The sequence below is a fragment of the Vibrio sp. 1557 genome (genome assembly GCF_033340175.1).
Taxonomy (GTDB): Bacteria; Pseudomonadota; Gammaproteobacteria; order Enterobacterales; family Vibrionaceae; genus Vibrio; species Vibrio alginolyticus.
The window spans coordinates 1-57,671 of sequence record NZ_JAWOVZ010000004.1; the positions used below are offsets into that span (position 1 = coordinate 1).

At 44.2% G+C, this 57,671-nt stretch carries 46 protein-coding genes, 1 tRNA gene and 1 other RNA gene (1 of these 48 running past the window's edge); 28 read left to right on the forward strand and 20 right to left on the reverse strand.

The features are described 5' to 3' along the window. Window positions 1-67, reverse strand: a tRNA-Tyr gene (locus R7070_RS07205). A gap of 292 nt (window positions 68-359) precedes the next feature. On the opposite strand from R7070_RS07205, the gene R7070_RS07210 reads away from it, so the two are divergent. Together R7070_RS07210 and vmeF are read left to right on the forward strand one after the other, a co-directional pair. Then, window positions 360-1,454 carry an efflux RND transporter periplasmic adaptor subunit gene (locus R7070_RS07210; RefSeq protein ID WP_005378593.1) on the forward strand — a complete coding sequence of 365 codons (1,095 nt, stop codon included), beginning with the start codon at window positions 360-362 and terminating at the stop codon, window positions 1,452-1,454. Then, complete coding sequence (gene vmeF, locus R7070_RS07215; protein ID WP_054576347.1) at window positions 1,454-4,567, forward strand: multidrug efflux RND transporter permease subunit VmeF; 3,114 nt, start codon at window positions 1,454-1,456, stop codon at window positions 4,565-4,567. The genes R7070_RS07210 and vmeF overlap by 1 nt, the downstream gene beginning before the upstream one ends. An 80-nt stretch (window positions 4,568-4,647) precedes the next feature. Here the strand turns inward: vmeF and R7070_RS07220 are convergent, their stop codons facing one another. Continuing rightward, window positions 4,648-5,223, reverse strand: a complete 576-nt coding sequence (locus tag R7070_RS07220; RefSeq protein ID WP_053307492.1) for a porin family protein — start codon at window positions 5,221-5,223, stop codon at window positions 4,648-4,650. A gap of 214 nt (window positions 5,224-5,437) precedes the next feature. On the opposite strand from R7070_RS07220, the gene R7070_RS07225 reads away from it, so the two are divergent. Beyond that, window positions 5,438-5,755, forward strand: coding sequence for a DUF1244 domain-containing protein (locus R7070_RS07225; protein WP_005378586.1), 318 nt, complete (start codon window positions 5,438-5,440; stop codon window positions 5,753-5,755). Between the two features lie 61 nt (window positions 5,756-5,816). Here R7070_RS07225 and R7070_RS07230 read toward each other — a convergent pair whose 3' ends face one another. Beyond that, window positions 5,817-6,911, reverse strand: coding sequence for a PLP-dependent cysteine synthase family protein (locus R7070_RS07230; RefSeq protein ID WP_256900308.1), 1,095 nt, complete (start codon window positions 6,909-6,911; stop codon window positions 5,817-5,819). 138 nt (window positions 6,912-7,049) lie between these two features. Here R7070_RS07230 and R7070_RS07235 point away from each other — a divergent pair, with 138 nt between their 5' ends. Both R7070_RS07235 and R7070_RS07240 read left to right on the forward strand, forming a co-directional pair. Continuing rightward, on the forward strand, window positions 7,050-7,514 hold the full coding sequence (locus tag R7070_RS07235) for an Lrp/AsnC family transcriptional regulator (protein ID WP_017820003.1): 465 nt from the start codon (window positions 7,050-7,052) through the stop codon (window positions 7,512-7,514). A gap of 456 nt (window positions 7,515-7,970) precedes the next feature. Continuing rightward, window positions 7,971-11,012, forward strand: coding sequence for a cadherin repeat domain-containing protein (locus R7070_RS07240; RefSeq protein WP_262629467.1), 3,042 nt, complete (start codon window positions 7,971-7,973; stop codon window positions 11,010-11,012). Between the two features lie 68 nt (window positions 11,013-11,080). On the opposite strand, the gene tesB is transcribed toward R7070_RS07240, so the two are convergent. Then, window positions 11,081-11,941 carry an acyl-CoA thioesterase II gene (gene tesB, locus R7070_RS07245; RefSeq protein ID WP_005378575.1) on the reverse strand — a complete coding sequence of 287 codons (861 nt, stop codon included), beginning with the start codon at window positions 11,939-11,941 and terminating at the stop codon, window positions 11,081-11,083. A gap of 240 nt (window positions 11,942-12,181) precedes the next feature. Between tesB and R7070_RS07250 the strand changes: the two genes are divergently transcribed. Continuing rightward, window positions 12,182-12,616 (forward strand): YbaY family lipoprotein, encoded by a 435-nt coding sequence (locus tag R7070_RS07250; RefSeq protein WP_005378572.1) that lies wholly within the window; start codon window positions 12,182-12,184, stop codon window positions 12,614-12,616. A gap of 30 nt (window positions 12,617-12,646) precedes the next feature. On the opposite strand, the gene R7070_RS07255 is transcribed toward R7070_RS07250, so the two are convergent. Then, entirely contained in the window at window positions 12,647-12,949 is a 303-nt protein-coding gene (locus R7070_RS07255) for a DNA base-flipping protein (RefSeq protein ID WP_033905036.1), read from the reverse strand. A gap of 257 nt (window positions 12,950-13,206) precedes the next feature. Here R7070_RS07255 and R7070_RS07260 point away from each other — a divergent pair, with 257 nt between their 5' ends. The 7 genes from R7070_RS07260 to udp all read left to right on the forward strand — a co-directional run bounded on the left by R7070_RS07260 (window position 13,207) and on the right by udp (window position 21,507). After that, a complete protein-coding gene (locus R7070_RS07260; protein ID WP_005389942.1) occupies window positions 13,207-13,950 on the forward strand; it encodes a hypothetical protein in 744 nt (247 codons plus the stop codon). 152 nt (window positions 13,951-14,102) lie between these two features. Next, the gene (locus tag R7070_RS07265) at window positions 14,103-16,106 is read left to right on the forward strand and encodes a GGDEF domain-containing protein (protein WP_256900310.1); all 2,004 of its coding nucleotides are present in this window, start codon (window positions 14,103-14,105) and stop codon (window positions 16,104-16,106) included. A 137-nt stretch (window positions 16,107-16,243) separates the two neighbouring features. Then, window positions 16,244-16,340, forward strand: an RNA gene (gene ffs, locus R7070_RS07270) — signal recognition particle sRNA small type. 213 nt (window positions 16,341-16,553) lie between these two features. Then, the gene (locus R7070_RS07275; RefSeq protein ID WP_167415096.1) at window positions 16,554-17,288 is read left to right on the forward strand and encodes an RNA methyltransferase; all 735 of its coding nucleotides are present in this window, start codon (window positions 16,554-16,556) and stop codon (window positions 17,286-17,288) included. Between the two features lie 247 nt (window positions 17,289-17,535). Next, window positions 17,536-17,955 (forward strand): CBS domain-containing protein, encoded by a 420-nt coding sequence (locus R7070_RS07280; RefSeq protein WP_005378483.1) that lies wholly within the window; start codon window positions 17,536-17,538, stop codon window positions 17,953-17,955. 172 nt (window positions 17,956-18,127) lie between these two features. Next, on the forward strand, window positions 18,128-20,434 hold the full coding sequence (locus R7070_RS07285) for a zinc/cadmium/mercury/lead-transporting ATPase (RefSeq protein ID WP_256900311.1): 2,307 nt from the start codon (window positions 18,128-18,130) through the stop codon (window positions 20,432-20,434). A gap of 314 nt (window positions 20,435-20,748) precedes the next feature. Continuing rightward, complete coding sequence (gene udp / locus R7070_RS07290) at window positions 20,749-21,507, forward strand: uridine phosphorylase (protein WP_005378479.1); 759 nt, start codon at window positions 20,749-20,751, stop codon at window positions 21,505-21,507. A gap of 157 nt (window positions 21,508-21,664) precedes the next feature. Here udp and R7070_RS07295 read toward each other — a convergent pair whose 3' ends face one another. Beyond that, the gene (locus R7070_RS07295) at window positions 21,665-22,825 is read right to left on the reverse strand and encodes a DUF1887 family protein (RefSeq protein WP_005378476.1); all 1,161 of its coding nucleotides are present in this window, start codon (window positions 22,823-22,825) and stop codon (window positions 21,665-21,667) included. A gap of 163 nt (window positions 22,826-22,988) precedes the next feature. Further along, a complete protein-coding gene (locus R7070_RS07300) occupies window positions 22,989-24,980 on the reverse strand; it encodes a methyl-accepting chemotaxis protein (protein ID WP_086046599.1) in 1,992 nt (663 codons plus the stop codon). 269 nt (window positions 24,981-25,249) lie between these two features. On the opposite strand from R7070_RS07300, the gene hinT reads away from it, so the two are divergent. The 7 genes from hinT (at window position 25,250) to R7070_RS07335 (ending at window position 31,463) form a co-directional block, all read left to right on the forward strand. Next, window positions 25,250-25,600, forward strand: a complete 351-nt coding sequence (hinT, locus tag R7070_RS07305; RefSeq protein WP_005378473.1) for a purine nucleoside phosphoramidase — start codon at window positions 25,250-25,252, stop codon at window positions 25,598-25,600. A 69-nt stretch (window positions 25,601-25,669) separates the two neighbouring features. After that, entirely contained in the window at window positions 25,670-27,067 is a 1,398-nt protein-coding gene (locus R7070_RS07310) for a COG3014 family protein (protein ID WP_025766940.1), read from the forward strand. Further along, complete coding sequence (locus R7070_RS07315) at window positions 27,067-27,459, forward strand: YcfL family protein (protein ID WP_005378469.1); 393 nt, start codon at window positions 27,067-27,069, stop codon at window positions 27,457-27,459. Before R7070_RS07310 ends, R7070_RS07315 begins: the two co-directional genes overlap by 1 nt. A gap of 66 nt (window positions 27,460-27,525) precedes the next feature. Then, the gene (gene lpoB / locus R7070_RS07320; RefSeq protein ID WP_005378467.1) at window positions 27,526-28,116 is read left to right on the forward strand and encodes a penicillin-binding protein activator LpoB; all 591 of its coding nucleotides are present in this window, start codon (window positions 27,526-27,528) and stop codon (window positions 28,114-28,116) included. Between the two features lie 24 nt (window positions 28,117-28,140). Continuing rightward, entirely contained in the window at window positions 28,141-29,022 is an 882-nt protein-coding gene (thiK, locus tag R7070_RS07325) for a thiamine kinase (protein ID WP_054575454.1), read from the forward strand. Window positions 29,023-29,097: 75 nt separating this feature from the next. Beyond that, window positions 29,098-29,640 carry an alpha/beta hydrolase YcfP gene (ycfP, locus tag R7070_RS07330; protein WP_005378464.1) on the forward strand — a complete coding sequence of 181 codons (543 nt, stop codon included), beginning with the start codon at window positions 29,098-29,100 and terminating at the stop codon, window positions 29,638-29,640. Between the two features lie 533 nt (window positions 29,641-30,173). Beyond that, on the forward strand, window positions 30,174-31,463 hold the full coding sequence (locus R7070_RS07335; protein WP_005378463.1) for an NAD(P)/FAD-dependent oxidoreductase: 1,290 nt from the start codon (window positions 30,174-30,176) through the stop codon (window positions 31,461-31,463). A 76-nt stretch (window positions 31,464-31,539) separates the two neighbouring features. Here R7070_RS07335 and R7070_RS07340 read toward each other — a convergent pair whose 3' ends face one another. The 4 genes from R7070_RS07340 to R7070_RS07355 form a co-directional block, all read right to left on the reverse strand. Beyond that, window positions 31,540-32,088, reverse strand: a complete 549-nt coding sequence (locus tag R7070_RS07340) for a GNAT family N-acetyltransferase (RefSeq protein WP_005387823.1) — start codon at window positions 32,086-32,088, stop codon at window positions 31,540-31,542. 160 nt (window positions 32,089-32,248) lie between these two features. Next, window positions 32,249-33,022, reverse strand: a complete 774-nt coding sequence (locus R7070_RS07345; protein ID WP_005387825.1) for a peptidoglycan binding protein CsiV — start codon at window positions 33,020-33,022, stop codon at window positions 32,249-32,251. A 7-nt stretch (window positions 33,023-33,029) separates the two neighbouring features. After that, window positions 33,030-36,491, reverse strand: a complete 3,462-nt coding sequence (gene mfd, locus R7070_RS07350) for a transcription-repair coupling factor (protein WP_033905041.1) — start codon at window positions 36,489-36,491, stop codon at window positions 33,030-33,032. A 5-nt stretch (window positions 36,492-36,496) separates the two neighbouring features. Further along, on the reverse strand, window positions 36,497-37,066 hold the full coding sequence (locus R7070_RS07355; RefSeq protein ID WP_065274290.1) for a hypothetical protein: 570 nt from the start codon (window positions 37,064-37,066) through the stop codon (window positions 36,497-36,499). A gap of 249 nt (window positions 37,067-37,315) precedes the next feature. Between R7070_RS07355 and lolC the strand changes: the two genes are divergently transcribed. Genes lolC through lolE form a run of 3 tightly spaced genes read left to right on the forward strand, consistent with a single transcriptional unit; the run spans window position 37,316 to window position 40,471 of the window. Further along, complete coding sequence (gene lolC, locus R7070_RS07360) at window positions 37,316-38,524, forward strand: lipoprotein-releasing ABC transporter permease subunit LolC (protein ID WP_053349430.1); 1,209 nt, start codon at window positions 37,316-37,318, stop codon at window positions 38,522-38,524. After that, the gene (lolD, locus tag R7070_RS07365) at window positions 38,517-39,224 is read left to right on the forward strand and encodes a lipoprotein-releasing ABC transporter ATP-binding protein LolD (RefSeq protein WP_005378457.1); all 708 of its coding nucleotides are present in this window, start codon (window positions 38,517-38,519) and stop codon (window positions 39,222-39,224) included. The genes lolC and lolD overlap by 8 nt, the downstream gene beginning before the upstream one ends. A gap of 2 nt (window positions 39,225-39,226) precedes the next feature. Further along, complete coding sequence (gene lolE, locus R7070_RS07370; protein WP_065274291.1) at window positions 39,227-40,471, forward strand: lipoprotein-releasing ABC transporter permease subunit LolE; 1,245 nt, start codon at window positions 39,227-39,229, stop codon at window positions 40,469-40,471. A 149-nt stretch (window positions 40,472-40,620) separates the two neighbouring features. Here lolE and R7070_RS07375 read toward each other — a convergent pair whose 3' ends face one another. Next, the gene (locus R7070_RS07375) at window positions 40,621-41,130 is read right to left on the reverse strand and encodes a DUF2062 domain-containing protein (protein ID WP_005387834.1); all 510 of its coding nucleotides are present in this window, start codon (window positions 41,128-41,130) and stop codon (window positions 40,621-40,623) included. Window positions 41,131-41,138: 8 nt separating this feature from the next. Here R7070_RS07375 and R7070_RS07380 point away from each other — a divergent pair, with 8 nt between their 5' ends. From R7070_RS07380 to kdsB, 5 genes are read left to right on the forward strand one after another with little or no spacing between them, the layout of a single operon-like run. Beyond that, window positions 41,139-43,394, forward strand: a complete 2,256-nt coding sequence (locus R7070_RS07380; protein WP_065274292.1) for a DNA internalization-related competence protein ComEC/Rec2 — start codon at window positions 41,139-41,141, stop codon at window positions 43,392-43,394. Window positions 43,395-43,425: 31 nt separating this feature from the next. Next, a complete protein-coding gene (msbA, locus tag R7070_RS07385) occupies window positions 43,426-45,174 on the forward strand; it encodes a lipid A ABC transporter ATP-binding protein/permease MsbA (protein ID WP_213866959.1) in 1,749 nt (582 codons plus the stop codon). 5 nt (window positions 45,175-45,179) lie between these two features. Further along, complete coding sequence (gene lpxK, locus R7070_RS07390; protein WP_065274294.1) at window positions 45,180-46,187, forward strand: tetraacyldisaccharide 4'-kinase; 1,008 nt, start codon at window positions 45,180-45,182, stop codon at window positions 46,185-46,187. Further along, window positions 46,168-46,347 (forward strand): Trm112 family protein, encoded by a 180-nt coding sequence (locus R7070_RS07395; RefSeq protein WP_005378451.1) that lies wholly within the window; start codon window positions 46,168-46,170, stop codon window positions 46,345-46,347. The genes lpxK and R7070_RS07395 overlap by 20 nt, the downstream gene beginning before the upstream one ends. Next, window positions 46,347-47,102: a 3-deoxy-manno-octulosonate cytidylyltransferase gene (gene kdsB, locus R7070_RS07400; protein WP_054575460.1), complete on the forward strand. Its 756-nt coding sequence runs from the start codon at window positions 46,347-46,349 to the stop codon at window positions 47,100-47,102. The genes R7070_RS07395 and kdsB overlap by 1 nt, the downstream gene beginning before the upstream one ends. A gap of 79 nt (window positions 47,103-47,181) precedes the next feature. On the opposite strand, the gene R7070_RS07405 is transcribed toward kdsB, so the two are convergent. The 8 genes from R7070_RS07405 to pflB all read right to left on the reverse strand — a co-directional run. Next, complete coding sequence (locus R7070_RS07405) at window positions 47,182-48,741, reverse strand: SpoVR family protein (protein WP_005378449.1); 1,560 nt, start codon at window positions 48,739-48,741, stop codon at window positions 47,182-47,184. 11 nt (window positions 48,742-48,752) lie between these two features. Beyond that, entirely contained in the window at window positions 48,753-50,024 is a 1,272-nt protein-coding gene (locus R7070_RS07410; RefSeq protein ID WP_005378448.1) for a YeaH/YhbH family protein, read from the reverse strand. Window positions 50,025-50,071: 47 nt separating this feature from the next. Continuing rightward, the gene (locus R7070_RS07415; RefSeq protein ID WP_256900313.1) at window positions 50,072-52,006 is read right to left on the reverse strand and encodes a PrkA family serine protein kinase; all 1,935 of its coding nucleotides are present in this window, start codon (window positions 52,004-52,006) and stop codon (window positions 50,072-50,074) included. Between the two features lie 493 nt (window positions 52,007-52,499). Next, on the reverse strand, window positions 52,500-53,000 hold the full coding sequence (locus R7070_RS07420) for a YfbU family protein (RefSeq protein ID WP_005378446.1): 501 nt from the start codon (window positions 52,998-53,000) through the stop codon (window positions 52,500-52,502). Window positions 53,001-53,136: 136 nt separating this feature from the next. Further along, the gene (locus R7070_RS07425; protein ID WP_053303246.1) at window positions 53,137-53,802 is read right to left on the reverse strand and encodes an energy-coupling factor ABC transporter permease; all 666 of its coding nucleotides are present in this window, start codon (window positions 53,800-53,802) and stop codon (window positions 53,137-53,139) included. Window positions 53,803-53,956: 154 nt separating this feature from the next. Continuing rightward, on the reverse strand, window positions 53,957-54,697 hold the full coding sequence (pflA, locus tag R7070_RS07430) for a pyruvate formate lyase 1-activating protein (RefSeq protein WP_005387854.1): 741 nt from the start codon (window positions 54,695-54,697) through the stop codon (window positions 53,957-53,959). 211 nt (window positions 54,698-54,908) lie between these two features. Then, the gene (locus tag R7070_RS07435) at window positions 54,909-55,886 is read right to left on the reverse strand and encodes a lipid A deacylase LpxR family protein (protein WP_005378443.1); all 978 of its coding nucleotides are present in this window, start codon (window positions 55,884-55,886) and stop codon (window positions 54,909-54,911) included. A 153-nt stretch (window positions 55,887-56,039) separates the two neighbouring features. Continuing rightward, window positions 56,040-57,671, reverse strand: the 3' portion of a protein-coding gene (gene pflB, locus R7070_RS07440) for a formate C-acetyltransferase (protein WP_017820022.1). The gene runs 645 nt beyond the window's last position; the window shows 1,632 of its 2,277 coding nt (coding positions 646-2,277); its start codon lies off the right edge, out of view; the stop codon is at window positions 56,040-56,042.

Consider the following 57,671-nt stretch of genomic DNA (forward strand, 5'->3'; position numbering starts at 1 on the left):
GGACGGATTCGAACCATCGAAGGCAGTGCCGGCAGATTTACAGTCTGCTCCCTTTGGCCACTCGGGAACCCCTCCAGAGGATTTTTATACTTAGTAAGATGTTTTCCCAACTCATCTCCCAAGTGCGGAGCGAATCATAGCAAACTCGCTCAGGCTGTAAAGCGTTTTTCTTACGTTTTTACGTTGAATGCTGTCTTTTTGGGCAAAGATGGTAGAAAGTCAGCGTTTTGTTTGTCCTTTGAACAGAAGAGAGGCGCGCTTTTTACTTGAATTTACACTACTTGACGTTAAACACCGTATCTACTGATAAACTGTAAGCAGTTTAATGACATAAGTTTATTCGTTTAGAAGTCAATATCATGAGCATGAAAGCCACGTTATCGTTATCTGTTTTAACGCTTTCTATATTACTGAGTTCTCCATCGGTTTGCGCTGCGATGCGAGGAGGCTCAGCGGTTACTGTTGTGACTGAACAAGTAGAAACGCATGAGATCAATCAATCCTTAACTCTTATCGGCAAATTAAAGGCAGCGGAGTCTGTGGTTGTCGCATCGGAAGTCGCTGGCAAAGTGAATCAAATCGCTGTTAAAGCGAATCAAAATGTCCAGCAAGACCAGCTATTAATTAAGTTAGATGACGATAAGGCTCAAGCCGCTTTGATTGAGGCAAAGGCGTATCTAAAAGATGAACAGCGTAAGTTAAAAGAGTTCCAACGTTTGGTTAAGCGGAATGCGATTACTCAAACTGAAATCGATGCACAAAAAGCCAGTGTTGAAATAGCACAAGCGAGGCTTGATGCTGCTCAAGCCAATTTAGCTGACCTCCATATTACTGCCCCATTTTCTGGCACTGTTGGTTTTATCGATTTTAGCCGCGGCAAAATGGTCAGTGCGGGTACTGAACTTTTGACGTTGGATGATCTTTCCGTCATGGAACTGGATTTACAAGTACCGGAGCGCTATTTATCGATGCTTTCTATTGGTATGGAAGTCATCGCTAAAACCAGTGCATGGGGTAGCCAGACCTTTACTGGTCAAGTCACAGGTATTGATACGCGGATCAGTGCCGAAACACTGAATCTTCGCGTGCGTATTGAGTTTGATAACCCAGAAAATCAATTGAAGCCGGGCATGTTGATGAACGCTTCACTAGCATTTCCTGCTATTAAGGCGCCAATCATTCCTGTTCAAGCACTTGAATACTCCGGAACTAAACGTTTTGTATATGTAATTGATGAAAATAACAAAGCTACTCGTCAAGAAGTGTCGCTAGGTGCTCGTGTTGGCAACGAGGTGGTGATCGAATCTGGTGTTGAGATTGGTGACAAGATTGTGGTTCAAGGCATTGTTAACATGCGTGATGGTGTCGAAGTGAAAGAAATTGTCGCGCCACTAAAAGCGAACACCACGGATGTGACACGCAATGACAGTGAATCGGATGAGGAAGAAAACTAATGTTACTGTCCGACGTTTCAGTTAAACGCCCTGTCGCGGCGTTGGTTCTGAGCATGCTGTTGTGTGTGTTTGGCTTTGTGTCATTCACCAAATTAGCCGTTCGTGAAATGCCTGATATAGAAAGCCCAGTCGTTTCTATCAGTACGCGTTATGAGGGTGCATCGGCGACTATTATTGAAAGCCAAATTACCTCCGTTTTGGAAGACCAGCTTTCTGGGATCAGTGGAGTTGATGAAATTAGCTCCACTACTCGTAACAGCATGTCGCGTATCACGATCACGTTTGAGTTAGGTTACGATCTCAACACAGGTGTGAGCGACGTGCGTGATGCAGTGGCTCGTGCTCAGCGCTCGCTACCTGATGAAGCGGATGACCCTATTGTTTATAAGAACAATGGCTCGGGAGAGGCGTCGCTCTACATCAATCTCAGTTCTGCAGAGATGGACCGTACTCAATTAACCGATTATGCCGAACGTGTATTGATGGACCGCTTTAGCCTGATCTCTGGGGTTAGCTCCATTGATCTCTCCGGTGGTTTGTACAAGGTCATGTACGTGAAGCTTAAGCCAGAACTAATGGCTGGACGTTCAGTTACAGCTTCGGACATTACATCAGCTTTGCGAAGTGAGAACCTAGAAAGCCCAGGTGGTGAAGTTCGCAACGACTCAACAGTAATGTCCGTGCGTACGGCTCGTACTTATAACACGCCTGAAGATTTTCAATATCTTGTCATTAAACGCGCAAGCGACAATACACCTATCTATTTAAAAGATGTAGCAGATGTCTTCATTGGTGCAGAAAACGAAAATTCAACCTTCAAAAGTGATGGTGTAGTAAACATCAGTCTTGGTGTGGTATCGCAGTCAGACGCAAACCCGTTAGAGGTTGCTAAGCTGGTTCGTTCTGAAGTCGATAACATCCAGAAGTTCTTACCAGAAGGTACACGCCTTGCGATAGATTACGACGCGACAGTATTTATCGAGCGTTCAATCGAAGAGGTGTACAGCACGCTATTTATCACAGGCGGCTTGGTGATTTTGGTGTTGTACATTTTCATCGGCCAAGCTCGTGCAACCTTAATTCCTGCGGTTACGGTTCCTGTTTCTCTGATTTCTTCGTTCATTGCCGCGTACTACTTTGGGTTTTCTATCAACTTGATCACCTTGATGGCGTTGATATTATCGATTGGTTTGGTGGTGGATGACGCAATTGTGGTTGTAGAGAATATCTTCCACCATATTGAACGCGGTGAATCGCCATTACTCGCCGCATATAAAGGCACAAGAGAGGTTGGTTTTGCTGTTATAGCAACAACATTAGTGCTGGTGATGGTGTTCTTACCGATCTCCTTTATGGATGGCATGGTAGGTCTACTATTTACAGAGTTTTCTGTATTGCTGGCTATGTCGGTCATATTCTCCTCTTTGATTGCCCTGACGCTGACTCCTGTATTAGGTAGTCAGATTTTGAAAGCGAATGTAAAACCAAATCGATTCAATGAAGCGGTTGATCGCTTGTTTAGCAAGCTTGAGAGTGGTTATCGCGCATTATTGAAAGGCGCATTGAAAGTACGTTGGGCTGCTCCGCTGGTGATTCTAGCTTGTTTGGGCGGTAGCTATTTCTTGATGAATCAGGTACCGGCCCAGCTGACCCCACAAGAAGATCGCGGTGTGATATTCGCGTTTGTGCGCGGTGCAGATGCTACGTCATACAATCGTATGTCAGCCAATATGGATATTGTCGAAGACCGATTGATGCCATTACTAGGGCAAGGTTATCTGAAGTCATTCAGTATCCAAACGCCAGCGTTTGGTGGCCAGGCAGGAGACCAGACAGGCTTTGTGATCATGATTCTAGAAGATTGGAACGAACGTGATATCACGGCTCAGCAAGCCCTTAACAAAGTACGGAAAGAATTGGCAGGTATCCCAGATGTTCGAGTGTTCCCATTTATGCCAGGTTTCCAAGGTGGTTCGAGTGAGCCAGTTCAGTTCGTATTAGGCGGCTCTGATTACGATGAGCTCGTTGTTTGGGCTGAAATGCTAAAGAACAAAGCAGAAGAATCACCAATGATGGAAGGAGCAGAGATAGATTACTCGGAAAAAACGCCTGAGTTATTGGTTACAGTTGACCGACAGCGTGCCGCAGAGCTAGGAGTCAGTGTTCAAGACATTTCTGACACCCTAGAAATCATGCTCGGTGGTAAAAGCGAAACGACTTATGTTGAGCGTGGCGAAGAGTACGATGTGTATCTTCGCGGTGATGAAAATAGCTTTAATAATGCTGCAGATTTAAGTCAGATTTATCTGCGCACGAATAGCGGTCAGCTAGTGACGTTAGATGCGGTCACAAAAATTGAAGAAGTGGCGGCCTCTATTCGTCTTTCTCACTACAACAAACAGAAGTCCATCACTATTACTGCCAACCTGTCGGAAGGTTATACATTAGGAGATGCGCTGGATTACCTAGACCAGGAAGCCATCGACAACTTACCGGGTGACATTTCGGTGAGTTATTCGGGGGAGTCGAAAGACTTTAAAGAGAACCAAGCGAGTGTTGCTGTTGTGTTTGCATTGGCACTGCTAGTGGCGTATCTCGTGTTGGCGGCTCAGTTTGAAAGCTTCGTAAACCCGTTAGTGGTCATGTTTACGGTGCCGATGGGTGTATTTGGTGGCTTCCTTGGTTTAGTTATTATGGGCCAAGGTATGAACATTTATAGCCAGATCGGCATGATCATGTTGATTGGTATGGTGACGAAAAACGGTATTTTGATCGTAGAATTTGCCAATCAGCTACGTGATCGTGGCGTTGGGTTTGAAAAAGCGATCATTGATGCAGCTGCGCGACGTCTACGTCCAATCTTGATGACTGCGTTTACCACACTTGCTGGCGCAATTCCGTTGATCGTATCGACAGGGGCGGGTTATGAGAGCCGTATTGCCGTGGGTACGGTAATCTTTTTCGGGATGGGGTTTGCGACATTGGTGACCTTGTTTGTTATCCCGGCAATGTACCGATTGATTTCGGCGAAAACACAAGCACCAGGTCATGTAGAAGCAGAGTTAAACAAAGCAATTAGCCATGATACGAAGGGCCGTATAGCGCACCCTTAAATCAAACGTTAAAACATAAAAGCCGAGGTAATAACCTCGGCTTCTCTTTATCGGTTTAAAGTTAGCTCGGAAGCGTTCGATTAGAAGCGTTTCCCTAGGCTGATTTGTACACCTTCGTAGCTGTCGTAAAAATCTTCAAAACCCATATCCGCGACATTATAAATGTACTCTGCGCGTAACCAGATATCTTTGCTCATATCCCAATGGACACCAGCACCGATGTTGAATAGCGCGCCTGAATCATCTGTGACTTTTTGTTCGTTTGGAACATACATTTCAGCTTGAGTGCCAAGCGCAGTTACGCGACCAAACAGTGACAGCGGCGTATCGCCTAAGTTATCACTTGTTACAACAGCAGACATACCTGCTTGGTAATAGTGAAGATCTAAGTCAGTTTTTAGAGCATCGTTCTTAAGTTCATTTTGTGAATAGCGCAGAACCCCTTCAAACGCGAGGTATTGGTTTATATGGTAACCCCAGCCAACTGTGATATGTGGTGTTGACCACTCATTGTCTCTATCCGAGCCGAAATACGGTGTATCAAAACCAACGTTACCAGTACCCAGATAAAAATAAGATTGATGAGCTTGTTCTTGAGCAGCTAAAGTTGGCACGCTAATGGTCAAGGCAGACAATAATAGAATGGCGTTTTTCATAACTAGACGATAACCTTGGTAAAAGACCGTTGTAATGATTTGTTTAAATGTTAATTTAATCAATAGGATGGATGGTAATTATCATATCAGCTTTTATCAAAGGTAGTGATTTTAGAATGGGAATTGTTGCGCTAAAGCATACTTCTTACTCATGACTACCGACTAACTAGATATGGTGACGAAAGCTAGCTAAATAAGAGAGAAGGAAAGGAAAGTGGCTGAATTCAAATACAAAAACTTGACTCAAGAAGAACAAGATAAGTTAGACGCGGCGACATTTCGCCGTTTATTGGCGCATTTAGATGCTAACAAAGACGTACAAAACATCGACCTGATGATCCTTGCGGGCTTCTGTCGCAACTGCTTTAGCAAATGGTATAAATCTGAGGCTGAAAATCTCGGTTTGGATTTAGATATTGATGACGCTCGCGAACGTGTTTACGGCATGACTTACGATGAATGGAAACAAAATCATCAACCAGCGGCAACGCCAGAACAATTGGCTGCGTTTGAAGCGCGCCAGAAAAAGTAAAACCCAGCGATAAAAACAGCCCACATGAAGTTGGGCTGTTTTTTAAAGTCCAGTTTGCACGTTAAGCGTTAGTTGAGCCGCAACAAGCTGGCTCAACGCAACCTTTTGCTTGAATGACTTCGAGTTGAGCTAAGTAAGGTTGAATATCGCCGATGTTCTCTTTTACCCATGTTAAGTCATAATACGTATCTAGGTAACGCTCTCCAGAATCACATAGAAGCGTCACGATAGAACCCTTCTCACCGCGTTGTTTCATCTCACAAGCCAATTGCAGCACACCGTAAAGATTGGTGCCTGTTGATGCGCCGACTTTACGCCCAATCAGCTGAGATACCCAATGGGCGGTTGCCACACTGGCTGCGTCTGGAATTTTGCGCATTTCATCAATGACACCAGCAATAAAACTTGGTTCGACACGTGGTCGCCCGATACCTTCAATTTTGCTGCCAGTATCGCCTTGCAATGAGTGATTTCCTGACTGGAAAGCATCGTAAAACACTGAGTTTTCAGGGTCTACCACGCAAAGCTTAGTGTCGTATTTTTGGTAACGAATAAAACGGCCAATGGTTGCTGATGTGCCGCCTGTTCCAGGACTCATCACTACCCAGCTAGGAATCGGGTGATCTTCTAACTCCATTTGGCTAAAGATAGAGTTCGCGATGTTGTTGTTACCGCGCCAGTCAGTAGCGCGTTCAGCATAAGTAAACTGGTCCATGTAGTGACCATTTAGTTCTTGAGCCAAGCGTCGAGACTCGTCATAAATCTGATCTGATCGTTCAACAAGGTGCGCTTTACCACCGTAAAATTCAATTTGTTCGATCTTTTTACGTGCAGTGGTTTTCGGCATGACGGCAATGAACGGTAAGCCAAGTAAACGCGCAAAATACGCTTCCGAAACGGCAGTGCTGCCTGAGGACGCCTCGATTACAGTGGTTTCAGGACCAATCCATCCATTACAAATAGCATAAAGAAACAATGAGCGCGCCAATCGATGCTTAAGAGAGCCTGTTGGATGCGTGCTCTCATCTTTTAGGTAGATATCGATACCATCAAGAGAAGGCAGTTCAAGTTTAAATAAATGAGTATCAGCAGAACGTTGAAAGTCTGCTTCAATTTTACGCACTGCATTGTTGATCCAGTTGTGGTCAGTACACATGGCGTCTCTCCTTGGAAATCGATAGATAAGCATTAGATGGGAATAATTTACCTATAATACGAGAGAAAAACTTTGCTATAGTTGCCGGTAATGACTATTTTGATAGAAAAGTTTTCTACACTTCGTGGGTTTTATAGGATGAGTTTGGATCGGGTCGATAAACAGCTGCTTGCGTTGTTACAAACCGACAGCACCTTGTCATTAAATGAGTTAGCAGAGCAGGTAAATCTGACAACGACGCCATGTTGGAAGCGTTTGAAAAGGTTGGAAGAAGAGGGCTACATCGAAAAACGCGTGGCGTTGTTAAGTACAGAAAAGCTCGAGCTATCTTTCATTGCATTTGTTCAGTTAAAAACGATTGATCATTCCGAAGGTTGGTATCACCATTTTGTTACAACTGTGAGTGACTTTCCTGAGGTAATGGAGTTTTATCGTATGGCTGGCGAGTATGACTACATGATGAAAGTACTAGTCAAAGATATGAAGTGTTTTGACGAATTCTATAAGCGGTTAGTTAATAGCGTAAAAGGACTATCTAATGTGACTTCAACATTTGCTATGGAGTCCATTAAATACACAACAGAGTTACCAATCCTAAAATAACTCGCCCTATAAGAATTCTATCTAATGTTAATTCTACCTTTTAGTATTTTAAATGTTAAAAGGTAGTTTGATTATGCTTTTAAAACTATTTCCTACCAGATTTTTATAAATATAAACGATATTTATTCTCTCTTCTATTTTTCATTAACCATTTGTTTTTGCAGTCCATTAATCCTATACATCATAACGAAAGAAAAAATAACGCAATTTTTTCTCTTTCTTTTTCATGTTTTATTTTATTGAATATTAATTTTTACTAAATTAATGGAAGAGTTTGATTTAAACGTTTGCTTTTTGTGTTTTCATGTAATTTGGTCGCTATTTTTGATTATTTGTTTTTAGGATTAATACAGTAGCAATTACTTAAGTAATAAAGTACTCAAAAATGGGGATAGTGATTAATAAAACATCGTATTATTATCGCCCCATCTTGTATGTAACAAAGTATTACTAAAAATGAACAGAAATTACTATTTGCTTTTTCTCGCAGCTTTACTCGCTGGCTGTGGCGGTGGGGGAGACTCTAAGCCGAACAATACGAAGACACCAACTACGATAACAAAGCAGAACCGTCCGCAATTAAAAGTGGAAGACACGGTGTTGAAGTTTGAAGGAGTGGGAACGGTTACTGAAGCAAAACTGAGCAATGTACATGGGTCGGTATCTTACCAAGTCATTGATTCTAATCCGCCAAATGTCGTGAAAATTAATGACTCAGGAATACTACAAATTCTGCGCCCAGGAACGGCGACTATTCTTGCTACAGATAGTAGCTCTGCTTATGAATCTTCTGAAGCAAGATTTTCTGTCACTGTAGAGCGAGGCATCAATACTGAACTTTCAGTGAGTGATCTGAATTTCAATGCGATTGAGTCAGAAGGAAAAGCGTTGATCGTCCGTGGCCAAAAAGGCGAACTGAGTTATGAGGTAGAAAGTGGTCATAACTTGATTCGTGTTGATGAGAACGGTTCGGTATATTCATTAGGTTCAGTTGGTCAGGCATCGGTGCTGATTACTGATTCAGGTAACGACTTTTACTTGCCGAAACAAGTTCGCGCTACGGTTAAGCTGCATGCAGTAGCTCCGGGGCAATTACAGTTCGCTTTGCTTGAAGACGAGTATCGAGAAGGGTTGACGTTAGAACCAGTGCGTCTAGATAAAGCTCAAACGCAACGTATTTCTTACAAAATTATAAATAGCGTACCAGACAGCAAGGTGGCCGAGTTGCTAGACCCTGAAACGGGTTTACTTCTTGTTCATAATGTTGGTCGATTAACGGTTGAAGCGACTGCAACTTACAGCGACGCGTTTCTGGATAAACAGCAAACAGCGCAATTTTTTGTGGATGTAAAACAAGGCAAGCGTCAAGAAATCAGGGCAGCGGATATCGTCACAACTTATGAGGAAGGTGGACGAATTTTCCCTAAGGTGACGAACGCCTACGGTGACTATGAGCTGAGAATCATTCGTGGTGAAGACGTTGTCGCTAAAACTGAAAATGGTGAAGCATTACTGATCAAAGGTGTTGGTGCTGCTGAAGTGGAAATTTACGAGCATGACATGCGTAATTATCCTGCAAGCAAAACTCGCTTTGATCTTGAAGTTAATCGCGCGCCTCATCCCGTTATAAAAGACATTGAAATGCCGCTTACCTATCAACCAAATCTTTCAATCCCTCTGGCGTTTAAAGGGCAAAAAGGTAACGTAAATCTAGTTAGCAGCTTACCTAATGGCTTACGAATGACTGACGGCAAGTTGGAGGTAGTGACTGCGGGTGAGTACGACCTTAAGTTTGAAGACGATGGTGGGGAGTTCTACCAACCTATTCAATTTAATGTCGTCATTAAAGTTGCAAAGGCTGAAGGCCAACCCATGGCAACGCACGATTATGACGTTGTATACAGCAACAAATACAGTTTTGATCTTCATCGTGATTTTGGTTTGAGTGCTGACGAGCAAATTGAGATTGTAGATAACACCGCACCAGATGTTGTCGGTGGTTTTAGTGAAGGACGTCTCCATGTGTATAAAGCGGGTAAAGCGACGCTAACTGTGCGCAGAAAAGAGAGCGCGAATTATACTGTTGGTCCTGATCAAAAAGTCTACGTGACAATTTTGAGTGCGCCGAGCCGAATTGAAGTTCAATCCGATGTGGAAGAGATTTGGAAGGTTGGCCAAACATTTGTTGCGCCGAAAATCTCTGGTACGGTTGGGGAAGTTACGTACCGATTTGCAGACAACGCAGCAACAGATGTAGTTTCCTTAAACAGCCAAACGGGTGCCATGCAAATTCTTAACGCGGGTAGCACAAAAATTATTGTTTCGGATGCGGGGGACGACAAAGTGGATCCGGGTGAAAGTAGCTTCTCGGTCACGATTAAACAAGGCACAAACCCTGTATCGGTTACTTACCCAACGGTAGAATTCTCCGCTGGTAGTGTTATCTCACCAGTGATGAGTGGTGGGACTGCGAAGGCAAGTTACCGTCTTATTAACCAAAAAGATCCTGTGGTCGAGCTAGTTTCCCCTGATACGGGGCGTTTGAAGATTTTGCACGCAGGCGAGTACCAAGTAGAGGTTACTCTTACTGGACGCAACTACAAAGCTAAAACAATCGTCGTAAATGGCACTATTAACAAAGCGAATCACCTTGGTTTAAGTGCTTCTACAATGAAGGTGGAATTTGAACCATTTAAAAAGGTTAAGCTAGACTTTGGTACACCAATAGGAAACCGCAGCTATCAAATATCCAGCTCAACAATTAAAGGAGTCGCTTCATTAGATGTTGATAAGGAAGAGCTGACGTTACTTGACCTCCCGCCAGTAAAAAGACGTTGGATTTCTCTCGACGTTTCTGAAGGAGAATCTCGAGATTACAAAGCGTTGGAAAGTAAGAAAGTCCAGCTGTATCTAAGCTTTGCAGATGAAGGTGTTGCGGATCAATATACATTGCTTGAAACTGAACAAACAGTATTGTTTAGCACGCTAAATGCACGTGAGTTTTCTAACTTAGAAGAAAGTGAGTTTGGTTTGATGAACGTTCGTTCAGTGCGTGAGCCAACGGACGAAGAATTGAAACTATACGGCAAAGGTAAGATTGCACTACTTGCATTCAAGCCGGTGGGTAACGATGACCAAACTCTAATAAAAGGAGCGTGGGTACACTTAGCTCGATTTGATGGATGTACATCAGAGCTGTTCGAAGATGATCTCAAGCCTTTTGAAGCAATTGACTATGATGACCCAGGGTACTGCACCAACGGCAGCACGATTCGTATGACTCGGTTCTTAGTAATTGATGACTCGAAGATGGAAAAGGTAGAGTATGAGTTAGTAGCACCTGTGATTACTTACCGTCGTGGGGTTCGTGAATTTTTAGCAACGAATAAAGGTGGATTCTATGCCGACCCAAATGTCATTTACGGGAAAGGCGAATATGGTTACCCGAAATCACTTTACGAATGGTCGGTTGTTAACATGAAGTATCAACCAAATTAATCATCGTTTGATACCCATTAAAAAAGGAGTGCGGAACAGCACTCCTTTTTTCGTGTAACGAACACGAGCTATTTCGTGTAGCGCATCACCCCTTCTTGCACGGCGGTCGCCACTAAGTGACCTTGCTGGTTGTATATTTCGCCTCGGACCAACCCACGAGTATTGCTCGCCGTTGGGCTCTCTATCGCATATAGAAGCCATTCATCCATCTTAAACGGACGATGGAACCAGATAGAGTGGTCAATGGTGGCCACTTGAAAGTTAGGCGTCATTAATGAGACTTCATGTGGATGCATTGCTGTCACAAGGAATCCCCAATCGGATGCGTAGGCCAGAAGGTACTGGTGAATTAGCTGATTCTCTGGCATTTCACCATTAGCACGAATCCAAAGGTACTGTTTGGGTTCTGCTTTTTTGGGCTTCAAAGGGTTGATAACCGTAACGGGGCGAGTTTCGATTGGCTTTTCCCCGCAAAATGTTTTGCGTAAGCGTTTGGGTAGAAATTCTGCAATATGGCTTGCGAGCTCACTCTCTGAGGCAAAGTTTTCTGGACCAGGGATATCTGGCATTTCTTTTTGATGATCAAACCCAGGTTGATCGCCATGGTAGGATGCGGTTAGGTAAAAAATAGGGCGTCCATTTTGAATTGCTTTTACGCGTCTAGTGCTAAAGCTACGGCCATCTCTCAGATTTTCTACATCATAAATAATAGGTTTTTCTGGATCGCCAGGGTACAAAAAATAGCTATGGAAGGAGTGTACCGTGCGTGTTTCTTCAACGGTGTAGCGCGCAGCAGAAAGCGCTTGCCCAATTACTTGACCGCCATAAACTTGAGGCAAACCTAGGTTTTCACTTTGGCCACGAAACAAGCCTTCTTCTAATTTTTCGAGTTGTAGTAGGCTGAGCAATTCTCGTAGTGGTTTACTCATTGTGTCTCCTCACCGTTGTCTTTCATTCCAAGTTACCTCAACAGCCTCACTCTTGTGAAGTGGTATAGTTAAGAACTATTGAGTAACTTAGAAATAGTATTGTTCCAATTATGAAACAAAATCAATTGTTTGATAAATTCTAACTCAGTCAAACTATTGTCAAATAAAGTGATAGGAAGCAGACAGTTTTATATTCCACACCTATAATTGCCTCGGTTTAATGCTCTCTTCGAGGAATATATGAAAAAAACACTACTACTTGTTACTTCCCTACTCTTTGGGGCTGCGTTAGTGGGTTGCCAAACTTCTCAAAATACAGAAATGGAATCTACAGAAGCGTCAATGAAGACGATTACAGGTACAGTGGCTTATCGCGAGCGGATTGCCTTGCCACCAAACGCAGTGGTTACTATTGCGTTAGAAGATGTGTCCTTGGCGGATGCGCCAGCAAAAGTGTTGGCGAAACAGACATTCGAAACAGAAGGTAAGCAAGTTCCTCTTTCTTTTGAGTTGAGTTACGACAGCAATGAAATCAAACCAAACCATCGTTACAGCGTTCGTGCTCGCATTGAGGTAGATGGAAAGCTGCGTTTTATCAGCGACACACATAACGGTGTTATTACAGATGAAGCACAAACTCACCAATTAGATATTCGTCTAGTTGGAACACGTTAATACGACGTACTGAGAACAAAAAATGGCAGCTTAAGGCTGCCATTTGTATTTTTTAAGTGAAGTTTTGCCAACTTCCGATACTTCAATCCCTTCTGCTTCTAATTTCTTTTTTTGTCGCTCTAAGTCTCTGCCTTTTAAAGATATTTTTCCTTGGCTATTTACCACTCTAAACCAGGGGAGTTTGCTGTCTTCTGGTAGGTTACCCAGTGCTTTACCAACATGTCTCGCATAGCCCGGATAACCGGCCATTTTTGCAATTTCCCCATAGGTGGAGACTTTTCCTTTTGGAATTTGGTGAATTACAGCAAAGATTTGCGCTAAAAATTGGTCCATACTCAAAAGTGTCTATTTTGGATTACTAAGGAATGGTAAACCATTGGACTTGTATATTGCTAACGGTTCTTAACCCTTGTGTTGCCAGCGACTCACTTTGAAGAATTACATTTTCTGTTCTTTAGTGTCGTTGGTTGATGAGCCTTAAACAGCATGAAGCAAACGCAAGCTAAGCTTGAATCTAGACCCTCTCAACGACTTTCAATCCCAGTTTTTGCCGTTGAGTTACCAAGTAGGTGGGGAAGCCAGGAGGCGCTATGATTTTATCGACACTTCAATTTTTCGTTACGACCTTACTCGCTGTTGTCTGCGTTCGGGCGATGAGTTTGAGCGAGGGTGACATTCCCGTTCTTGCTCTTATGATCCCCGCGCTGTGGGTTCTGCCACAAGGTGGGTTCGCTGGCTTAGTATTGCTGGGCGCGATGATGGCTTTTGGTGCGACACTCTCAATGCAGCCAATTGCTTTGTCGGTTGGTGTTTTGATCCTTTTCCCACTTTTAATGGTGGTGTTTTCTCGTAGAAGCTCTTTAGGCGTGTTGCTCACCGCTGGTCTTATTGTACTTACACTGCAAGTTGGTCTTATGGTCACACAGCAAGGCGGTAAGCTGGATGGGTCTGCTTGGGTTACAGTGGTTCAAACCATTGCGGTTATGGCGATGTGGTGGTCGGCTGCGCATTGGACGCCATCCAATAAACACAGCTGGTGGCCGTTGTTTTTGTTGCTCCCATTGTGGATTGCAGGCCTACCATACGCCGTTCTTATGGCGTTAAGTTTGACGGGAATGTTAGCGTCAATGGAAGCACTTGCGAAGCTTCAACATACCATTCGCTGGAGCAAATTATTATGTTGGACATTGCCGACTGTGGGTTTTGCCGCTTTAGTCGTCAGCCCGACCACGGATGTGCCAAACCCTGTTTTCGTGGTTTGGATCTGTTTGTTAGGGACGGCTTGGATGACTGACTATATTTTACGTAGTAGCGATGAACAGGCTGAATTATGAGTTTTTAGTCAGGTAAAAAGTGACATGTGCGGCAGAGTATCGAATTGGTTGTGGAACAAAATGGAGATTAGTATATGTTCTTCATTTCATATTTACTACACTTCCAATAATAATAACCACAATATAAGTGGTTGATTTAAGATAAGTTTGTCATGACAACTTTTGCTCGAACACTGTTGCTTTTTGCATGTTGCCTCTTGAGTTTGAATGTAAAAGCCGAAGCCCCTTTAATTGCTCATTATAAAGTCGCGACTGAAGCGGATGATGTCGTCACTCGTGTTCTTTTCAATGCTGCTTCAAAGGAGTTTGGCTTTACCGTTCAATACGTGAACTACTCCAGCTTTGATGCCATTCTAAATTCAGTAGCGAATGGGGAAGCGGACTTTGCTGCGAATATCACTTACACACAAGAACGTGCTCAACGTTTTAGTTATTCCCGCCCAACAAATATCGAATATACCTACCTCTTTGGTTTAAAAGATTCGACGTTGAGTGACATTTCGCGTGTTGGCATCCCCAAAGATACAGTTTATGCCCAATTACTTAAACAACACTACCCTGAGCTAGAACAGATCTCTTATCAAGGTCATGAACAAGCAGTAACACTGCTACGTTCAGGTGCTGTGGACGGCGTTGTCGATGCCATTAACCAGCTCAAGCCGATGCTGATGGAGGGGTTTGACGCCAAGATGCTCAATGATCAGATTTCGATAAAGCCCGTATCCATCATCAGTAAAAAAGATCATCATCTTGAGGAGTTGGACACGTTCGCTACGTTTATTCACGGGGAAGCGGTGCAAAAGCAGCTTCGCGAAGAAATTTCCCAGTATCAATTTGAATTAAGGCGAGCAGCGTTGCGTGATTCTATTCGTTTATTACCCCTTGATTTTAATGAACCAATACGGATTAAGCTCGAATCTATCTTTCCATATGTTGTATACAACGCAGATGGTAGTGTCGAAGGGATGACGGCTGATGTAGTCCTGAGAAGTTGTGAGATCTTGGCTTTAAACTGCTTGATCATTAGTGAGCCTGGTGAAAGCTGGGGTTCTATGTACCATGAGTTTATCCAAGGTAATTTCGAAATTTTGGCGCCGTTAACGGTCAGCCGTGAGCGGCGCGCATTTAGCTACTTTCCAAAGTCCCATTACGCGCCAGCATCGGTGATGGTCAAGCGTTTAGGTTACAAACCGAGCACATACTCTCATGTTTCACAGTTGATATCTGAGCGGATTGGCGTAGTTAAGGATGACTTTTTCGATCAAATGATGACGCAACTGTTACCGCTAAAAGAACTCAAACGTTATCGTACCCAACAAGAACTCATTCAGGGGCTATTAAATGAAGAAGTCGATTACATTCCGATGGATACGGCGATGCTCAATCATTTTTTACGTCTCAGTGAACTGGTTCCGATAGAGCAGGATACCGCTATTGGCGAGTTTTATGAGTCTCAACTCTCTGTTGGATTGGTCGCGAATGAAAAAGGAGCCATGCTTGCGCCTTTCTTCAGTCGAGCGATAGCGATGTTAGAAGTTGATAAGATCATTGCTCAGTACGATGTACGCCCAGATTGGCGTACCGCACTTGAATATGAGATTCGATTAGCGACGCAAACACAAGCTGTGTTTATCTTTGTATTATTGTTTGCTATTTGTGTTTCGCTTTATCTTTACCGTCAATCGAACACTGACAACTTAACAGGGTTAAGGAACCGTCGTGCGTTGCAAGTAAAGTATCGAAAAGGAGTAAACAAAGATCTATCCATACTTTACTTAGACATTAATCATTTCAAACGAATCAATGACACTTATGGGCATCGCGCTGGGGACGAAGTTTTACAACTACTGGCACTAAAAATTCATTATGTCTGGTCGGGAAGATGTTATCGAATTGGAGGGGATGAGTTCATATTGCTGGGTTATCCAACGCAAGCCGAGTTAACTAGAGCAATGAGAGAGCTCAGTAGAATCGACGTGAAAGGCAAATTATGTAGTGATTCGGAGTCTATAAGTATCTCTATTGGTTTCTCTGCAAAAAGGGAACGGCACATGAGCTTAGAGCAAGCGATGCATTTGGCTGATGAAGACATGTACATGAGTAAGCAGTCCTCACGGCACGACTCCTCTTATCGTGACTGCACGGTTTCATCATAAAGGAATGAATTGATCGAGTTTTGTTCAAACGGTAATGAAATGATGAAATTCAAGGTTTTTGCTCTTGCATTATGAGAGCTGATACTGAATAATCGCCCCATCGATTGAGGCAAGACCTCTCGAAAAGAATTATGGGGCTCTGGTCCTCTCGCAACAATAGCTCGTGAACTCGGTCAGGTCCGGAAGGAAGCAGCCGCAGCGTGTGACTTGTGTGCCGGGATGTGGCTGGGGTCCCACCCTTTTGAAAGCCCTGCGTTATCGCAGGGCTTTTTTCGTTTTTGAGCCTTCTTTTATTTTGGCTACGCTTGGTGTTCAACGTCTTCTGATGATCAAGCTTCTTGAGGTTATTTAGGTATAATTTATAATCTCATCCGCTTGATACCGAACTGTCGTGAAGATTGTTTAGGGTACGCTCGCCGAATAACCATTTTCACCTGGGATACTTTAATGATTTCAAAAAACCAATTAAAACTGCTTCGTGCTTTAGGTCAAAAGAAACAGCGTAAAGCGCATGGCTTATTCCTAGTTCAGGGTGAAAAGAACGTACTAGAGCTAGCAAGTAGTTCATTGAAGGTGAAGCAGGTTTTTGCAACAGCGGCATTTCTCGAACAAAATGCTGGTACGCTAAATCGTTTTGATTGTGTTGAAGCATCGCTTGATGAATTGACCAAAGCGAGCACGCTTGTGAGCAATAATGCGGCCATTGCTATGGTTGAAATTCCGAGTGTAAAAGAGCCTCAAGCGAAAGGATTGATGATCGCGTTAGATGGTGTATCCGACCCTGGTAATCTAGGTACGATTATTCGTGTTGCAGACTGGTATGGCATCAAGCACATTATTGCGAGTACAGATTGTGCTGATCCTTATAATCCTAAAACGATCAGTGCGACCATGGGCAGCTTTGGCCGCGTACAAGTGAGTTTGGTGGATTTGCCAAGTTACTTGGAACACGCCAAATTGCCAGTATATGGCGCGTTTTTGGAAGGAGAGAGCGTTCATAAAACGGATTTCGCTGCTGAAGGTATTTTGTTGATGGGCAGCGAATCTCATGGTGTGCGTGAAGCCGCAGCAAAATTCGTGACAGATAAGATCACGATTCCGGCGTTTGGCGGTGCCGAATCACTGAATGTCGCGATGGCGACTGGCATTATTTTAGACAACATGCGCCGCCAACATAGCTAACGCAACAATTACTTAATAACAAAGCCAGTCAATTTGACTGGCTTTGTTGTATTTATTGCCTAGAAAAATCAGCCTGGCTGAATCTTGCGTTTAACGAAATACAGTGAATGTTGTTCGGTGAGTTAATTTTGTTTTAGTTCAATAGGCTGTGCCTATAAATAAAATTACTCCTTTCCATTTAGTAAAATCAGGAAATTAGGCGACACTTATCTAAAGGCCGCAATAAAATGCCCTTAAGGAGATAAGAATGCATTCATTAAAAGTAAAAGATTACATGACGTTGCAAGCGGTGACTTTCACGAAAGATATGTCACTTTCGGCAGCTTTAAACAAAGTAATGCAAAGTGTCACACTAGGTGGCCCTGTCATTGATGAAAATGAAAAAGTGGTTGGGTTTTTATCGGAGCAAGACTTATTAGATAAGTTGGTGAAAGCAAGTTATCACTGCCAAGATACACATACGGTACAAGAGTGTATGCATGATGATGTCTTATCTGTTTCTCCAGAAATGTCAGTAATTGAACTGGCTGACATGATGAAAGTTGGAAAGCCGAAAATGTATCCAGTGGTGGATGGCAAAGGTAAGTTGGTTGGTGTTATCACAAGAAGAGACGTGCTGCGTGCCATAGGAATGACATTAAATGAGTGTTTTAAGCATCCCGTTTAACCTCTCTGTTTAAACTTTACGGAATATTGCTTTTAAACTGGTTTGGAAAGACGCTTCGGCGTCTTTTTTATTTTCTATCGCCGAACTGTACAAATTTATCTTGACCTTGGAGCTTACTCTAAGGTTTATCCTTAGCAATAGGTAAATCACCGATACCAATAAGGAAAAAATTATGTGTACAAAACATCAAGGTTGCCAATCTAGCAAAATCAAAACTGCGGTGCCGCTTGGTGCAAGCGAGTCATGCTGTGCGCCAGTAAAATCTTCGCTCAATATCTCTCAGGCCAGTGTTGATGTTTCTGAAAGCTCTTGCTGTAGTGGAGGAGGCTGCAGCGTTGACACAGGCGAGGAAGACGATCCCACAAGGGAGAGTAATTCCTCCGTTCGGAACGCTTGGCTTGTGTCAGGTATGGATTGCCCATCTTGTGCGCAAAAGCTTGAGAAAGCCATTACGTCTTTACAAGGCGTCAGCCAAGCCAAGGTTTTGTTTGCAACAGAAAAACTGGTCGTCGATTTTGATGGTCTAGAGCTGATAGCTACGATAGAGCAGACAGCCCAAAAAACGGGTTTCCCGCTCTCTTCACTTGATGCTCCAAAACCAAGCACTACAAAGAAAGGCTGGCTTGGCGTCATAAGAGACAACATCCAAATTCTCTCGATTGCTGGTGCAATGGCTACTGCGGCAGTAATTTCTAAGATCGACCCTCAAATAAGCGCTTGGTTATTCACTTTGACGTGTTTACTTGGTTTATACCCAATCGCGCTCAAAGCATTTAAGTTGGCGCGTAGCGGTACGCCTTTTGCGATTGAAACGTTAATGAGTGTAGCGGCGCTCGGCGCTTTATATTTAGGTGAAACCGCCGAAGCCGCAATGGTGTTATTGCTTTTCCTTATTGGTGAAAAGTTAGAAGCATATGCATCATCTCGCGCGCGAAGCGGTGTCCAGGCGTTAATGGACTTAGTCCCAGAAAATTCAATTTTAATTATTGATGGTGAACGCAAAGAAGTACCAGCTGCGCAGCTTAAACTAGGGGATATCATAGAAGTCGCACCCGGAGGTCGTTTGCCTGCCGACGGTGTTTTGCAAGATGCGCTTGCGAGTTTTGACGAAAGTGCGTTAACGGGAGAATCTGTTCCCGTTGAACATCAAACCGGTGGCAAAGTGATGGCCGGGGCTGTGGTTGTCGATAAAGTGGTTCGTTTACAGGTGACTTCCCGTCAGGGCGAGAATGCGATAGATCGAATTCTTCATTTGATTGAAGAAGCAGAATCCCGTAAGGCACCATTAGAACGCTTTCTTGATAAATTTAGCCGTTGGTATACGCCACTAATGATGTTGGTGTCTCTGATGGTTATCGTTACGCCGCCATTACTATTTGCCCAACCGTGGGAAACGTGGATCTATCGAGGACTCGCCCTGCTGTTGATTGCTTGTCCATGTGCGTTAGTCATTTCAACGCCTGCGGCGATCACTTCTGGCTTGGCGGCAGCGGCTAAGCGGGGCGCATTGATCAAAGGTGGAGCGGCGCTTGAGTTGCTTGGCAAGGTTGAGTCTGTCGCATTTGATAAAACTGGGACACTGACGCAAGGTAAACCAGAAGTGACCGACGTCTTTGCTTTTGATATGGATGAAGACAAGTTACTTAGCCTAACTGCGTCAATCGAGGTTGGTTCAAGTCATCCTCTAGCGGTTTCTTTAGTTACCAAAGTGCAAGAGCAGGGGCTTACTATTCCTGAAGCGTTGGATAAAACCGCGCAAGTAGGCTCTGGTGTCACTGGTTACGTCGATGGAAAAATGGTCCAAGTGGTCACGCCTTCAAAGGCAGACTTTCCACTTTCTCAAGAAGCCAAAGAGCAAGTGGTTACGTTGGAACAACAAGGTAAAACGGTTGTCATTGTTCGTTACGATGACGAGGTCATTGGCGTGATCGCATGGCAAGATACATTGCGCTCAGATGCCCAGCAAGCCATCGCAATGTTGAAGGAACTTGGGGTCACGTCGGTGATGCTAACGGGTGACAACCCGAGAAGTGCAGAAGCAATGGCAAATAGAATAGGCTTGGATTATAAAGCGAGTTTGTTACCTGCAGACAAGGTGCATTACGTCGAGAAACTATCACAACAACATACCGTTGCGATGGTGGGAGACGGTATCAATGATGCTCCAGCCATGAAAGCTTCGAGCATTGGTATTGCGATGGGAGGCGGTACGGATGTTGCGCTCGAGACTGCTGATGCGGCGTTAACACACAACCGGTTGATTGAGCTACCTGCCATGATAGAACTGTCGCGTGCGACGCTAAGTAACATTCGTCAGAATGTCGCGTTAGCGCTAGGTTTGAAAGGTGTATTCTTAGTGACAAGTTTACTTGGGGTTACTGGGTTGTGGGTTGCAGTATTAGCTGACAGTGGTGCAACAGCACTGGTGACATTGAATGCGTTGAGATTACTTCGTTTTGAGTCCAAACAGATCAAATAACTGACCTAACCAATGATCCCACTCATTAATAGCCCGAGGCATTCGTGTATCGGGCTTTTTTTAACCGTATTCACCTGATGCGATCAGACGTTTTTCTCGTCCTTGAAATCACGCATTGCTATGCAACAAAATGACTTAATGCCCCCTAAAGTGTGATAAATACCAGTTTTGTTTGAAATTTCATTTTCATTACATTTTGTCATTGTGATTGTGATCACTCTATGTTGGTGAAAGGTTCGCTACAGTGCATCTGTACCCAATAACTGATTAATGAGCTTATTGTTCATAAAATAAGCCACAATAAGGAGCGACTTATGTCTCAAGCTGTATTCCATTTAGGTGTTACTGAAGCTGATCTTAATGGTGCGACTCTAGCGATCATTCCTGGTGACCCAGCGCGTGTTCAAAAAATCGCAGAACAAATGGAAAATCCAGTATTTCTAGCAAGCCATCGTGAATACACGCTATACCGTGCAGAGCTAGACGGTAAACCTGTTGTGGTTTGTTCTACAGGTATTGGTGGTCCTTCTACCTCTATCGCAGTTGAGGAATTGGCACAGCTTGGTGTTCGTACTTTCCTACGTGTTGGTACAACGGGTGCAATTCAACCGCATGTAAACGTGGGTGACATGATCGTAACGACGGGGTCAGTTCGTCTTGACGGTGCGAGCCTACACTTTGCTCCTATGGAATTCCCAGCAGTTGCTGACTTTGAAGTAGCAACCGCAATGAAAGCAGCGGTAGAAGAGTCTGGCGCTACAGTTCACATGGGTGTGACTGCATCAAGCGACACGTTCTACCCTGGTCAAGAACGTTACGATACGTTCTCTGGTCGTGTTGTTAAGCGTTTCCAAGGCTCTATGCAAGAATGGCAAGACATGGGCGTACTTAACTTCGAGATGGAGTCTGCAACACTGCTAACAATGTGTGCGAGCTCTGGTTTAAAAGCGGGTTGTGTGGCAGGTGTTATCATCAACCGTACACAAAAAGAGATTCCAGATCATTCAACTCTGAAAGAAACGGAAGCGCGTTCAATTAAAGTGGTTGTAGAAGCAGCGCGTAAAATGCTTTAAGCCCCTATAGTTGGCATTTAAACAAACAGAAAAAACCAGAGGCTAACCTCTGGTTTTTTTCTAGTTATAGAAATGCGTACAGCTAAAATTTAGGTATAAAAAAAGCAGCATTAATGCTGCTTTTTATCGTTGTGAATTTTAGCTTTTCTTAATGGCACTATATCTCGTCTGAACCGCCCGCGTCTTTAAACCAAGCAGTTAAGTGCGTTCTTAAATCTTTAAGCTCATCAGGGCCAATCAGGGCTAGCCCTAAGTCTTCAGCACGAGTAATGTCATTGTGACGAAGAGGACGGAAGCTCACCAACATTGCGCGCGCTTGTAAGCCACCTAATAGATCGCGAAGCGATTCTAACTTATATAAAGTATCGTCGCCGTCATCTCTCATGCCTTTGGTTTTGCACTCGATGATGTGCAACTTGTTGTTTACAACTGTTGCGACATCTAACTCATTGCGTACTTCACTTTCACCAAGTTTGCGATAAACCTGAACATTTAACGATCGATCTTGGATCGTCGGCATGGTGTCTTGGATTTGCTTCACGGTGCTGTGAACCAAAGTTTCTAACCACTCACCGTTTGAAAAGCGTCGAGCATCTTCATCTGCAAACGTTAAAACGCCATTCTCATAGGTGGCGATTTCTGCTTCTACTAAATCTGAAAGCAACATGTTGAGCTCACGGTAGCCCTGCTGTTTTTCGGAGAGCTCGACATCAAGCTTTTGTTCTTTGCGGCATGTGGTTGCAAGGTAGTTAAGTGTTGCTAGACCTGGCCCAAGTTCAAGCGCATTTGAGGCCCATCGTTCACCAAGTTCATACAATTTTTTATCAAGAAGAGGTGGTAAATCAACGTGGTGAAACTCGCCGCGTGCACCAAAGATAGTGAGGTAATCTGCAATCGTAATGTGATCTTCGACTTGGGTATCTTCTTTGCCATCAGGGTATAACCAACAAAGCTTATCGCTACTAGGCTCAACCACAAAAATTGGCCAGCGATAGGTACGGAAAACTTCGTACACCGACAACAAGCGATGACGAAGACCACAGCTCGCGTTCAATTTTACATCTTCGCCGCGTTCATGGAGGTCTTTTGCCAGTTTTTGAATTGCTTGTTTGATCAGAGATGTATTAACAGCGGATGGAATTTCAAAAAATTCAGAAGTAATTTCTCGTTGATCTAAAACGGCACTCAGTCGGTCAAATATATCTAACTGGCTCTTGTCTCCGATGAAGACGATATGTGTGCTTAGCGTACGATTATCTAATAGAGGAGTGACCAATCTCACTGGGTCTTGGTCGATAATACCAACATGAACAGCCATAGATTTTCCTTTTTATGAGGCCGCTCGAAAAGAGTTGTGCAAGGGGATGAGCTGGCCTTATTAATCATATGTAGACATGGCCGACAAAAAACAAGGGCGACTTAACAAAAAGTCGCCCTTATATAGTTGATTGCACTAATTAATACTCTTAATTATAAAGTATTTATAACTTAAAGCGGTGGACCAATTCATTTTGCTGATGAGCCAAGTGGGTCAGTGATTCACTGGTTTGTGCGATACTCGACATGGCTTGGAAACTTTCATCGGCGATGCTGTTGATATCTTCAATACTGCGAGCAATGTCTGTTGATGTTTCACTTTGCTCTGCTGCTGCTTGTGAAATGTGCGTACTCATTTGGCTGATCTCAATGATTAGCGCCTGGATCTCTTCCATTGAGCTGTTCGCTTTTGATGCTTGCTCAACCGACATCTCCATATCGCTCATACAGCTTTGTATGACTTGGTTCGCCGATTGCGAGCTAGATTGCAGATTACTGATCATGGATTCAATTTCAGTGGTTGATTGAGTCGTTCTTGATGCGAGTACTCGTACTTCATCTGCCACTACCGCGAAGCCGCGACCTTGTTCACCAGCGCGAGCCGCTTCAATTGCCGCGTTCAATGCCAGTAGGTTGGTTTGCTCCGCAATGTTGCGGATCACATCAAGGATAGACCCAATTTGACCACTCATTTTTTGTAGCTCAGAAACTGCGGAGACCGATTCGTTCAAACGTGTTTCTAGTTGATTAATGGTTGAGATGTTACTGCTCATAACATTTCTGCCTTCTTCAGAGGCAGATTCGACGCGTTGCACCATTTCTAGCGAGCCTTGCGCACTTTGCGCGACTTCCTGCACTGAATGAGACATTTCTGTCATCGCGGTAGCGACGTTTGCCGTTTGTTCGCGTTGAGAGCTCAATTTAATTTGTGCTTGCGAAGAGGTGCGTTCGTTGGTTGTCGCGGTTGACGATAGGTTTTCTGACGCTTCGTTGAGTTTCACCAAGATCTCGTGAAGGTTGTCGGCGAGTGAGTTAATGTGTCCACTCACACGGCTGAATTCGTTGTTATAGCGAATATCGATACGCTGTGTCATATCACCTTCAGTCAGGCCTTCTAACACTTTTAGAATACGAGTCAACGGCTCGCGAACGCTTTGTGCGATGTGGTAGCCAATCGCTGTCGCGAGTAAAACGACAATAACGCCAATGATGATGGCTTTCGTTACACCGGCCGAATATATGTCACCTGCATCTGCCAATGATTCATTGAGCTTATCTGTTGCGGTTGTCGTAAATTGCTCAAGAATCGCCATGGTTGAATCCACTTTATTTGCTAGGTTGGCGATATTGTTATACAAAGCGGCGCGAGCATTGAGGTAATTATTATGTTGGTCTAACACACCGCCACGCATACCAACGTCGCGAGTAAATTGCTCTACAGATTCGCCAAATGCTTTTTCTAGCTCAGGAAGTTGAGTCACCAACCCGCGGAATGCGTAATTCAAGTGCGTTACTGCTTTGCGGTTTTTAGCTACGGCTTGCGTAACAAACTCAGGGTTGGAACTGGCGAGGGCATCAGAGGTAATTACTTCGGCATCTTTTAACTTGATAAAGTAGCTCTTTGCCATGACTTTGACAGAAATGCTGGTTTGATCTGCCACATATTCTTTAAGACCAACCGAAAGTTCGGTATTCAGTTTTTGGAAGCGGCGTGAGGATTTTTGAACTTCTTCTTGAGCCGCGAACATTGCTTCGTAGTTGTCCATGGCCTCTAGAGCTTCTGTAAAATAGCTCTGCTCTAACGTTTTTAACTGTGAAAACGGTTCGGCAAGAGAAGGGTAGATTTGGCTTGCGGTTTTCAGTTGAGCCAATGTGGATTCGAAGCGTTGTTGAGATCTAGCAAATTCCTGACGCATTTCATCCATGCGTTGTTTATTCTCTGTCGTCAGGAAGTCTTTAAATGATTTGTCGGCAGAAAGCAGCTCAACACTGGTTTGATTAGATAACGATACCAACGGTAGGGATGATTTAGAAACCGTGCCAAATTTTCCGTGAATATCACTCATTCCTCCCATCATAATGGCAATTGTGACGGCAAATAGGATGATGATCAGTGCAAAGCCGGCATACATCCTTTTAATAACTGAACCTCGCATAAGTGAGCTTCCTCTCCCAAAAATAGACAAGCTACCCAAGTATTTTTGAATTTACTTGGGTATAAAAATAATAATTGTCTTAAAAAAGTAACAAAATTCATTGGATTGTATTCAGTTTGTGACGCGCATTTTATGACGCACACGACAAAAAAAGCCTCGTTAATTAGCATTTGATTAATAATGTTAAGTGAACACTGTTTTTATTGAGCTCCGCTTTTGGTTGGCGCATACTAATTGGGGTCTAATTACGTTTATAAAATGGAGTCCTCATGGCGGAAGAAACGATCTTTAGTAAAATTATTCGCAAGGAAATCCCTGCCGATATCCTTTATCAAGATGATTTGGTGACTGCGTTTCGCGACATTAACCCTCGCACACCAAGCCATATTCTCATTATTCCGAATAAACTGATCCCAACAACGAATGATGTAGAAGCTGAAGATGAAGCAATGATGGGGCGTTTGTTCACTGTTGCTAGAAAGTTAGCGAAAGAAGAAGGTATTGCTGAAGACGGCTATCGCCTAATCGTTAATTGTAATCCACATGGTGGCCAAGAGGTTTACCATATTCACATGCACCTACTAGGCGGCCGCCCTCTAGGACCAATGGTATTGAGCTAAGCTTTTAAAAGTGGGTGGCGATTCACCCACTTCTTTTTCCTGTCGAATGACACATTTGTGGAGATAAATGTGAAACTAGGTGTAAAGCTGTTAGGGCTGATGAGCTGGGCTTTAATGGCCTCTGGCTGCGCGAATTTATCTGCGGGCAATCTGTTTAGCCATTACAGCAACCAGAATCAAGAAGTTTATCAAGCCGTTGTTGCAGGGGAATATGCCAAAGCAAAACAACTTCAATCAAGTGAAGTGGGTGGCGAGATACTTGGCAATTTTGAAAAAGGTCGTATCTCTTTTCTTGCTGAAGATTACCCAACAAGTTTGAATGCGCTAGAAAGCAGCGATCGTGCCGTACGTGTTCAACAAGATCGAGCGACGATATCTGTGTCAGACACGGCAACGAGCGTCGGCTCTCTCGCAGTGAACGACAATCTCCAAGATTATCATCCCGCCGATTACGAACTTGGCTTTTTGCACCTGTATCTAGGACTAAATTACTTACAGAAAAACGATTTAGAAGGGGCACTAGTTGAAGTGCGTCGAGCTAATCAAGTTCAGGAAGCAGCAAGAAAGGCGCGTGAAAAAGAGCTAAAAGCAGCAGAGAAAGACCTTAACAAGCAAGGCATGTCTGCCAATTTAGGCAGTGTGTTAGCGAACTACCCTGATGCTGGTAAAAAACTAAGCGCGGTACAAAATGGTTATCTGTTCTATCTTTCTGGCTTGTTATATGAAGCGTCGCGAGACTTAAACAGTGCTTATGTTGATTACCGACGAGCACTCGCTGTAATGCCAGACAACAAGCAAGTTGTGGAAAGCACCTTATACGCTGCTAAGAAGCTGGGCATGCGTGAAGACTTGCGCATGCTAGAGAAGCGGTATGGCAAAGCACCTTCTGGATTAACTCAGTCACAAGGGCGAGTCATCGTTATTGATGAGCAGGGTGTTGTTGAGGCGATGAAAGGGTGGCGTATTGATTTACCGATTTACGACAGTCGCGATAATGGCGCGATTTATTCGTTGGCGCTTCCTTATTATCAGAACCGAGGTGCTCAACGTTTTAGCGATGTTGTTTTAAATGGTCAGGTATTGCCTTCCAGTACGCTGACTGATGTTAATGCGATGGCGCAAAACGATCTTAATGAACGTCTTACTACAATAGTGATCCGTCAAGCTCTTCGTGTTTGGGCAAAAGATCGAATCCGAAAAGAGGCGGCGAAAAAAGGCGATGATGTGGGCAACATACTTTTCAATGTATGGAACACATTGACCGAACAGCCAGATACAAGAAGTTGGCAAACATTGCCAGCGCAAGTGAAAACGGCTTCAAAAATCGTGAAACCGGGAACACAAAGTTTAAACTTGGGTGATCAAACCTATCAGTTTGAAGTGCCTGCACAGCAGACTACATTGGTATGGGTATCTCGTCAGGGAGCACACTCAACCGTGTGGCATAAACAGCTAGGGAGACTGTAATGAAAGCATGGCTTGTTTGTTTAGCAATGGCTATTGGTTTAGTTGGATGCGCCGAAAACACGGCTGGTATTCGAATTGATGGCCAAACGCAAAAAGTATTTTTTAATGATAACGTTTTAGGTAGTCGCTTATTAGTTGACAACATCACCACCACTTACGTTGATGATCGCCCACGAGGAGTCGTGCAGCTGAGTAGCAATTACAAAGGTGATCAGCACATTCTTTACCGATTTTATTGGTATGACAACAATGGTTTAGAAGTGAATACCAAACCTGGTCCGTGGCGAAAAATGATTGTGCGAGGATTTGAGCAAGTCACGTTATCTGAAGTTACTGTGAATCCAAATGGCACAAAATTCCGTGTGCAAATTAGAGAAGCACAAGACGATTAATCTTAACGGCTCTGCCGAAGCTGCCGCGCTAACGATGCGCTGGTATTGAAAAACTAAGGAACTCTCATGAAAAAAAGTATTATTGCTCTTTTAGGTCTTGCCGTCATTTTAGGTGGCTGTTCTAACAAAGTCTCTTACGGCGATGCGCAAGCAACAGAAACCACGACTATCGATTTTGGCTCAACAGATTTACAAAAAATCGCGGCTGAAATGGTGGATAGCATGATGATGTCGGGCTCTGTAGCAGCAATTACTCGTGACCAACGTCCTATCGTTTTTGTTGAGCGAATTAAGAACAAAACCAGTGAACATATTGACACTGAATCCATTACCGACACGATCTCTACTAAGATGTTGAACTCAGGTAAGTTCCGCTTTGTTGATATGGATCGTGTTGAGTCTGTGCGTGAACAACTTAACTTCCAAAACACGGATGAGCTTGTTAACCAAAGCACAGCGATCCAATTTGGTAAAATGGTTGGTGCTCAATACATGCTTTACGGCAACCTATCTAGCATTGTGAAAAATGCAGGTAGCGATAAAGATGTATACTACAAGATGACCATGCGCCTAATGGACCTAGAAACAGGTTTGATTGAGTGGGCGGATGAAACTGAAATTCGTAAAGCGCAATCTAAGAGCCTATTCGGTCTTTAATCGAACAGGGTGGAGAAGTCATCAATGGCATGGTTTTCTTGGCAACAAGCAAAACAGTTAGATCCGAGTCTTAACGCTCTCGATGGCTTCTTTACGGAGCCTCCGGTAAAACTACAAACTGTTACCGGCGGGCTCACCAACCGTTGTTGGCGGTTGGAATCTTCTCAAGGCCTTGCATACATCTGGCGACCGACCAGTCATGTCTGCAAGGCTTTTTCAATTTCTCGTCACAGTGAATATCAAGTGCTGAATGCAGTCTCTTCATTGGAAATTGGCCCCAAGCCAGTTTTTATTCATGAGCAAGGGTTGCTGGTGGAATGGATAGAAGGAGAGGCACTGACGGAGTCAGGCTTAGCACTAAGCGATTTATTATCCATTGCGGCGAAGATTCATCAATATCCGATAAGCGCAATTCCTTTGGTTCCATTTTCATATATTTCTCGCATCGATCATTATTGGCTTGAGCTTGATGGTCAGTATGTGGGTACGGAGTTTGAGGCTTTGTACATGAAGTGGCGCACGGAACCGAACGTTGCACCTGTTCCGCTTGCCCTATGTCACTTCGATCTGGGGTGTTACAACCTAGTGCGAGGGGAGAGTGGGGTGAAAGTTATTGATTGGGAGTATGCCGGGATTGCTGACCCTAGGCTAGATTTGACCTTAACTATTCAGGTCGCGAATGCGCCTGTGGAAGAAGCGGTAAAGCAGTATTGCCAAATTCGAGGTATCGAAGATGTGTCTCTTTGGCTGAGAGGTGTACACGCTTGGCAACCAAGAACCTTGGTGATGGCGATGCTCTGGTATCTACTTGCCTATAAATTGTGGGGAACTGAACAATACTTAAACAGTGCGTATGAGTTGAAAGGCTCATTGTGTATGGAAGATCACTGTTTTGAGAACTCGTGATATTTTCCCCTTTAACAGTAAGGAAATAGTGGTAGTTTTAATAAAAGTACCAGATACACACAGGGAGAGGTACACATGATTATTTACTTACACGGCTTTGACAGTACAAGCCCGGGTAACCACGAAAAAGTTCTTCAACTGCAATTTATCGACGACGACGTTCGTTTTATCAATTACAGCACCCTTCACCCAAAGCACGACATGCAACACTTGTTAAAAGAAGTGTCTAAAGTTATCGATCAATCTGATGACCCAAACCCATTAATCTGTGGGGTTGGTTTAGGTGGTTACTGGTCTGAGCGAATTGGTTTTCTATGCGGTATCAAGCAAGTGATGTTCAACCCGAACTTGCACCCAGAAAAAACGATGGCTGGTCGAATCGATCGCCCAGAAGAGTACGAAGATATCGCAACAAAATGTGTTGATCAGTTCCGAGCGAAAAATCAAGCTCACTGCTTAGTGATTCTCTCTAAAGATGATGAAGTGCATGACAATTCGAAAACGGCAGCTGAGCTAGAAAAACACTATCAGATCATTTGGGATGAAACTCAGTCTCATAAGTTCAAAAAAATCTCTCATCATTTACAAGCGATAAAGGCATTTAAAAATACTTATTAATGTTGAGTGTAGACAGTAAAGCGGCGTTTTTATCGGCTGCTTTGCTGCGATTCCTTCTCTTGAGTATGCCGAGCCACTGTCTCTTTGAAAGGCACATTTTCTTGGTTTAACGCTTTGAATATTGTGTTCTCCTTACCGTTTTCTTACTTCCCTCCTATGTAGCACGAACACCTTGTTGTAGAGTAGTCGAAAAGTAGTCAATCCATACTCGTTACACGGATTTTGGTTGCCTTCAAAGTTGGTCTCTATATAATGAACCGGACTAAAATAATTTGATAAATATCAAAAAAAATTGAGAGCGAGTAATAAACTTGCCCAAAAACTTCTGGCGTCGTATGCGTACCAGATAAACATGCCAAACCCTGACAAGTCATTGATAGATAAAGAATCAAGGTGAGTGGTAGTTTTTTAATCCAAGTAATTGAGACACCTCTAAGAACCAAGAATTCATCGGTTGGATGGATGCCACAAATGTTTGTGAGTCATGCATCGAGCTGAACCCCATATATTCATTTTTGTAGAGGAAAATCATTGTGACACGCATTATCGTTGTAGGCGGCGGTGCAGGTGGTCTTGAGTTGGCAACTAAGCTTGGTCGAACTCTAGGTCGCAAAAACCGTGCGCAAATTACGCTAGTCGATCGAAAAGCGAGCCACTTGTGGAAGCCATTATTGCATGAGGTTGCTACAGGTTCTTTGGACGAAGGAGTAGATGCACTGAGCTATCGAGCTCATGCAAAAAACCACAGCTTCGACTTCCAAATGGGTAGTCTTCAAGACATCGACCGTGAACGTAAAGTGATCATCTTAAGTGAGCTTAAAGACGAACACGGTGAACTTCTTATGCCAAGCCGTGAGCTAGAATACGACATTCTAGTGATGGCGATTGGCTCGACATCAAACGACTTCAACACGCCTGGCGTTCGTGAAAACTGTATTTTCCTAGACAGCCCTGAGCAAGCACACCGTTTCCGTACAGAAATGAACAACGAGTTCCTAAAGCTGCACGCGAAAAACGGCAACGGTACGGTCGATATTGCGATTGTTGGTGCTGGTGCAACTGGCGTTGAACTATCAGCTGAGTTACATAATGCTGTTAAAGAGCTGCGCACTTATGGCTTCGGTGATCTTGATTCTAGCAAGTTGAACGTCAATCTGATTGAAGCAGGTGAGCGTATTTTACCAGCGTTACCTCCACGTATTTCTTCTGCTGCTCATCAAGAGTTGGTGAAGTTGGGCGTAAACGTGCGCACCGCCACTATGGTGACTAAAGCTGAAAAAGATGGCCTTACTACAAAAGATGGTGAGAAGATCCCAGCTCAAATCATGGTTTGGGCTGCGGGTATCAAAGCTCCAGACTTTATTAAAGATATCGCTGGCTTAGAAACGAACCGTATCAATCAGCTTGTAGTGAAAAACACACTACAGACAACACGAGATGATGACATCTTTGTTATTGGTGACTTAGCACAATGCACCCAGTCTGACGGTTCGTTCGTGCCGCCACGCGCTCAAGCTGCACACCAAATGGCAAGCCAGGCATTTAGTAACATCGTCGCGAAGATCAACGGGCGCGAGTTGAAAGACTATGTATATAAAGATCACGGTTCATTAGTGTCTCTAAGTCGCTTCTCAACCGTTGGTAGTCTGATGGGGAACCTAACTAAAGGGTCGATGATGGTAGAAGGCCGTATTGCTCGTGTCGTTTACATCTCATTGTATCGCATGCACCTAATGGCGTTGCACGGTGTATTCAAAACCGGTCTGATGATGCTCGTCGGCCGCATTAATCGCGTGCTGCGTCCAAACCTTAAGCTGCACTAAGGTTTTAAATCCACTCTGTGTGGATGTGTTGTATCTTAAAAAATGCAGAAGCCACCGCAAGTCGGTGGCTTTTTGTTTATGTTAGATCTGTCGGTAAAAGTGAGAACACAACGCCATCTTTAGGCTTACCCTGAAAAATAAACCGGTTTCTGGCGATGGCTTCTTTTTGTGCACCGACGGACTCAATTAAGGCTTGGCTAGCTTCGTTGTCGGGGTCACAAACAATCTCTAGTCGAGTTAAACTTAGCTTTGCGAAGCAGAATTCTGCTAAGGCTTTAACGGCTTCTTGGGCATAACCTTGCCGTTGATAGCGGTCGGCAACCCAGTAACCAATACTCGCCATATTAAACGTATGATATAACTCATTAACCGCTGCCATTCCAACCAAAGTGTTACTTTGCCGCTCATAGATACCGAAACCAAAAGCCTCAGTTTTGACCCAGTTAAGACGGGTTGCCAACAGAAAGTCCTGCGCGGTTTTCAATGTGACGTTTTTATCACACCAGTCAAGCCATTGGTGCAGCGAAGGGGATTCTGCAAGTAGTCGTTGTAGTGAATGTGCTTCTTCAGCAGGGATGAGCTTGAGCGCTAAGCGGGGCGCAATGATTTCAAAGTCTGGACTCATGAACTAATACGACTTCCATGTTGAGTGTAAGTAAATTGAAAGCTGTCTATTTATACTTGAACGCAGCTATTTTCCTTGCTCTGCGTTGGTTAGGAATAACTGAGGTATAGCAGATAAAAACAAAGCGCAGCTTTGCTGCGCTTTGTCGAACCGCTCGTGCTTATCGAACCCGACGAACTTGAATGATCATACCCATCAACGGGTTATCTAGGTAATGAGTCTCGCTGCTACGCATACGACGTTTTTGATCCATTCGATAACTCTTCAGGAATTTCTCTTCGGTTACTGTCGGCGATATTTCTGCCAAGTTACCGACTTGGACGTTACCATCTACTTCACCTAAGTCATCCGCCAATTGCTCAGTTGAGGTTGGTTCAAAACGCACCTCTCTAACACTTGGTTCGCGCAGATCTAGTGTTGTTTCGGCGAAGAGGTAATGCTGTACGTATATTTGGAATCGACCATCTAGTTCATATAAAGGACCATTGACCGTCTCTTCACTGTAACCGTCGCTGGAAAATGTTTGATTGCTATTGCCATTGATTGGGCGGCCATCTGCTTGATAAGAATCAGAGAAATCTCGCCCGCCAACGATGCGGAAAATTGGGGCGCTAGATTTACCTCGGTCACCTTGACGCCAGGCTACGTGTTTAAGCACTTTAAAGCCGGCATGATTATTTAGTGCCGCTTCTTGCGCGTTAAGACGGAAAGAAGAACTTGGCAAAAGTGTCACGCCTTTAGAGCGGCGGTAGGATTCACTCTCTAGGCTACCGACATTTTCCATATCGATTTTTGGCAGTTGATTCGGCCAAGATTCTGTTGTGCTTTCAGCGTCGACTGCTCGCTTGAAAATGATCACTTCAATATCAAATTGGCGCTGTGCCCAAGAGGGCATTGAGACACATAGAAGCAATAACGGGATCAGTATTCTCATTCGACTATTAGCTCGTTGGTAATAAATTCTGTTTAAAATCATTCAGTAAGTCTTGAACAAACTGAATGCGTTTACGTCGGTCCACCAATGGTACGCTAAACTTGAACTTAGTTGGACCTTCCATTGCAAATTTTTGCGGCTGTGATTGCAGCAGTTTAACTAAATACGCTGGATTTATGTCAGCATCAGGGTAAAACTCGATAAATCCACCTTTATCATGGGCTTCTATCTTTTTCGCTTTTAAACTACCAGCCGAAATTTTCAATTCTGAGACGGCAAGTAAGTTCTTTGTTGCGTCTGGAAGCAAACCAAAGCGATCAATCAGTTCCACTTTTAGCTCTGATAGTTCATCACTGCTTGTGACACTCGCAATGCGTTTGTACATCGACAGTCGTGTGTTTACATCCGGAATGTAATCATCTGGTAAGAGCGCTGGGATTCGCATTTCCACTTCAGTTTGCTCACGAAGCAGCTCATCCAAAGATGGCTCCTTGCCTTCTTTTAATGCTTGCACTGCTTGTTCCAGCATTTCCATATAAAGTGTAAAACCAACGGATTGAATTTGCCCACTTTGCTCATCACCAAGCAGCTCACCAGCACCACGGATTTCTAAATCGTGGGTTGCTAACGTAAAGCCAGCACCTAGGTCTTCCAGTGAAGCAATCGCATCAAGACGCTTGATGGCATCTTTGGTCATGGCTTTTGGATGCGGTGTTAATAAGTAAGCATAGGCCTGATGGTGCGAACGTCCAACACGGCCACGTAATTGATGCAACTGCGCCAAGCCAAGATTGTCCGCACGATCCATGATTATGGTATTCGCCGTCGGTACGTCGATACCGGTTTCGATGATGGTTGTACACACCAACACATTAAAGCGCTGATGGTAGAAGTCATTCATGATTCGCTCAAGTTCGCGCTCGCGCATTTGACCATGAGCCACGGTAATACGTGCCTCTGGGATGAGCTTCTGTAAGTCTTCTGCCGTTTTTTCAATGGTTTCAACCTGATTGTGCAGGAAGTAAACCTGACCACCACGCATAATTTCACGCAGTACCGCTTCACGGACCACTGGCTCTTCTTTTTGTCGAACAAAGGTTTTAATGGCTAAACGGCGTGCAGGAGGTGTCGCGATGATCGACAGGTCTCGCATGCCACTCATTGCCATATTCAGTGTGCGTGGAATTGGTGTTGCGGTGAGGGTAAGAATGTCCACATCCGCACGCATTGCTTTGACTTTTTCTTTTTGACGAACCCCGAAGCGGTGTTCCTCATCAACGATCAACAAACCTAAATCTTTGAATTTAATGTCGCTCGAAAGCAGCTTATGCGTACCAACGACAATGTCTACTTTACCATCGGCAACGTCTTGCAGAATGACTTTTTGTTCTTTGGCAGATTTAAAACGAGACAGTACTTCAACTCGGATTGGTAAGTTGGCAAAACGGTCACGGAAGTTTTCGAAATGCTGCTGAGCAAGCAAGGTTGTTGGTACGAGTACGGCGACCTGTTTACTGTTATCCGTTGCGACAAATGCTGCGCGCATAGCGACTTCCGTTTTACCAAAGCCCACGTCACCACACACTAAGCGATCCATCGCTTTTGCCTGGCACATGTCTGACAATACGGCATTGATGGCCATCGCTTGGTCATCTGTTTCTTCAAACGGGAATGTTGCTTTAAATGTTGCGTATTGCCCACGATCTAGCTCAAATTTGAAGCCAGGTTTTAATTCTCGTTTAGCATACACATCCAGCAATTCTGCTGCGACATCACGCACTTTTTCTGCCGCTTTACGACGTGCTTTTGCCCACGCTTCACCACCTAATTTATGCAGTGGCGCACTCTCTTCAGCGCCGCCAGAATAACGGCTGATAAGATTCAGTGATGAAACTGGCACGTAGAGCTTGGCATCGTTTTGATACTCAAGGGTGACGTATTCCGTTTTCATGCCACCGGCTTCAAGTGTTTGTAAACCGATGTAGCGGCCAATACCGTGATCAATATGAACCACAGGTTGACCGGGTTTTAGTTCCGCAAGATGGCGAATAACGGTGTCACTGTTGACGGCTTTTTTATCTTTGCGGCGTCGCTGGATAACACGGTCACCGAGTAGATCACTTTCACAGATCAGAGCGAAGTTCAGCTCTTCGTGAATGAAACCATGCTCTGCTGCGCCTAAGATCAAGCTGAATCGATCACCCGAGTCTAGAGCTTGGTAAAGTGAGCCATGTACGACCGGCCGAACTTTGATGCCTTGCAACAGCTCCGTTAGTGCTTCACGACGACCTTCTGACTCTACCGAGAAAACGATTTTGCCGCTGAATTGCTCACTAAACTGACGAAGGCGCGAGAGCGGCTCTTTATTTTGTTGTTGAACGCCAAGCTCGGCTAACGATTGTACTGGTAGGTTTTGACGACCGGCACGCTTAACCACTTTATCTAGGCTCAATTGAGCGATAGGGAGCTGTTTTAGTTGACTGAAAAGTTCGTCTTTTTTCAACCAAAGCTGTTCAGGAGTCAAAAGAGGACGCAGCGGATCAACTTTTTTCTGGTCGTATCGATATTCGACATCGGTTAAGAAAGTATCGACCGCAGATTCGATATCACCATATGTGATGACTTGAGAGTCTTCTGGCAAATATTCAAATAAAGTCTCGGTATGGTCAAAAAACAGCGGCTGCCAATACTCAATACCAGCGGGCCACGTGCCTTTGGTCACTTGCATGTAGATTGATTCAGGCTCGCGGCGTGCGTCGAACTGGGTGCGCCAACGTGTACGGAAATCTTCAATCGCTTCTTTAGTGGTTGGGAACTCATGTGCAGGCAGCAATTGGATTTGCTGAATATCGTCGATAGAGCGTTGGTTCTCTGGATCAAACGTGCGAATGGTATCTATTTCATCATCAAAGAAGTCGATGCGGTACGGGTCATTGCTGCCCATAGGAAAGAGATCCAGAATAGACCCACGACTTGCATATTCACCTGGCCCAAATACTTGATCTACATGGCGGTAGCCTGAATTTTCAAGTTGTACACGTAACTTCTCTAGCGAGAGCCGATCACCAGTTTTCACCATTAAAGTGTGTTGCAACAGAAAATCACGTGGCGATTGGCGTTGCAATACTGTACTGACCGGGACGATGGTTATGCCATCACGTTGACTTGGCAGTTGGTATAGGCGTGCGATACGTTCAGAGATGATTTCTTGATGCGGAGAAAAGTTATCGTAAGGCAGCGTTTCCCAGTCGGGGAACAGGCTTACCGTTTGGTCGGTGAATTGCTCAATCTCTGCCTGAAGCTTTAAAGCGATTTGCGGGTCAGGCACAACGAGTAGCGAGTGACTCGAATGCTGCTTGGCCAGCTCTGCAATGGCTAGAGGTAGAGCTGCGCCCGGCAAATTACCTAGCTGTTTTTTGTCGCCACGCTCTGAAGGGTTTGTGACGGAAAGAATCGTTGCTTTTGTCATAGGAATTATTTTTTATCTCGCTCCATCGAGCGCTGACGTAAAAGTTTTTGTTGTTGATACAGTGCCGCCTTTATCAGTAAATCTTGATCAGATTCTCGGAGCATCTTGTATCTAAGCGTGATAATGAAATCTTGCTCTGAAGCATCACATTCTTCTACTTGAGCGTAACAGTAAATCGCCGCAGCAGGGTGATCGAGGAACAGTTTAACACGAACGAGTTGTTGAGTAGTTAACGCTGTATCTGAGCGGAAACTGAGTTGACTAGCACCAAACTGCGTCGTTTGATATCGAATGGAGGCGTCATCTTGTTGTGAAAGCATAAAGCTCAACAAGAGGTTAAGTTTCGCGTTTTGCGTATCAAGCAAGTTGATCACATGCTTTAACTCTTTGTTTTTCAGCCCTAGACGCGCGTTGTCTGCCAACATATCTAAGTGACTAAATTCACTGGCGACAATAAATGGTGCTGGAATTTCGGAGGCAAATGTTTCTTCATCTGGCAAAGCAAAGTCCGCACTCAACGTTTCGACGTTGATGGTGAGGTTATGATGGACGGTAAAGTATTCTTGCTCTGTCATATAGTCGATCCTTTTGCCAGTGAGCGCTCCTTGCTCACTCAACAAACAAAGAGAAATAGGGCACTGATTATCGCTAACTGAATGAAGTTATCAAGTTTAGCCGATTTGTCCTTGAACTTTTTGCCCTAAATACAGACTTATTGCATGTCGTTGACAAATTTAGCGATTCTCTTGTCTTCTTAATGAGAAGAGTAAGGTAAGATAATCCGCTAAAGCTTTATATCAAAACAACCAGTTGGTTTGTCTTATATGTATCATCCTATCTCATTGTTTATTGGCTTAAGGTATCTTCGGGGACGCTCTGGAGATAGGTTCAGCCGATTTGTTTCTTATATGTCGACGGCGGGTATTACGATCGGTGTAATGGCGTTGGTGACGGTTCTTTCTGTGATGAACGGGTTTGAATCGCAGTTAAAAGAACGCATTTTAGGTGTGCTACCTCATGCCGTGGTTTCGCAACACGATGGAAAAACGCCTATGACCGAGTCTGCCCCTCCATTTGTTCAAGCGATGTCGAGTGAATCTCAGCCGGAGCCTATCGTTAGAGGAGAGGCTGTTATTCAGAGTTCTGCACAGCTGACGGCTGGTTACCTCATCGGTATTGAACCTAAGAAAGGCGATCCGATTAGCAACCATTTGATTGCCGGACGATTATCGTCACTTCAAGCAGGTGACTACAATGTATTTTTGGGTCACAGTTTGGCGCGTTCACTAAAGGTCTCAATCGGGGATAAAGTGCGCTTGATGGTGACCAACGCAACGCAGTTTACCCCACTTGGCCGTATTCCTAGCCAGCGAAACTTTACTGTCTCAGGCATTTTCAATACGGGATCGGACGTTGATGGTCAATTAATGATTGTGAACATGACGGATGCATCTAAGCTGATGCGTTTCCCTAAAGACACGGTTTCTGGTTGGCGTGTCTTTTTCTCTGACCCATTTATGGTGACGGATTTTGCTGACCAACCCATGCCTGATGGGTGGCAATGGAGTGATTGGCGCGAACAGCGTGGTGAGCTTTTCCAAGCGGTGAAAATGGAAAAGAACATGATGGGACTTATGCTAGGTCTAATTGTGGGTGTCGCTGCATTCAATATTATCTCCGCTTTAATCATGGTGGTAATGGAGAAACAATCAGAAGTCGCAATATTGAAAACTCAAGGCATGACTCAATCTCAAGTGATGACCATTTTCATGGTGCAAGGTGCAAGTAGTGGTGTAATTGGCGCGATTGTTGGTGGCGCTGCGGGCGTGATCTTGTCACTTAATCTAAATGCGATTCTTGAATCTGCTGGTGTGGCGCTATTCAGCTTTGGTGGTCATCTACCCATCTTGATTGATTCACTGCAAATTCTTTTAGTGGTGGTATTGGCGATTGCTCTTAGCCTTGCTGCTACGCTTTATCCTTCTTATCGAGCATCTTCTGTTAAACCTGCTGAGGCACTTCGCTATGAATAAGCTATTAGAATGTCGTGATATTCGTAAAGTCTACCGAGAGGGTTCGTTAGATACGGAAGTGTTGAAAGGCGTAAGTTTCGATATCGACAAAGGGGAGTTGGTTTCTATTGTTGGCTCTTCTGGTTCGGGAAAAAGTACCTTATTGCATATTTTAGGTGCGTTAGATGACGCAACTCATGGTGAAGTTGATTTTCTAGGGCAAAACCTATCAGCTTTGAGCTCGAACAAACAGGCGGCATTACGCAACAAGCACCTTGGTTTTGTATACCAGTTTCATCACTTATTGGCTGACTTTACTGCGCTTGAAAATGTGGCGATGCCACTGATGATTGGCGGTGCTAAAGTAGCGGATGCAAAACAGGCGGCTAAAGCGCTGTTAGATAAAGTTGGTTTGAGTCATCGGATGCAACATAGACCCTCCGAGTTATCGGGCGGTGAGCGTCAGCGTGTTGCGATTGCGCGTGCATTGGTGAATAAACCTGATCTGGTCTTGGCTGATGAACCTACGGGGAACTTAGATCACAATACGGCACTGTCTATCTATGATTTGATGCGCGAGCTCAATAAAGAGTCAAACATTGCATTTTTGGTTGTCACGCATGACAAAGAGCTGGCAGCAAAAATGGATCGTCAAATGCACATGCAAGATGGTTTGCTCGTAGATCGTTTTGTGACTGATACAGCATCTGCGGAGGGCTAGTTTTGTTTACCTCTTTAGCTTTGATGATTGGTGGTCGCTTCAGTCGAGCGAAAAAGCGCAACAAGATGGTGTCTTTCATATCGCTTTCTTCGACCATTGGTATTGCGGTTGGCGTTGCTGTGATCATTATCGGTTTGTCTGCAATGAATGGCTTTGAGCGCGAGCTGCAATCGCGTGTGTTGTCTGTGATCCCACACGGCGAGTTAGAAGGTGTTAATGGACCACTTCATGACTACACCAAAACGATGAATCAAGCTCTAAAACATGAACATGTTGTCGCGGCAGCACCGTACGTTCGTTTTACGGGTTTGGCAGAAAAAGGCAGTAAGCTAAAAGCGATAGAAGTTCGTGGCGTAGAGCCTACTTTCGAGCAAGCGGTGTCGAGCTTATCGAATTTTATTGACCAAGCAGCTTGGCAAAACTTTTATGCCGGTCAGCAGCAAGTGATCTTAGGCCGAGGTGTAGCAAACGAGCTAAATGTCGCCGTGGGGGATTACGTTACGTTAATGATTCCGCAAACAGGCGGCGCAAATAAAGTGCAGGCTCCTAAGCGTGTGCGCGTGAAGGTGTCAGGGTTCTTAACGTTGAATGGCCAAATCGACCACTCTCTAGCGTTAGTACCATTAGCTGATGCGCAGCAATACGCGAGGTTAGGGGGAGGGGTCACAGGCATTTCACTAAAAACTGACGATGTTCTCAATGCGCCTTCTATTGTTCGTGAGGTTGGTAGCATGGTTGATGTTTACGTGTATTTGAAAAGCTGGCAGCAAAAGTTTGGTTTTTTGTATCGCGATATTCAGCTCGTGCGCACCATTATGTACTTGGTGATGGTACTGGTGATTGGCGTGGCATGTTTTAATATTGTGTCTACGTTGATGATGGCAGTGAAAGACCGAGCGGCGGAAATTGCAATTTTGCGAACAATGGGAGCAAAAGATAGCCTAATCAAACGGATCTTTGTTTGGCAAGGTGTATTCTCTGGTGTATTTGGCAGTCTCGTCGGCAGTGTTATCGGTGTCTTAGTGGCGTTAAACCTGACTCCGTTAATTAAAGGGTTAGAGAGCTTAATTGGTCATCAGTTTTTATCGGGTGATATTTACTTTGTTGACTTCTTACCATCACAACTACACTGGCCAGATGTGGCATTGGTGTCAGTGACGGCGATAGTGCTTAGTTTACTTGCGACGTGGTATCCTGCTTCTCGTGCCGCAAGGTTGAATCCGGCGGCTGTACTGAGTTCTAAATAGCTGATTGTTTTACAATATGCGAAATACAAAAAAGGACCGAATTCGGTCCTTTTTTGTATTTATCCGACTTGAGTAACATCGCGTTTCATTCTAACTGTTAGATGCCCCTCAACTGATAGCTCAAATGCTGATTTTTACGCAGTAAGGTCTTATCTTATTTTGCGTTTTTGCCAGCTCCGTACCACGGAGTAGCGCCAAAGCCCTCGAATTCCGAAGTAGCCAATAATCGCGGATACAACCCCACAAATTGCGCAGCCCAATAGAAATGGAGGTCCAATGGTGCTCATTTGCTGCATGATGAATTCCCACGATAGTTCAAAGTGAAAAGGTTGCGGGGGAAGACGCATCACTAGAGCACCTAGCTTGTACGCAAAGTAAAATAGCACAGGCATAGTGATAGGGTTGCTGATCCATACCAAAGCGACGGAGAGGGGCAGATTGACACCCAACATAATGGCCAAACCAGCGGCCATGATCATTTGGCTCGGCAGCGGAACAAAAGCCATAAATAACCCGACAGCAAAAGCCCCTGATGCCGAGCGGCGGTTTAAGCACCACAAGTTTGGGTTGTACAACACATTGCCGAAGACCTTCAATGCTTTTTGGCGTTTGATCAATTCATGATCTGGCATGAAGCGTTTTATCAGCTTTCTAGGCATAGGACAGCATGACTCTCTCAGAAAAAAGTTGGACCTTGGCGTTATTTTTAGCGAGCGTAATCTCGTCAGCTTGGTGGCCGACAATACCAGATTGGCGTTGGTTGCTGCTGGGAATAATAACCACTGGCTCAATAATCAAATTACGTCGTGGCTTAATTAGCATAGGCGCAATTGCGGGCTTTATGGTTGTCATCGTCCACGGCAATGTATTGGAGTCTCAGAGACAAGCCCTTTTTCAAGCAGGGGAGAATATTACCATAATTGGTAAAGTTGACAGCCCTTTTACGCAAATAAGTCACGGTTATGAAGGTATTGTCGCTATAGAAGCGGTAAATTCTCAAACTCTGTTACCTTTTCTTAAACCTAAAATCCGTCTTATTACGCCTTTTCCACTCGATGTTAACAGTGAGTTTACGACATCCATCTCGTTAAAGCCGATTACAGGTCTACGCAACGAAGCTGGCTTTGATGCTGAAAAGCACGCGATGGGTAAAAATATTATCGCCCGAGCGGTTGTCAACAAAGACGCTAAGTGGATTGTTCGTTCTAATGTATCTCTGCGTCAATCCATTATTGCCGATGTCGCTGATGATGTGTCTTCCCTTCATCATTTCTCGTTAATAAGTGCGTTAGTTTTTGCTGACCGTTCTTGGTTGTCTAAGGAAGATTGGCAAGCGCTCAGGGACAGTGGTTTACTGCATTTGGTCTCCATTTCTGGTTTACATATTGGTATGGCGTTTACTTTTGGGCTAGTCGTGGGCGGTACCGTTCGTTATCTATTACCCCAATACCAGTTGTTGCCTAGCTTATATGGGCTGATCTTCGCTGTTGCCTACGCTTGGTTAGCGGATTTCTCTCTGCCTACTACGCGAGCAGTGTCGGTATGCGTTGTTTACGTTCTCCTGAAGTATACTCTGGTGCACTGGACTTCTTGGCGAGTTCTTTTGCTTGCAGTATCTCTACAACTGCTTGTTCAACCTTTTGCATCCTACAGTATGAGCTTTTGGTTATCATACCTCTCCGTTTGTGCGGTATTGTTCGCAATTAATTTGATTCGACATCAAAGGGGAGGTTGGAAAGCGAGATTAAAAGCGTTATTGCTTACTCAATTGATGTTGAGCGCTTTAATCGTACCTGTTAGTGGCCATTTCTTCTCCGGTTTTAGTTTGTCCTCAATAGCCTACAACTTGGTATTTATTCCTTGGTTCGGATTTATCGTTGTACCTTTGATGTTTCTAGCCCTGTTCTCATCTTTGTTTCTTGAAATGATAGCGAAGCCTCTGTGGCATTTGGTGGACTGGTCATTACAGCCATTGAGCACGTCAATACAGTACGCAGTAGGTTCTTGGCAATCCATTAGCATGGAAATGACAATGCTGGTTATGGCGATAGTGGTTTGCTTAATATTTCAACGGTTCATGTCTCATTACGCGTGGTATTTGTTACTCGGCATCGTTATTAGTATCAAGCTTGCATCGAAGTATGAACCGAGTTGGCGTATCGATGTATTAGATGTAGGTCATGGCCTTGCAGTGGTTGTAGAAAAAGACGACAAGGTGTTGCTGTATGACACTGGTAAAGCATGGCAAAGCGGCAGTATCGCAGAGCAGGTCGTCACTCCGGTTTTGCATCAACGAGGTTATGAAAGCATAGATACACTGATTCTAAGCCATTTCGATAATGATCACGCAGGCGGCCGCTTTTTCATTGAAGATGCCTTTTCTCCACAGCGTAAATTTAGTAGTCAATTCTTTATCGGATATGAACCTTGCACTAGAGGCGACCAATGGAAATGGCAAGGATTAAACATGGAAGTGCTCTGGCCTCCTGCACTTGTTCAACGTGCGTATAATCCGCACTCCTGTGTATTACGACTTACTGACCCTATTTCTAACTTTAGTATGCTTTTTACTGGTGATATTGAGGCCATTAGCGAGTGGATATTGCTTAGAGAGCCCGGAAAGTTACAAAGCGATGTGATGCTAGTCCCTCACCACGGGAGTAAAAGTTCATCGAATCCTCGATTTATCGAGGCGGTGAGCCCGAGTGTGGCAGTTGCTTCTTTAGCAAAAAACAATCGATGGGGAATGCCAGCGGAAAATGTCGTTGCTTCATACCGAAAGCTTGGCATTACTTGGCTTGATACTGGTGAGGGTGGTCAGGTAAGCTTCTTTATTCACCGTGATAATTGGCGCTCAGAAACCAAACGTAGCGATACATTTGAGCCTTGGTATAGGCAGATGCTGCGTAAGGGAGTAGAATGAGAGTCTTAATGTAAGAAAATAAAGCACTTCTATGTCGATAAATACTGATGAAACGACTTGGCAGACGTTTAAGCGTCTATGGCAATTTATTCGCCTTTATAAGTCAGGTCTTGTCGTTGCAGTCATTGCATTAGTTATTAATGCCATATCAGATACCTATATGATTTCCCTGCTAAAACCACTACTCGATGAAGGTTTTGGGAACGCTGAATCTGATTTTTTACGCACGCTTCCATTGATTATTTTTGCCATGATGTTCATCCGTGGCATAAGTGGATTTGTCTCCACCTACTGTTTGAGCTGGGTATCTGGCAACGTAGTTATGCAAGTCCGTCGCATGGTGTTCAATCACTTTATGCATATGCCAGTGTCTTACTTTGATAAGGAAAAGACGGGCAATTTATTGTCGCGTATAACCTACGACTCAGAGCAAGTGTCAGCGGCAACTAGCCAAGCGTTGGTGAGCATTGTCCGTGAAGGCGCAAGTATCATTGGTCTGTTAGTTTTGATGTTTTACAACAGCTGGCAATTGTCGCTAGTGCTGTTTGCTGTTGCTCCCGTTGTAGCATGGGGTATTGGTGTTGTTTCTAAACGTTTTAGAAAAATATCCAAAAATATGCAGACCATGATGGGTAACGTAACTGCATCAGCAGAGCAGATGCTGAAAGGCCATAAAGTTGTGTTGAGCTATGGCGGCCAAGACATCGAACGTAAACGATTTGAAAAAGTCAGCAACCAAATGCGTCAACAAAGCATGAAGTTGGTGACGGCTCAAGCGGCGGCTAACCCTATCATCCAAATGATTGCATCACTTGCAATTGTTGCCGTTCTTTATTTAGCAAGTATTGATTCGATTAAAGAGCAACTGACTCCAGGTACATTTACTGTTGTCTTCTCTGCAATGTTTGGTCTGATGCGCCCACTTAAAGCGCTGACTAACGTTACTTCTCAGTTCCAACGTGGTATGGCCGCGAGCCAAACGCTCTTCGCGTTAATTGACCTCGAGCCTGAGAAAAACGAAGGTAAGTTGACAGTTAAACGCGCAAATGGCGATGTTTCAGTTAAAAACGTAAGCTTTACTTACACTGGTGCAGAAAAACCAGCATTGGAAAATGTCAGCTTCGATATTCCAAGAGGAAAAACGGTGGCGCTAGTTGGCCGTTCTGGCTCAGGTAAAAGTACCATCGCGAACTTGTTCAACCGCTTCTATGATGTTGACAGTGGATCTATCACATTAGATGGGCATGATATTCGTGATTACGAGCTAAAGAATTTACGTCAGCAATTTGCACTAGTATCGCAAAATGTTCATTTGTTTAATGACACGATAGCAAACAATATTGCGTACGCAACGGATGGTCAATATGAGCGCAGTGATATCGAGAAAGCGGCAACACTCGCGCATGCGATGGAGTTCATCGGCAAAATGGATGATGGACTTGATACCATGATTGGTGAAAATGGTGCTAGCTTGTCTGGTGGTCAACGCCAACGTGTTGCGATTGCGCGAGCTCTATTGCGTGATGCTCCAGTGCTGATTCTTGATGAGGCAACTTCGGCTTTGGATACCGAATCCGAGCGAGCTATTCAAGCTGCACTTGATGAGCTGCAAAAAGACAAAACGGTACTTGTAATAGCGCACCGCTTATCCACAATCGAGAAAGCCGATGAAATTCTTGTGGTTGATGATGGTGCCATCATTGAACGTGGCAACCACGCTGAGCTTATTGAGAAAAATGGTGCGTATGCACAATTGCACCGTATTCAGTTTGGTGAATAAGCGCGGTGATTGAAAAAATCTGGTTTGAAAACCATCCAATAAAATACCTCTTGTGGCCGCTTTTGTGGCCACTGAGTTTATTATTTGGAGCGATAAGCAAGTCAAAGCGAAAGCAATACCAAACTGGCCGCAAGCAAGCTTATAATGCGCCTATACCTGTTGTTGTGGTTGGCAATATCACTGCTGGTGGCAATGGTAAAACACCAGTTGTTGTGTGGCTTGTTGAGCAACTACAGCAAATGGGCTTTAAGCCGGGGGTTGTTTCTCGTGGTTATGGGGCAAAGGCTCCTGCCTATCCGTTAGTGCTAAAAGAAGATACGCCAGCGAAGCATTGTGGCGATGAACCTAAGTTGATTCATCGCCGTACAGGAGCACCTGTTGCGGTAGATCCTGTGCGTTCAAATGCAGTGAAAGCACTGCTAGATTTGGATGTGGATATCATAATTACGGATGATGGATTACAACATTATGCGTTAGGCCGTGATATTGAGTTAGTGATTGTGGATGGGAATCGCCGGTTTGGGAATGAAAGCCTGATTCCATTAGGTCCTTTACGTGAAGGTATTGAGCGACTTAAAGAAGTCGACTTTATCATCACCAATGGCGGTCAAGCGCATACGGGCGAAATCGCAATGGCTTTAGCACCCTCTAAAGCTATTAATCTTAAGACTAAGCAACATGTGGATGTCTCGGAGTTGAAAGATCTCGTCGCATTTGCGGGCATTGGGCATCCTCCGCGTTTTTTTCATACACTAAACTCGATGGACGCAGATGTTAAAGTCACAAAAGGTTTTGCTGACCATCAAGACTTTGATCAACAAGAATTAGAAGCATTGGCTCAACAAGGGACCAATGTGATTATGACCGAGAAAGATGCCGTCAAGTGCAGCCATTATGCGCAAGATAATTGGTGGTATCTGCCTGTATCTGCCCAGTTTGAATCAAACGATGCAGAGCAAATTTTAAATAGAATAAAAGAGGTTAAAGCGGCTTATGGATCACCGTCTACTTGAGATTGTAGCTTGCCCTGTTTGCAAAGGTAAGCTGACGTACGATAAAGATAATCAAGAGTTGATCTGCAAATTGGATCGCCTTGCTTACCCGATCAAAGAGGGTATTCCAGTTCTGCTAGAGCCTGAAGCTCGCACTATGAGCATGGATGAGGGACGCTAATGTCTTTTACGGTTGTCATCCCTTCGCGCTACGCATCGAGCCGTTTGCCTGGTAAACCGCTAGCGGATATTGGTGGTAAGCCTATGGTTCAGTGGGTTTATGAACAAGCGCTACAAGCGGGTGCGGAAGATGTCATCGTTGCAACTGATGACGAGCGTGTTGCGAAAGCGGTTTCGTCATTTGGTGGTAAAGTTTGTATGACCTCTCCCCACCACGAATCAGGTACGGAGCGTCTTGCCGAAGTTGTTGAAAAGATGGCTATTCCGTCAGACCACATTATTGTTAATGTGCAAGGGGATGAGCCTTTGATTCCGCCGTCCATCATTCGTCAGGTTGCTGATAACTTATCTGGGTGTGAAGCCCCGATGGCGACGTTAGCTGTAGAAATAGACTCGGAAGAGGAAGTGTTCAACCCGAACGCTGTTAAAGTTGTCGCAGATGAGCAAGGCTATGCGTTGTACTTTAGTCGAGCAACCATCCCTTGGGATCGCGATAGCTTTGCTAAACAAGACAAAACTATTGCCAACCCATTAATGCGTCATATTGGTATTTATGCTTATCGAGCTGGTTTCATTAATACGTATGTCAACTGGGCACCAAGTGCATTAGAGCAGATTGAGTGTCTTGAGCAACTGCGAGTGCTTTGGTACGGTGAAAAAATTCATGTGGCGGTAGCGAAAGAAGCACCAGCGGCAGGGGTTGATACGCCCGAAGACCTAGAAGCCGTGCGCGCGATTGTTGCAAAGCAAGCGTAACAAATGCTCATATAGATTTAAGAATAAACAAGGCTCCTGAATTAGGAGCCTTTTTGTTTTACTTGTATCGCGGTATTAGTTAAATATTAGTGTCGTATTGGTTCCGTTTAGGGCAGGTTGCTAACACTTCTCGGTGACCGGTGTCTTTCACTTCTTGGAGAATGACATCAAAGCCCCATAATCGGTACACGTGCTTTAGAACTTCTTCGTAACTATCATCAAGTGGGATGCGGTTGTGAGGAACGTACTGCAACGTAAGTGAGCGATCACCACGGACATCGACATTAAACACCTGAATGTTTGGCTCAAGATTAGATAAGTTATACTGAGCAGCTAAGGTTTCTCTAATGCGTTTATAACCCATCTCATCGTGTATCGCAGCGACTTCAATAAAGTTCTTATGATCATCATCGTTTATCGCAAACAGCTTGAAATCACGCATTAATTTCGGAGAAAGGTATTGGCTAATAAAGCTTTCATCTTTGAAATTATGCATCGCGAAATGCACTGCATCTAACCAGTCGGTTCCTGCCAAGTCTGGAAACCACTCTTTGTCCTCATCAGTTGGTTCTTCACAGATACGCTTAATATCTCGGAACATGGCAAAGCCTAACGCGTAGGGGTTAATGCCATTAAAGTAAGGACTGTTATAAGGCGGCTGAGCCACGACACTGGTGTGGCTATGTAAGAACTCTAGAATGAACTTTTCAGACACCAAGCCCTCATCATAAAGATGGTTGAGTATGGTGTAGTGCCAGAACGTTGCCCAGCCTTCATTCATGACTTGCGTTTGTTTTTGCGGATAAAAATACTGACTGATCTTACGGACGATCCGAACAACTTCACGCTGCCACGGCTCTAGCAACGGCGCATGTTTTTCGAAGAAGTAGAGCAAGTTTTCCTGAGGCTCGCTTGGGAATCGCTCTTTAATGTCTTCCTCTTTCGTCTTGGCTGTTGGTACCGTGCGCCAAAGCTCATTAACTTGAGATTGTAGGTATGCTTCGCGTTCTTCTTGTCTTGCTTTTTCCTCTGTAATTGAGATTTTCTCTGGACGCTTGTAGCGGTCTACACCAAAGTTCATTAACGCGTGACAAGAGTCGAGCAGTTTTTCCACTTCTTTTACGCCATATCGTTCTTCACACTCGGCTAAATACTTTTTGGCGAACAGCAGATAGTCGATAATAGAGCTGGCGTCAGTCCACGTTTGGAATAGGTAATTACCTTTGAAAAAAGAGTTATGGCCGTAACACGCGTGCGCTATAACGAGTGCTTGCATTGTTACCGTATTTTCTTCCATCAAATAAGCAATACAAGGGTCGGAGTTAATCACAATCTCGTAGGCTAACCCCATTTGACCATGTTTATAGTTCTGCTCTGTTTGAATGAATTTTTTACCAAATGACCAGTGGTTGTAATTGATTGGCATGCCGATACTTGAGTAGGCATCCATCATCTGTTCTGAAGTAATCACTTCTATTTGGTTAGGGTAAGTGTCTAGGCGATAATGCTCCGCGACACGCTTAATTTCTTTGTGGTATCGCTCTAACAGCTCAAATGTCCAATCTGGTCCATCTGGCAACACTTTACTGTTACGCTTCTTAGGCGCCTCTCCTGAGAGGTTTCTCGTTGCGGTATTCATCGCTAGCCTCCTTACGCCGTTTCTTTTTGGAATAGTTCACGAAAGACTGGGAAAATATCCTCCACAGAGCGAATGTTTTTCATTGCGAAATTAGGAAATTCTTCAGTGAGTTTTTCGTACTCATGCCATAGAGTTTGGTGCGAGCGCCGCGTGATCTCTATGTAAGAGTAATACTGACAGTTTGGAAGTAATTTGTTCACTAACAGATCCCGGCATCTTGGCGAATCATCTGCCCAGTTGTCACCGTCGGATGCTTGAGCTGCATATATGTTCCACTGACCAATCGGGTATCGCTCTTTTACTATTTCATCCATTAACTTGAGCGCGCTAGATACAATGGTACCCCCGGTTTCTTGTGAGTAGAAAAATTCGTGCTCGTCCACTTCCTTCGCTTGGGTATGGTGGCGGATAAAGACGACTTCGACATTCTCGTAGGTACGAGTTAAGAACAAGTACAAAAGAACATAGAAGCGTTTTGCGATGTCTTTCGTTGCCTGATCCATAGAACCGGATACGTCCATTAGACAGAACATGACCGCTTGGCTCGATGGTACAGGGCGTTTCTCATAGTTCTTGAAGCGTAAGTCGAAGGTATCGATGAACGGCACGCTTTCGATTTTCTTGCGCAGTTCTTCAATTTCAGCCTTCAAGCGGTTCTCTTCAAACTGCTGAGCAGGCTCAATATTTTTGATGCGAGCAAGTTCGTCTTCTAGCTCTTTGAGAAGTCGTTTCTTACCAGCAGTCATTGCAGTACGGCGCGCAAGAGATTGTTGCAGAGAGCGTACTACGGCGATATTGGAAGGGATACCGGCAGTTTGAAAGCCTGCACGGTGCGTTTTCCATTCTGTGATTTTGGCAATTTGGTTTTTTTCTAGATTAGGCAGCTCGAGATCTTCGAACAAAATATCGAGGTACTCATCTTTTGATATTTGGAATACAAATTCGTCTTGGCCTTCTCCATCTGGACTGGCGTTCCCTTCTCCAGAGCCGCTACCTTGACCGCCACCTTTGGGACGCTCAATTTTATCACCAGTAATGAATTGATCGTTACCGGGATGAACTCGTTCGCGAACACCACCTTTGCCTTGATGAAATATAGGCTCATTGATGTCTTTGTGAGGGATAGAGACGTCTTCGCCCGTTTCCGTATTCGTAATCGAGCGTCGATTCACTGCGTCTGCTACCGACTCTTTTATTTGCTCTTTGTGGCGCTTCAAGAAGCGCTGTCGATTAACAGCGCTCTTGTTCTTGCCATTGAGCCTTCGGTCTATAAATTGCGCCATGAAATAGCCCTCTTCATGTTTCACAAGCGACCTAACTCAATACTGGGTTAGGATGACTTACGTACTCGTAGGTACCACTCAGAAAGTAGGCGAACCTGTTTCTCGGTATAGCCTTTTTCCATCATGCGAGCGACAAAGTCGTCGTGCTTCTTCTGATCTTCAGAAGAGGTTTTCGCATTAAATGAGATAACCGGAAGTAGCTCTTCGGTATTGGAGAACATTTTCTTCTCGATTACTGTGCGCAGTTTTTCGTAGCTGGTCCAAACCGGGTTTTGACCATTGTTATTCGCTTTCGCACGAAGCACAAAGTTAACGATTTCGTTTCGGAAATCTTTCGGGTTAGAAATACCAGCTGTTTTTTCGATCTTTTCTAGCTCTGCATTCAGTGAAGAGCGATCAAATAGCTGACCGGTTTCTGGATCTCGGTACTCTTGGTCTTGAATCCAGAAGTCTGCATAGGTGACATATCGGTCGAAGATGTTTTGGCCGTATTCAGAGTAAGACTCAAGATAAGCAGTCTGAATCTCTTTACCGATAAACTCAACGTATCGAGGTACTAGGTAGCCTTTCAAGAACTCGAGATACTTCTCTGCTGTTTCAGCAGGGAACTGCTCACGTTCTACTTGCTGTTCAATAACATAGAACAGGTGAACAGGGTTGGCCGCCACTTCCGTTTGGTCGAAGTTGAACACGCGAGATAGGATTTTGAAGGCGAAACGAGTTGATAGACCGTTCATACCCTCGTCAACGCCTGCGTAGTCACGGTACTCTTGGTAGCTCTTCGCTTTCGGATCGGTGTCTTTCAGTGTTTCACCATCGTACACTCGCATCTTAGAGAAGATGGACGAGTTCTCAGGCTCTTTAAGTCGCGAAAGAATACTAAATTGTGCCAGAGTTTCGAGCGTACTTGGTGAGCAAGGTGCTTTAGAAAGCTCACTGTTTTCAAGCAGTTTCTGGTAGATCTTCACTTCTTCCGACACACGTAAGCAGTAAGGTACTTTCACTATGTACACACGGTCTAAGAACGCCTCATTGTTCTTATTGTTGCGGAAGGTTTGCCACTCAGATTCGTTCGAGTGAGCCAGAATCATACCGTCGAATGGAATCGCAGACAGTCCCTCGGTACCATTAAAGTTGCCTTCTTGAGTTGCGGTTAATAGAGGGTGTAGCACCTTGATTGGCGCTTTGAACATCTCTACGAATTCCATCAAACCTTGGTTCGCTTTACACAGCGCGCCAGAGTAACTGTAGGCATCTGGGTCGTCTTGTGAGTAATGCTCTAACTGACGAATATCGACTTTACCAACGAGGGACGAAATGTCTTGGTTGTTTTCATCGCCTGGCTCGGTTTTAGCAATAGCCACTTGGTCGAGGATGGAAGGACGTACTTTCAGCACTTTGAACTTGGTGATATCACCACCAAATTCATGCAGACGTTTTGCTGCCCACGGTGACATGATAGATCTTAGGTAACGATGTTCGATGCCGTATTCTTTCTTCAAGATCTCGCCATCTTCTGTCGGATTGAACAGACAGAAAGGGTGATCGTTAACTGGGCTTCGTTCGCCGTTCGCACTAAGCACATAAACGGGCATTTTTTCCATTAGGGCTTTTAGCTTTTCGGCAAGTGATGACTTACCACCACCAACAGGACCGAGTAAGTACAGAATTTGTTTACGCTCTTCCAAACCTTGTGCGGCATGTTTGAGATAAGAAACAATCTGCTCAATCGCATCTTCCATGCCATAGAAGTCTTTGAAGGTTTCATAACGTGAGATGACTCGGTTCGAGAATATACGGCTCAGTCTTGGATCTTGAGCAGTATCAATGACTTCTGGCTCTCCGATAGCCATCAGTAGGCGTTCTGCAGCATTAGCGTAAGCGCTTTTGTCGTCTTTACACAGGGCTAAGAAATCCTGTAACGACATCTCTTCATCTTTTGCAGCTTCATATCTTGATTGATAGTGGTCGAAAATACTCATGTCGCTTTCCCCTTTAATAGTCAGTCTACCGACGAACGTTGATTCAGGCTTTCCACCAACAGTTATGCTCGTTGTTGTTTGAATATACGTCCTGTTATCACATTTGGTTCGTACAGAATGTAAGATTGGCGACACCAAAGACTTTGCTTTATGGACGGTTTTTTCGTTACAACGGTGAGCGGTGGATATGAATTTTTCAATCACAGCCTTTCTCTACTTAAGCCTAGTCGGGGATTTGCAATTTTGCTTAACAATTATGAATTTATTGTAAAAGTGACATTTGAATCACTCTTTTATTAAGGACGAATTTATGTCGTGAATAGGTGCAATAGAAATCAAATATTTGGCAAAGACAGAAGAGTCTCAGTGATTCGTTGTTCTACATTGAGCAAGGTAAGTGAAAGAGGTAGGAAGAGAGCAAAGTCTTAGATAAGTTTGTGACAGGGTAAATAACAAGGAGAGCGGGCGCTCTCCTCATTCTTAGACGACCATTTTATGCGCTGAAGATTTGCGCTAGTTCGTTTTCACATAAATGATACTGACGAGGGCAGTTACGCCAAGTTTGCAGCATACGGCGGTATTTATCTAGCATCGGCATTTGGCTGTTAAAGTGATGATCTGCCTTGTCAAACTGAGGGTACAAACCTTCAGAATCGATGAGAAAACGTACGTAATGTACTTGTTGCGCTTCTGAAGCGATATCAAATCCCAAGAACTTCAAGCGGCGCTGATCTACGTTGCTGCGGTCTTCATCGTCTAGCATGTTGTAAGATTCTTGCATCGCATGATACATCTCCATAACGTCGATGATCTCACGACATTCTGCTTCTGAGAGGCAGCCGAAATCTTTGTTCAACTCTCGCATTTGTAGTTCATAACCACGTTCAACGATCGTTTGTAAGCGTTTGTATTTGGCCGCATTACTTGGATCAAGTTGAGACATAAGGTTGTATTGGTTTGATAGAATCAAACGTTGAGCGTTTGACATTTCCATGGTGACCTCACTAGATATCTAATACATTTTTAATGTGCTTAGGTTAACGCTTAAGACATGAGTGAAACATGATCTCAACACATATTTAATACTAAAAAATGGCAAGAACTGTCACTTTTGACCAGTTTGAAAACACTTATTTATGGTAATGATTGTATATGTAGTCTCGGTCTGAAAATACTCTCAGCCACTCTGGCTTGAATACGGTTAAAACCGCCAGTGCCATACCATTTAATAGACCTTCTGGAAAGGCGAGCAACGGCACAAAAACAAAGTAGTTATGTTGAATGGTTTCCCAATCGTAGTGACCAACTGATAGGTGATAAAAAGAGTTAATGATGAGGTGCAGACTTCCTGTTATCGCGCCATTGAAAAATCCAGCAACGAAGATGAAAACAAAAATGTTTCGTGGCAAGTAGTGGTAACTCAGAAGAAACACTAAGTAACTAATGAAAATCGGAATTAGGGCAGATAGAACTAACGACGTGGGTAAGAGTAGCAAGGACACATCATGTAGTAGGTGGTTGACCAACATAGCGGGAATGCTGAGTAGAAATGCCATGCGCCAACCATACATCATCGTCAGCGTTGTTAGTGCAAGAAAATGAATCTGTAATCCTTCTTTTACACCTGCTTGAGCGGCCCATAAAATACTGAAAAAGAAGAGCGTTGCAAAAACGAGGTGCTGAAATCCTTTCTCTTTTTCCAGTTTTGGCCAAACGACTTTTTTCCAATCTGGTAGGCAGTAGACTACTACTATCCAAATTGAGACAACAAGAGAGCCTAAGTTAAACAAATCCATGTTACTTCCTTCCTATGCGAACATGACGCAATCATTTCTATCGTTCTTTTTATACCTAAATGACCGCAGAGAAACTCACTGATAAGGCTTAGATATAATCAAAAAAATACCAGCAATAAGCTGGTATTTTAAAGAGGTTAGTCTTGCGGTTCACTTAGTATTTTACGTTATCGTTGTATTGAGCAAGAATGGATTGAATTTCATCCATGGTTTCTTTCGGTGGCGGGTTTACGCCTTCGAGTGGGTATTCTAAGCCTAACGCTTCCCACTTATGAGCCCCTAATTTGTGGTAAGGAAGTAACTCGACCTTTTCGATGTTATCCATGTCTTTAATAAATTCACCAAGCATGTGTGCTGCTTCTGGGTCATCTGTGTAACCAGGCACGACGACATAGCGAATCCATGTTTTCTTTCCGATTTTTTGCAAGTAACGAGCAAAGTCCAATGTGCGTCGGTTGGATACACCGATGAGATCTTGGTGCACTTCGTCTTTCATGTGTTTGATGTCAAGCATGACTAAGTCTGTTGCATCCAGTACTTCATCGATAACATCAGTGTGCTTACGAACATAACCGTTAGTATCTAGACATGTATGAATGCCTTCGGTTTTAGCTGCGCGGAAAAAATCACGTACGAATTCCGGTTGAAGCATCGCTTCGCCGCCAGAACAAGTAACGCCACCACCTGATGCATTCATGAAGTGGCGGTAACTTTTCGCTTCGGAAATGATTTCTTCAACCGTGACTTCTTTGCCATCATGCGTGTCCCAAGTATCGCGGTTATGGCAATACTTACAGCGCATTAAACAACCTTGCAAGAAGACGATAAATCGAATACCAGGTCCGTCTACGGTACCACATGACTCAAATGAGTGAATACGACCAGCTGTTGACATCTTTTGCTCTCATTACTAGTAAATTCTAGCTGTTATTTTATTACAAAAAGCAGGGTTAAAACAGCTTTGTCGGTACTAAAGGCAAGGTTATTTGAAGAAAGAAAATAGATGGAGCCAATCTACATAAACGCTTGAACACGAGGTGGTTAATACCTACCCCGAGAACTTGCCGTGTATCTAGATTGACTTCGATGCTGGGATAATCCAGTTTTTAGAAAAAGGCGAACACGGAGAACGAGCCTGTCCCATAAACATCGGTTTGGGCTTCTTCATAATCCGGTGTTTTAATTGTAAAGGTGATGCTTGCACCGTAATTTTGGTTGTACCAAGATACCCCCGCGACGGCACTTGCTTGCCAATTTTGCAGTGTGACGTCGTATGGCGCTGACGGTTCAGGAATGCCAGGACGATCTCCTTCGATAGTCATGTCATTAAAGCGGTAACGACCTTCAAACCCGGTGAACAAGAACCAACTCGACGTGTTCTGAGCGATCATACTTGCTGAGAAAGGGCTTTCGACACTGATATTGGCGGCTCCGATGCTATTCGCTAGGTTTGTACCCCAACGAAACATGACGCCTTGAGAGACATCACTACGGAAGTTACCCGCATTGATGTCGTTAATGTTGGTGATCTCCCATTGTGTTTTTTGTTCTTCGCTGCGCATCAATTTGTTAAATACGCGGTAACCAAGGCTGAACGCCACTTTATCTTCAATCTGGTAATCCCAACCTTGAGGGTCCGTCGATCCTGTTATGCCGTGAACGATTTCTTGCGCCTTTTCTGATAGCGAACTTTCACCCGTAGTTCCTATGGTGAAATTGTACCGTACAGCTTTGTCACTCGTTAGGGAAAGGTAGTTGATTTCGGTGTGTAGGTAACCGGCATATGGGCGATCATTGATTAGTGGATAATCGGCTTCAATGTCGCTTGGAGTCCACATCTTGTGGCCAAGAACCAACTCTATTTTATCGATATTGGCGTGCTCTGAGTTAGCTAGACTCAGCCATTTCCATTGGCTTTCTTGTGTCAGTTGGTCTGTCGCGTAAGAAAGGAAAACACCATTCGTATAGTCTTGATCGACGCCAAAAATACCATCGTTGTCGATGGTAAAAGAAACCGTAGACTTAGTGGATGCTATTGCAACTGGAGAAAGAAGGGTAAGAATAATTAATTTACTAAATCTCATAGACTTTATTTGCTAACTTTTTTCGCATCATACGTAAGAATGCGGGCAAAAGTCTTTCGCGATATCACAACTTTCATTCAAGAAATAAAAAAAGGCTGATGCTACTTAGCATCAGCCTTTGTTGTATTACTAGAACGTTATTTCGCTATAGTCTTATAGAGACTCAGTGAATGTACGCGCGATTACGTCAGCTTGTTGCTCTGCAGTTAGAGAGTTGAAGCGAACAGCGTAACCAGATACACGGATTGTTAGCTGAGGGTATTTCTCTGGGTGCTTAACTGCGTCTTCTAGAGTTTCACGGTTAAGAACGTTCACGTTTAGGTGTTGACCACCTTCGATACCCGCTTCGTGGTGGAAGTAACCATCCATAAGACCAGCAAGGTTAGCGCGTTGTGAACCCTCATCTTTACCTAGTGCGTTAGGTACGATAGAGAATGTGTAAGAGATACCATCTTGTGCGTCAGCAAACGGCAGTTTAGCAACTGAAGTTAGTGATGCTACAGCACCTTTCTCGTCACGACCGTGCATTGGGTTTGCACCTGGAGCAAATGGAGCACCAGCACGACGACCGTCAGGCGTGTTACCAGTTTTCTTACCGTAAACCACGTTTGAAGTGATAGTAAGAATTGACTGAGTAGGGATTGCATCACGGTAAGTCTTAAGCTTACGGATTTTGCCCATAAATACAGAAACAAGTTCACATGCAATGTCATCAACGCGTGGGTCGTTGTTACCGAATTTAGGGTAATCGCCTTCGATTTCGAAGTCGATTGCTAGACCGTCTTCGTCACGAATTGGCTTAACTTTTGCGTATTTAATTGCAGATAGTGAGTCAGCTGCAACAGATAGACCAGCAATACCACAAGCCATAGTACGCTTAACGTCACGGTCGTGTAGAGCCATTAGCGCCGCTTCGTAGCTGTACTTATCGTGCATGAAGTGGATAGCGTTTAGTGCAGTCACATATTGTTTCGCTAGCCAATCCATGAAGTGGTCCATTTTCTCCCACAGTTCATCGTAGTTAAGAACATCGCCTTCGATCTTAGGCATTTGCGGGCCAACTTGGATTTTTAGCTTCTCATCCACACCACCGTTGATGGTGTAAAGCATTGTTTTCGCAAGGTTCGCACGAGCACCGAAGAACTGCATTTGCTTACCAACAACCATTGGAGATACACAACATGCGATCGCGTAGTCGTCGGAGTTCATGTCTGGACGCATTAAGTCGTCATTTTCGTACTGAATAGAAGAAGTATCGATAGATACTTTCGCACAGAACTTCTTGAAGCCTTCAGGTAGTTGCTCAGACCAAAGAACAGTGATGTTTGGCTCTGGAGAAGGACCCATAGTGTATAGTGAGTTTAGGAAACGGAAGTTTGTACGAGTAACTAGCGTACGACCGTCAAGACCCATACCACCCATAGACTCAGTTGCCCAGATAGGGTCGCCAGAGAATAGATCATCGTACTCAGGAGTACGTAGGAAACGAACCATACGTAGTTTCATTACGAAGTGGTCGATCATTTCCTGAGCTTGTTCTTCAGTTAGCTTACCAGCCGCGATATCACGTTCGATGAAGATGTCTAGGAATGTAGAAGTACGACCTAGAGACATAGCCGCACCGTTTTGAGATTTAACAGCAGCTAGGTAACCGAAGTAAGTCCACTGAATAGCTTCTTGCGCAGTTTCAGCAGGACGAGAAATATCACAACCGTATTTTGCAGCCATTTCTTTGATTTGACCTAGAGCACGGTGTTGCTCTGCGATCTCTTCACGAAGCTGCAT

Coding starts and splice junctions, on each gene's coding strand:
- R7070_RS07210 (WP_005378593.1), top strand. CDS start 360: ATGAGCATGAAAGCCACGTTATCGTTATCTGTTTTAACGCTTTCTATA.
- vmeF (WP_054576347.1), top strand. CDS start 1,454: ATGTTACTGTCCGACGTTTCAGTTAAACGCCCTGTCGCGGCGTTGGTT.
- R7070_RS07220 (WP_053307492.1), bottom strand. CDS start 5,223: ATGAAAAACGCCATTCTATTATTGTCTGCCTTGACCATTAGCGTGCCA.
- R7070_RS07230 (WP_256900308.1), bottom strand. CDS start 6,911: ATGTGTACTGACCACAACTGGATCAACAATGCAGTGCGTAAAATTGAA.
- R7070_RS07235 (WP_017820003.1), top strand. CDS start 7,050: ATGAGTTTGGATCGGGTCGATAAACAGCTGCTTGCGTTGTTACAAACC.
- R7070_RS07240 (WP_262629467.1), top strand. CDS start 7,971: ATGAACAGAAATTACTATTTGCTTTTTCTCGCAGCTTTACTCGCTGGC.
- tesB (WP_005378575.1), bottom strand. CDS start 11,941: ATGAGTAAACCACTACGAGAATTGCTCAGCCTACTACAACTCGAAAAA.
- R7070_RS07250 (WP_005378572.1), top strand. CDS start 12,182: ATGAAAAAAACACTACTACTTGTTACTTCCCTACTCTTTGGGGCTGCG.
- R7070_RS07255 (WP_033905036.1), bottom strand. CDS start 12,949: ATGGACCAATTTTTAGCGCAAATCTTTGCTGTAATTCACCAAATTCCA.
- R7070_RS07260 (WP_005389942.1), top strand. CDS start 13,207: ATGATTTTATCGACACTTCAATTTTTCGTTACGACCTTACTCGCTGTT.
- R7070_RS07265 (WP_256900310.1), top strand. CDS start 14,103: ATGACAACTTTTGCTCGAACACTGTTGCTTTTTGCATGTTGCCTCTTG.
- R7070_RS07275 (WP_167415096.1), top strand. CDS start 16,554: ATGATTTCAAAAAACCAATTAAAACTGCTTCGTGCTTTAGGTCAAAAG.
- R7070_RS07280 (WP_005378483.1), top strand. CDS start 17,536: ATGCATTCATTAAAAGTAAAAGATTACATGACGTTGCAAGCGGTGACT.
- R7070_RS07285 (WP_256900311.1), top strand. CDS start 18,128: ATGTGTACAAAACATCAAGGTTGCCAATCTAGCAAAATCAAAACTGCG.
- udp (WP_005378479.1), top strand. CDS start 20,749: ATGTCTCAAGCTGTATTCCATTTAGGTGTTACTGAAGCTGATCTTAAT.
- R7070_RS07295 (WP_005378476.1), bottom strand. CDS start 22,825: ATGGCTGTTCATGTTGGTATTATCGACCAAGACCCAGTGAGATTGGTC.
- R7070_RS07300 (WP_086046599.1), bottom strand. CDS start 24,980: ATGCGAGGTTCAGTTATTAAAAGGATGTATGCCGGCTTTGCACTGATC.
- hinT (WP_005378473.1), top strand. CDS start 25,250: ATGGCGGAAGAAACGATCTTTAGTAAAATTATTCGCAAGGAAATCCCT.
- R7070_RS07315 (WP_005378469.1), top strand. CDS start 27,067: ATGAAAGCATGGCTTGTTTGTTTAGCAATGGCTATTGGTTTAGTTGGA.
- lpoB (WP_005378467.1), top strand. CDS start 27,526: ATGAAAAAAAGTATTATTGCTCTTTTAGGTCTTGCCGTCATTTTAGGT.
- thiK (WP_054575454.1), top strand. CDS start 28,141: ATGGCATGGTTTTCTTGGCAACAAGCAAAACAGTTAGATCCGAGTCTT.
- ycfP (WP_005378464.1), top strand. CDS start 29,098: ATGATTATTTACTTACACGGCTTTGACAGTACAAGCCCGGGTAACCAC.
- R7070_RS07340 (WP_005387823.1), bottom strand. CDS start 32,088: ATGAGTCCAGACTTTGAAATCATTGCGCCCCGCTTAGCGCTCAAGCTC.
- R7070_RS07345 (WP_005387825.1), bottom strand. CDS start 33,022: ATGAGAATACTGATCCCGTTATTGCTTCTATGTGTCTCAATGCCCTCT.
- mfd (WP_033905041.1), bottom strand. CDS start 36,491: ATGACAAAAGCAACGATTCTTTCCGTCACAAACCCTTCAGAGCGTGGC.
- R7070_RS07355 (WP_065274290.1), bottom strand. CDS start 37,066: ATGACAGAGCAAGAATACTTTACCGTCCATCATAACCTCACCATCAAC.
- lolC (WP_053349430.1), top strand. CDS start 37,316: ATGTATCATCCTATCTCATTGTTTATTGGCTTAAGGTATCTTCGGGGA.
- lolD (WP_005378457.1), top strand. CDS start 38,517: ATGAATAAGCTATTAGAATGTCGTGATATTCGTAAAGTCTACCGAGAG.
- R7070_RS07375 (WP_005387834.1), bottom strand. CDS start 41,130: ATGCCTAGAAAGCTGATAAAACGCTTCATGCCAGATCATGAATTGATC.
- R7070_RS07380 (WP_065274292.1), top strand. CDS start 41,139: ATGACTCTCTCAGAAAAAAGTTGGACCTTGGCGTTATTTTTAGCGAGC.
- msbA (WP_213866959.1), top strand. CDS start 43,426: ATGTCGATAAATACTGATGAAACGACTTGGCAGACGTTTAAGCGTCTA.
- R7070_RS07395 (WP_005378451.1), top strand. CDS start 46,168: ATGGATCACCGTCTACTTGAGATTGTAGCTTGCCCTGTTTGCAAAGGT.
- kdsB (WP_054575460.1), top strand. CDS start 46,347: ATGTCTTTTACGGTTGTCATCCCTTCGCGCTACGCATCGAGCCGTTTG.
- R7070_RS07405 (WP_005378449.1), bottom strand. CDS start 48,741: ATGAATACCGCAACGAGAAACCTCTCAGGAGAGGCGCCTAAGAAGCGT.
- R7070_RS07410 (WP_005378448.1), bottom strand. CDS start 50,024: ATGGCGCAATTTATAGACCGAAGGCTCAATGGCAAGAACAAGAGCGCT.
- R7070_RS07415 (WP_256900313.1), bottom strand. CDS start 52,006: ATGAGTATTTTCGACCACTATCAATCAAGATATGAAGCTGCAAAAGAT.
- R7070_RS07420 (WP_005378446.1), bottom strand. CDS start 53,000: ATGGAAATGTCAAACGCTCAACGTTTGATTCTATCAAACCAATACAAC.
- R7070_RS07425 (WP_053303246.1), bottom strand. CDS start 53,802: ATGGATTTGTTTAACTTAGGCTCTCTTGTTGTCTCAATTTGGATAGTA.
- pflA (WP_005387854.1), bottom strand. CDS start 54,697: ATGTCAACAGCTGGTCGTATTCACTCATTTGAGTCATGTGGTACCGTA.
- R7070_RS07435 (WP_005378443.1), bottom strand. CDS start 55,886: ATGAGATTTAGTAAATTAATTATTCTTACCCTTCTTTCTCCAGTTGCA.